Genomic DNA, 57,671 nt, shown 5'->3' with positions numbered 1-57,671 from the left:
GCCTATTCTTTGTTTATCCAATGTACTTTCATTATACTGAAAGGAGATATAGTTTTCAATTATACTTTTTCTCTAACTAGATATAGCTAAAAACTATGTATTAATAGTGCATCAGAACCTTGTAGTCGTAATCGCCGATAACTTCGCGACCCTTGAGCTCATCCAGCTCAATAAGGAAGGCACAGCCAGCTACTACACCACCAAGGCGCTCAATCATCTCAATCGTTGCCTTCACTGTTCCACCAGTCGCAAGGAGATCATCTACGATTAGAACGCGCTGACCTGGCTTGATAGCATCGGCATGCATGGTTAGGGTATCAACACCGTACTCTTTTTCATAGTCAGCTGAGATAACCTCACGAGGAAGCTTACCAGGCTTGCGGACTGGAGCAAAGCCGATTCCTAACTCAAAGGCAACTGGACAGCCCACAATAAAGCCACGAGCTTCCGGTCCAACGATCATGTCAATCTTCTTGTCTGTAGCATATTGCACAATCTCACGAACAGCGTAGCTATAAGCATTTCCGTCTGCCATCAGCGGGCTGATATCACGGAATGTCACGCCCTCCTTTGGATAATTTTCGATTGTTGCAATGTAGTCTTTTAAATTCATGATATACTTTCTTTCAAAAAAATTTTTTACTCTCTATTATATCACTTTTTCATCCAAATGGTAATAGAAAACTTACTTTTTATTGGTATCTATTATTTAATCTGAAAAATCATGTCTGAGTCATTTATAGACCATCATATTGAGGACGGGATTGAGTTGGTTATTCTTTTCTAAGCAAGTCAAAATCAGATATATTGCTCTAAATAAAGTGGCGTTGCTATTTCTTGTTCATAATTTTTTACAATATCCTTCGTAAATAAGCCTAATAAGTTCAAATCATTAGATGGTTTAATCTCAAATGTTGAAAATACAGAGTTTTCAAGAAAATTATGCAATTCTTTATAATTTTTCACATAACTATACCCCTGAGGAGCCTTAAATTTCGGCGATAATTCTTTAGCTTGTTTTAACGATATAGGCGAGTCAAAAATAGATAGGGAATAAATTGGAGAAAAATACTTAGCACCTTCTTGCAAATGATTTTCCAAATATAAACGACTACTATTTTCTAAATCTGAATTTTCTAAAAAGTTTTGGATCTTATTACGCTGACCTAAAATCATTTTTCCGACAATCATCTTAACGGGTGAGGAAAGATATAAATAAGCTACCGTTTCTTTTTCAGGAATCCTTGAACGATATTCAAAATGCTTTTTTCCTGTTAGCAAAGCTTTAAAAAATTCTGGTTTAAAGCTCAGGATAATTTCATTCATCTAAAATGTTCTCCTTTGCAAGACTTTAGCTTAGTCTGGTACCCTCTCATCTCTCCATCAAATAATCATAAATCTCCTGCACAGTGCCCAGTGCCATGAGTTCTTGCTCTTTGACTAGGCGCTTGAGATCTTGGTAAATACGACTGCTTTCAATTTCTTTCTTTTCAGCTTCTTTATTGACCGTCATGACGCCTTCGGTGATGCTGACAAAGCCCAGCTCTTCAAAAATCTGAATCATTTTGACCAAGAGAATTGGGTCAATTTTCAGATAAGCTGCTAGGTCCTTGAGCTTATAGCGTACATCAAACTCGGGGAACTGATAGATAGTCTTGTAGAGTTTGGCAAACTGCTCACGGTTGCCATAACCAGTCAGATAATAAGGCTTGGCAATCTCATTCTTAAAGTAAATCGCTTCGAAATCCTGTGATTGAAGAATCTTCTTCAAGACCTGCAAATCATCAGGAAAGTCGTAAACTAAAACTGCTCTGCTATTTGTCAAATCTGGCAATTCCTCTGTGAAACGCAAGACTGGAACCTTGTCAGGCAGCGTCGCATTTTTGCTGCGGATATTGAAAAGCTGAACGCCGTCCACACGAGCATCTACCAGCATGAGCTGGAGACTGGTCTGTCCATTCCATTTATTGACAGAGAGGCTGACAGCCAGCTCCAGATTCTTGGTTTGGGCAAACTCTGTCGCCAGGCTTCCTTGCCCAAAAGCTACTACTTCAAAAGATGCATCTTCCTGAGAAATTTTCAGCTTAAGATGACTGTTGCCAGCCCCCATAGTCCGAGCATTGTCCACTTTAAAGTCCTTGAGGTAAAAGAGTGGCTTCTTATTGTCCATACCAAAAGGCGCCAGTTTTTCAAAGCTTTTGAGTGTATCCAAGGTCAGTTCTGGTAGGTGTAGCTCCTCATCTAAATACAGGGCTGTTTTGCCAGTCAAATCCAAATCATTGTCTAAGATGTAAGCTGTCAAGATGTCAGCAAGCTCCGCCAGCTTGTCTGCTTCAAGGGTCATACCAGCTGCTCCGGCATGGCCGCCAAAAGCTACAAAAAGGTCACGGTGGCTGTCCAAGGCCTCAAAGATATTGACCGCTTCAATACTGCGGGCGCTACCCTTAGCGATACCATCCTCAATATTGAGCACTATGACTGGCTGGTGCAAGTCTTCCAGCAAGCGCCCAGCGACAATTCCTAGCACACCAGGATTCCAGCCTTCCTTAGCCAGCACTTGCACTGGTCTCTTAGGATCCAGCATGGTTTGTGCTTCTTCATAAATCTGCTGGACGATTTCCTTGCGCTCATCATTTTTCTGGTTGATCATGAGAGCAATGTCATGAGCTTCGTCGTCGTCAAAGCCTGTTAAAAGCTCAACCGCCGGATTTGGATCATCCAGCCGTCCCAAGGCATTGAGTCGGGGAGCAAGCTGGAAACCAACCGTTTCTTCGTCTAGCTCATCTGGCTGAATGCCTGCAATTTTGAAGAGTTCCTGAAGTCCTACTCTCTGGGTATTTTTGAGAACAGAAAGGCCATATTTAACCAGAATCCGATTTTCCCCCGTCAGACTGACCATATCAGCGATGGTCCCAATGGCCACTAAGTCCAAAAGTTCGACTTGGACTTCTTCCAACAAGGCTGTTGCTAGCTTAAAAGCCACCCCACAGCCAGCCAGATGCTTGAAAGGGTAATCCGCTCCGCTATGCTCTGGATGGACAATCGCATAGGCGTTTGGCAGCTCCTCAGGCATGGAGTGATGATCCGTCACGATGACATCCACTCCCAGAGACTGGGCCAGCTCGATAGCTTCAAGTCCCGCTACTCCATTATCCACTGTAATAATGAGCGAAACTCCTTGATTTTCAATAAAATATTTGTAAACACTGCTATTAGGGCCATAGCCATCCGTAAAGCGATTGGGCAGATAGACCTGACACTCAGCCCCCAGCTGCTCCAAGGCTTCCTTGACAATCGATGCCGAGGTCATCCCATCAGCATCGTAATCGCCATAGATCAAAATCTGCTCGTAATTCTCAATCGCTGCGCGAATGCGCTCCACTGCCCGCTCCATATCATGCAGGTCATAAGGATCGTGAAGCTGGTCTAAACTAGGCTCCAAAAATTCCTGTAAAGCCTCTTCAGTCTGAACACCTCTTTGGTAAAGAAGACTGGCAGCGGCGGGGTCTAATCCAGCTTTCTTAGTCTTTTTTAAAAATTTTTCGTCTGTAAAATTTGTGGCAAACTGCCAGTCGTATTTTGAGCTAATCATGATAAGTGAGACACTTTCTCCGTTCAATCTTGTCTGAATATTATAACATGAAAAGACTGGTTCAACCAGTCTCAAACTTCTTATCTTCGAGCAAGATTCTCAGACTCACTCATCTAGATAAAGTCCCTTAGCAACGCTTTGGTCAATAACTTCCTGAGCTAATTCCCAAAGAGTTTCAGAGGTCTCTTGGATAAAGGATTTCTTAGAAATAACCTGCGACTTGGTCAGGCCATGAGGGTTGTCATGGGGCTGAGCAACTTCCAAGTGATTGAGCAGAGGAACCAGAGCGTCCAGCACTCGAGCATATTTAGCCTCTATGCTAATGCCGGTTTCAAATTCCTGCCAAAGCTCTAAAAAGGAATCCTGCTGATCTAACGGCAACTTGCCCAAACTGATTTTCAAGGACTCAAGCTCTCTATCGTAAGAATCGCTCTTGCCTACATCGTCAAAGATAAAAGTATCGCCAGCATATATTTCGCTCAAATCATGAATCAGTAACATAGACATGACCTTTTCCAGATTGACTTCTTCGGGGATATATTCTCGAAAAACTAGCGCCATGAGCGCCCCCTGCCAACTATGCTCAGCAGAATTCTCAAAACGATAAGCGTCCAAGGTCCGATTGTTTCGATGAGTGGCTTTCAGTTTTTCCAGCTCATTGGTAAAAGCTAACTGCTGCTGTAGACGTTCAAGCATGTGGAACTCCTTTGAAATGTTTTTATTATTATACCACAATAGCGCTAATAAGATTGTTCAGATTTGTTTGAAGTATTAAAGTGACAGTTGAGCTAATTAGTGATATACTAAGACAATAAAGGTTAATTAATTGCAAATTTTGAAAGGAATAATAATGACCTATCTTTTAAAAGTAGAAGATTTTGTTAATATAGAAGAAAATAAGAGTTCCTTCGTTATCAATGATCTGGTTGCTATTTGCAAGCGAAGTAATAATCCCAATCGAGACTATTTATTTGTTAATAAATATCAAGCTAAACATTATCCTGTTAAAGCCCATAACACGTTGCAACTATTTTCCGAACTCTATCAAGAAATAAAAAGGCAAATTCCTTCTGACAAGCGTATTTTAGTTGTTGGTTTTTCTGAGACGGCTACTGGAATCGCTCAGGCAATCATGCATATGGCCTTGGAAAACAAAGATTTAAATACTGTCTTTTATTTACAGACTACTCGAGAAAGCATTAATACGGATATCCAAAATATCTCTTTCGAAGAAGAGCATTCACATGCAAGTACACAAAAATTATATTACCGCTCAGATATTCCTGACTACGATACTGTTTTGTTTATTGAAGATGAAATAACAACAGGAAATACAATTGTTAACTTTATTGAAAAATTTCAAAAAATTAAAGACGGTATTTCTTTTGCAGCCGCTTCTATATTAAACTGGCAAAATACAAAGAATCGTAAGATTTTTCAAGAAAAAGGAATCAAAAGAATATACCTAGTCAGTGGTCAAATGAGAGATAATACTCCACTCATAGAGCTGAAAGAAACAATACTGGAAAAACCAAGACTAACTTCAGACGTTCACTATCATTTATCTGACAAGCTCAATCCTCGAACAGGTCTCACTAAAGAAGAGTTTTTAGTCTTCCAAGAAACTGCTCTAAATCGATTGACTTCGCAAATCTCTCGGAAATCTAAAGAAGAAACAATAGCTGTCATTGGAACTGAGGAAAATATGTGGTTACCAATTAGGCTAGCCCAAGAACTTGATGCAGAGGTTCGCTCCACTACAAGAAGTCCTATTTCCCTCTCCAGTGAATACAATTATCTTTTCCATAACGGCTTAGCTTTAGCCAGTGCTTACGAAACGAATAGAATGACTTTCCTTTACGATATTGAACGTCATTATGACCAAATTATCATCGTCTATGAGGTTATGACTGATGCATTTCGAGCAACTCTTCAAAATAAACTGCAGCCCTTTAGTAAGCAAACACTAATTTTTGTTAAACAATAAGAAAGGCTTTTATGAATTTAGTAAAAACTAGTTACCCTGAAACCGATGTAACCATCCTCTTACAAGATGTGCGTGGAAAGGTTCCTGTATTAGACACTGCTGAAAGAGAAAAGTTAAATCAACAGGGCGTTCATTATTCCGAAATGCTACCTCTAGAATATGCCCCAACAGAGCGCTATATGAAAATCTATCAAGAAAGCCTCGCAACTCTTTCTTTTGAGACTGCTAACGCTATAGCAAGTCTTTCTGAAAAGATTTTTAAGAAAAAAGGAGAAAATCTTGTTTTAGTTTCCTTAGCAAGGGCAGGGACTCCTATAGGTATTCTAATAAAAAGGTACCTTCACTATAAATATCAGCTTGATGTGCCACATTATAGTATTTCTATCATTCGAGGTAAAGGGATTGACATAGCCGCCATGAATATTATAGCCAACAAGCACCATCCTAAAGATATTCAATTTGTGGATGGTTGGGTTGGAAAAGGAGCAATAAATACCGTCCTGGAAGAAGCCTGCCAGAGGTTAGCAGAGGAAAACAAACTCTTTTCCGAACTAGATCCTACTCTAGCTGTACTCAGTGATCCAGCTTCAGTAACACCGCTTTATGGTACACGTCAGGACTTTTTAATCCCTAGCGCTTGCTTAAATGCTACTGTCAGCGGCCTCGTCAGCAGGACGGTCAAATTAAAAGAAATGAGCGATGACGAGCTTCACGGAGCTGTTTATTATGCAGAAAACGAAGCTTACGACCATTCATTGGAATTCTTAGATAAAGTGCAATCCTATTTTGACCAAGTTCAATTAGATTATTTTAATCCTTCACAAGAAGAGCTCAATGAGGATTTCAAAGGATTGGACGAAGTTAAGAAAATCGCCCAATCCTACAACATTAGTGATATCAATAAAATAAAACCAGGAGTTGGTGAGACAACTAGAGTTCTGCTTAGGCGCCTTCCAGACAGGGTGTTAATTAGAGAAAAGGCTAATCAAAAATACCTTAAACATATCCTTCAATTATGTGAAGAAAAGCAGATCCCAATCGAATATGTCAACCTACAGAAATATAATGTTTGTGGCATTATAAAGGAAGTCGCTGATTTATAGTTTATCTCTTGACAAAGACCATTTTATAAATATACAATGGTATCTATAAAGCAGGGGAGAGCAGACTTTAATAAGCTATCTCCAGTGATTTAGGAGGTACAAAGCAAACCATCTGCACTCTTCGTTTAACTTTTATACAAAGAAGACAAAAGATGTGACATTATAATCGTAGAAAGCAGGTATATTTCATGTCGACCAGTCTGCAAAATCTGCCCTTTGAACTTTGGCGTTCAATCACAGAACGAAAAGGAATACAAGCCACTTTCGCTCCTGTTTTTACACGATATATCGGGGTTGAAAATCAAAGTAAATATGATAGTGTATTAAGAACTATTTTGGTAAAAGCTCAAGAGGATTCAACTCACACTATTTACTTTGACGGCCAAATCCCAATGGATGCAGATTTTGATTTCATTAACAGCATAAAAAACGAGCTTGCTTCAATGGAAGTTAGTCAAATAGCCAGTCAGGATATTACACTCTTTGAAGATGCAGAGCTCAATCATCAATTTCTGATTGCTCTTGAATATATAACAAACCTTGCTATCCGTCAGGAAAATTTCCTGAATAACAGCGTGAGAAATAATTTTATATGCAAAATGCTACTCTATGCATACTTACATATTTTCAGCTTATCCTATCAAGATAGAGATTACCTTACAAACAAGTGCATCTACTATGGTAGTATTTCCAAACACGATATATATTTCTTGCTGTTACTTAATCGCTTCGGATTTGATGTCATTTATATCAATCCACTAAAAGATGATGAAAATTTTGCTCTAGTTGACTCTGATCAAATCAGTACTGTCCATAAAAACACTCAAATCCTGCCTATCCAAAGTTGGGCAGAAAGAGCTAAAAATGGACAAATTATAGAGGAAAATCGTTCAATTACACTGGATATAGAAACACAAATTGAAGAACAGTTATTTACAAATTCTGGCATTTATAGGCCTTGGCAGTTCCGAAATGGAACGACAAGCCCCATTTTTTTCAATTCAACTTTAATAGATGTAGAACAAAATTGGAACGCACCCGCAAAAGTTCGGAACGGATTTAAGACCGTTGAGAAAACAGTCTACGTCCCACATTTCTTTTTTGAAATAGAGGGAGAATATAATCCAATTGACAAGTACGCCCACTTGGTCAATATCTGTTCTTCGTCTGACAATACGCTCGTTTTAACATCCAATGGTGATGAACTGATTACTCATGAAATAAATGATTCCGATAAATATCAGCTTATGTTTTGTCAACTCAGTAATGGAAGTTTTGATATTGAGGAGATTATGAAGCTCCCATTCTATCGCTATGCTCCTTATAACGATGAAACAGAAAAATTCCTTCTCAATAAGATTAACGAAACCATTGCAGATACTCGACTGTTCAAACAACCATTGACAGTATCCAAAGAAGAAATATTAAACTTTGCACTGTTGATTCTACAGTTGGATAAAAGAGTAATACGACTCATAGATAGCTTTGATTTTACCGGCTTTATACCCAAGATTGTCTTTTTCTTGGAAGGCGAAACTCAGTTATCAAAAAATACGTGCTATGTCCTTGCCTATCTTGGAAAAATTGGTTTTGACATCATCATTTTTTCACCTGCCGGCTTATCTGACCTGAACTCTTACATTAATGCAGAGTACTTTAACACTGTCAGATTAGATGTTATAAACTATGAGCAAAGTTTTCAAGCTATTCAACGAAAGCTGAAAAAACAAAATTTCTTCAGTAAACTTTTTAATTAAAGAAAGGAAAACAATATGCCTATCAACACAGGAAGTTTTGATTCAACTCCACAAGAGATTGAATCAACTGAACTTGAACTTGCTAAACCAGAAGTCCTAGCTGACAACTTAGCCTATAAGCAAAAGCTAAGATCACTGCCTGAGGTTCAGAACCTCACCAATGAGATTGATATTACTAATGTCAACTCAATTATGGCTTTCGGTCAAAAACCGAGTGAAGGGATTTCTCAAATGTCTGATGCTCTATTATCTTCCATGCGAAGGGTAGATGCAGAGGAAGCTTCTCGAATGCTCGTTCAACTTACTAAAATCATGGATAAATTCGATATTAAAGAAATTGAAAATCCAGAAAAAGCATCTGCTCTGCAAAAATTATTTGGCAAAATAAAGAATAGTATTGATAAACTTTTTGCCAAATATGAAGATATGGGTAAAGAGGTTGATCAGATTTATACCATATTGAAGCAATATGAAGTTCAGATTCACCAAACCCAAGAAAATTTGGAAAAACAATATAAAACTAATGTAGCTTACTATGAAGAATTAGAAAAATATATTGTTGCTGGTGAGATTGCTCAAGAAGAAATCGAAGAATACAGCAATCAGATTGCGGCTCGTACGGATATAACAGAGCAAGAAAAACAAACTCAACAGCAAAAGCTAAGCATGATTAAAGATATGCTCGCACAGCGAACATATGACTTGCAAATTGCTGAAAACGTGGCCATGCAAACCTGTCCTATGATTCAGACCATGCAAATGTCTAACTTTAATCTGATGCGGAAAATCAATTCTTCCTTTATTATCACATTGCCAATCTTCAAGCAATGTTTGGTTCAAGCTATTCAATTAAAAAGACAGGAAATTCAAGCTAAGTCTATCAAACAATTGGATGAAAAAACCAATGAACTTCTAATTCGTAATGCACAAAACACTGCTAATCAATCTGTAAATATTGCTCGTATGGCTGGTGGAAGCTCTATTCAAATGGAGACTCTTCGTACAACTTATGAGACAATCAAAAAAGGAATTGAAGAAACCAAGCAGATCAATAATCAAATTGCTGAAAAACGAAAAAGTGATTCTATTGAGTTAGAACATATGAAATCTGACATGGCTGAAAAAGGTTTTATAAGCGGTCATTGATAACACTTAAAATATGGTAACAATAAATCTTACTTGGCTTTCCTTAAGCTAAAGAGTTTTAAAAATATTATGATTCAGAAAGGAATATCTATATGGATTTCACTAATTTAAACTCTGGCAGCTCTGCTGCTCCTCTTAACCTCTCTAAAGGGAGCGTTTTAGATTTAACAAAGCAGGCTCCTGCATTAAAAAATTGTATTCTAGGCGGCGGCTGGGATATGGCTGTTGCAGGACCAACTGCTGACCTAGACTTAGCTGCCTTCCTAGTTGAAGAAAGCGGTCGTGTTGCACAAGTACCGAATGATGTTATTTTCTTCAATAATATGTCTGCAGCTGGAATTCGTCTTGAAGGTGATAATCGTACTGGAGAAGGCGAAGGCGACGACGAACGAATCCAAATTAATCTTGATGCAATCGAACCTCGAATTAAGAAAATTGTCTTCTTCATTACTATTTTTGATGCAGTCACTAAACGTCAGACTTTTGGCATGATTAAAAATGCTTTTGTCCGCCTTCTAGATGCCGATAATAACGAACAGGAAATCTGCCGCTATGAATTGAGTGACAGTTATTCTGCTGATACTTCTGTAACAGCTTGTTCCCTTAGTAGGACAGCTAATGGCTGGGCTTTTGAAGCAATCGGTGAGGGAGCTATCGCTGACCTCAACCAACTCTTGTCTCGCTATATGTAATTAAGAAAATAGAAAGGAAAATATTATGGGACTTTTTGGTAAATTATTTGGTGGAGATGAGCAACAAACTCAAGCTCCTGTTGCTAACACACCTATTCAAACTGCTAGTACGGAAGGACGTGAAGTTACACTCGATTTAAATAAAGGAGGCATGCTCAACCTTGCAAAAAATGACTTCCTTAATCTTTCTAAAACAGATTTCTCTTTAGAAAATATTCGTGTATCAGCAGGATGGGATGTTAAGACAAGTCTCTTTGGCTCTGACTTTGACCTTGATCTTTGTGCCTTCCTTCTTGATTCTTCTGGCCATCTGACTCGTTCAGTTAATAATCTTGTCTATTTCAGTAAAAAGAAATCTCAGGGTATTCAATTAGATCATGATAACCTTACCGGTGCTGGTGACGGTGATGATGAAAACATGTTTGTGAATTTCAATAATATTCATCCAGACGTGGCTCAAATCGTTGTAGCAGTTGTTATCTATTCTGGTCAAAATCGCAAACAATATTTTGGCCAGGTAAAGAATGCCTACGTTCGTTTAGTTGATCAGGCACAACGTCCTGAAAAAGAAATCGCTCGCTTCAATCTATCAGAAGATGGTGGCAAAGCGACGGCCGTTAAATTTGCTGAACTTACACGTACTGTCAATGGTTGGACTTTCAAAGCAGTTGGAGAATACCTAAACGCTTCAATCCAAGACATTGAAAAATCTTACCGTTAATCAGAAAGGAATCTCTCATGGCTATTAATTTCACCTCACTTGGCGGACCTGCCAATCCTACTCCAACACCCACTGAAGTTGCTCCTGCAACAGGAGGTGTATCTCTTGATTTAGAAAAAAATACTATCCTGGACTTAGCTAAAGCTGCTCCAGGCCTTACAAAAGTTGACTTATGCGCTGGTTGGGATATCTCTGCCGGTGGTGCAGATTTTGACCTTGATATTTCTGCTTTCCTATTGAATGAGGCAGGCAAAATTACTTCTGCTAGTGATGTTATTTTTTATAATAACAAAACTGCTCCCGGTATTCACTTAAATGGTGATAATCGTACTGGTGCAGGTGATGGTGATGATGAAGTTATCAATTTGGATTTAGCTGCTCTCTCACCAAGTATCCATAAGGTCATTTGTGCCGTTACTATCGATCAGGCTATAACCCGTCGTCAAACATTTGGCATGGTTAATAATTCCTATGTTCGCTTAGTTAATGCAGAGAACAATTCTGAACTTTGCAAGTTCCAGCTTAAAGATGATTATTCTACCGACACAGCTGTTGTTTTTGCAGAACTGGTAAAAGATGGTTCAACTTGGGCCTTCCACACCATCGGTGAAGGTAAGCAGGCTGATTTAAATGGTATAGCTGCACTCTTTAGCTAAAGACAAACAGTTGCCAAATCAAGTTTTATTGACATACAAAAAAAGAGACTGAACACTATTGTCTCAGCCTCTTTATTTTTAGAAAGGACAAATAAACCAAATGAATAACTTTAAAGGGCTAAGCTCAGCTGAGGTTGCAGCAAGCAAGTCAGCCCATGGAGATAATAAACTTTCCAGTAAAGAAGCCAACTCACTTCTTTCAATATTTATTGAAGCTTTCAAGGATCAGTGGATTTTGATTCTGCTTGCGGCCTTAGGTCTCAAAATTATTTTCAACTTTATCGGCATGATTTTCCCAGGTATTGGTGAAGCAAATTGGTACGAAGCAATTTCCTTGATTTTTGCCATTCTCCTGTCAACAGGATTTTCTGCTATCTCACAATATCAAAATGAGCAAAAGTTTAATACATTACAAGAAGAAGCCAGCAAAACTAATGCTAAAGTCTATCGCGACGGTAAACTTAAAGAAATTTTAGTAGATGATATTGTCAAAGGAGACCAAATTCTTCTTCAAACTGGTGATAAAATCCCAGTTGACGGGATTATTCTTGCTGGAGAATTAAAGGTAAATCAAGCTATCTTGAATGGGGAAAGTGAAGATGCTACAAAAATCGCTTTAGGTGATAATGCAGAACCAGATAGTCAGGACCTCTTTACAGAATTAAAAATCTTCCGTGGGACTGTGGTAACATCTGGTGAAGCTGTTATGGAAGCAACTGATATTGGTGACCATACTGTTCTTGGAAGCATCAATACCTCTCTCCAAGAGGATGGGAAAGATTCTCCATCAAAAGAGAAATTGAACAAACTGGCAGAAAATATTGGCGTTCTTGGATACAGTGCTGGTGCGGCTTACTCTGTCATCAACCTTGTTCTTGGTTTTCTTGCTTTAAATACTGCAAACAATTTGAATCTTTCATCTATTTTCTTATTAGTCATTGAAACAATTCTCTTTGCAGTGACTATCATTATCATGGCAGTTCCAGAAGGATTGCCTATGATGCTGGCTCTTGTGTCTTCAATGAACTCAGGCCGCTTGCTAGCTCAGAATATTCTAGTTCGTCATCCTGATACTATTGAAACAGCTGGTTATATGAATATCCTTTTCAGCGATAAAACTGGAACAATTACAGAAGGGAAACTATCTGTTGTTGATTTCTTCCTTGGCAATGGAACTCTTTATGAGACAACTGATGAGAGTTCTGCTGCTGATTTCTCGAATATGTCTGAAAAGTTACTCAAGCAAGTTATTCATGGCATTGGTTTAAATAATGACGCTAATATAGCAGATGGTATAGCTGTCGGAAGTAACGCAACTGACCGTGCTCTTTTAGATTTTCTAATCAACCGCAATCTCTTAGATTTTGATACAAACACTATTGCTGAAAAAGAACAGTTTAACTCTGCTAAAAAATATGCTAGTGTTACGACTAAGTCAGGCGAAATTTACATCAAAGGAGCACCAGAATTTATTTTAGATGATTGTCATTTCTATCTTGATAAAGACGGAAATAAGACTGCTTTTACTACTTCTGATAAAGATAAATTCTCTGCACTCTCTTTGGAACAGGCTAATCGTTCTATGCGTCTTCTCGCTATTCTTAAAAAAGAAGGTTCAGATAAAATCTTGATTGCTATTGTATGTATTCGAGACAATGTACGGGATTCTATTAAACAAACTGTTGAAACAATGAACAAAGCTGGAGTTCAAGTAGTTATGGTTACAGGAGACCGTAAAGAAACAGCTATTGCCATTGCTAAAGAAGCTGGAATTGTTACCAGTGATACAGATTTAATCCTAACTCATGATGAGCTAGAAAACCTCTCTGACGAAGAATTAAAAGCGCAACTCCCTAATATGAAAGTAGTAAGCCGCGCCTTACCTATGGATAAGAAGCGCTTAATTGAAGCAGCTCAAGACCTTGATATGGTTTGTGGTATGACTGGTGATGGAGTAAACGACTCACCTGCTCTTAAAGCTGCTGACGTTGGTTTCTCTATGGGAGACGGAACTGAGGTTGCCCGTGAAGCCTCTGATATTGTTATTTTAAACAATAGTTTGACGTCTATCGAAAAAGCTGTGCTTTACGGCCGGACAATGAGCAAATCAGTTAGCAAATTCATTATTTTCCAGCTGACAGTTAATGTAACTACTATTGCTATGTCTCTTCTCTCTCCTCTTTTCGGTCTGAAAGAGCCATTTACAATCATTCAAATCCTTTGGATTAACCTTATCATGGATACACTAGCTGCTTTGGCATTTGGTGAAGAACCTACCTTAGATCGTTACATGAATGAAAAACCAGTGGCTAAAAAAGCTAATATTCTAACAAAGTATATGAAGTCTGCTATTGGAGTTGCTAGCATTTTCATTACTATTGTTTGTCTTGCTATTCTTAAAAATGTAGCTGGTATTCAAGATTTCATCACTAATGGAACTGGAAACTTTGAAATGGTAACTACCTTCACCTTTACTGTGTTTATCTATGCGATTATCTTCAATTCCCTCAATACTCGCAGTACTGGTCTTAATGTTTTTGAGCATATTTCAGAAAACAAAAAATTCTCGATTGTCATGATTTCCATTGCTATCGTTCAATCTTTAATCATTCAGTTTGGTGGACAGGTCTTCAATACTGTTCCTATGGATATTGAACACTATATTGTAGCACTTGCTATTGCTGTTCTGATTATCCCTATAGACTTCATCCGAAAAGCTCTTACAAAAAATAAATCTTAGTTATAGAAAGGCTGAAACACTAGTGTTTCAGCCTTTACTTATCAACTCTTTTAGTGAAGTGACTATGAATACTTCATGAACAGGGAAAATTTATCCATGACAATAATCTACTTGATTCTTTATAAATGCTTCCAAGACTAGACTTATCGGCTCTTTTATAGTAAGATTGGTATAGTTTGATGAATTGCACACTTTGATAACTAAAATTTATTCTCTTAAGTCATTTAAGATTATAATATTGTTTCATTTAAGTTTGACAAAAATTTTAAGACAATCAATCTAACTTTAATAACCTTTAAATATAACTGCTTGAAATTAAAAAAGAAATTTTTGTTTTCTATTAAAATTTTACAACTATCAGTCCCAAAAAAGAGAGGAATATTATGCTTTTTGCTACTGATTTAGATCGAACCATCATTTATTCTAATAAGTTTGTTGAAAATTATCAGACTGTTTCTTGTGTAGAACATCTAGACGGACGTGAAATCTCCTATATGAGCCATAGAGCATTGGAATTACTTGCTCAAGCCAAAACTCGATGCGATATCCATTTGGTTCCAATTACAACTCGCTCGCTAGCGCAGTTCTCACGCATTATCCCCCTACAAGACTGCCCTTATGCTGTTGTTGCTAATGGCGGAATCATTCTGCATAAAGGTCAACCTTTAAAAGTCTGGCAGGAACACATCGAAAGAACTCGACAAATACAAGCATTGGATTATCCTAAAATCTTAGATATTTTAACTAAATATCAAAAATACTTAACTAGAACTCCATCTTTGGTTGACAATTTATTCTTTTTTACTAAAGTTACCGAAGATCAGGATATCGTTCAAGAGTTTATCTTGCCAAGTCTTGAAAAAGATTTAAAAGATTTAGAATGGACTTTCACTCTTCAGGGGCTTAAACTTTACATCATCCCTAAAGAAATTTCTAAAGAAAACGCTCTTTCTTTTTTAAAAGACTATCTCAAAGAAGAATTTCTAATTACTTCGGGTGACGGAAAATTAGATGCTGGCTTCTTATCTTTAGGCGATATAAAAATGATACCAAAGAACAGTGAAGTTTACCAGCTTATCAATAATAAAGATGGCTATATGATTGTTAATCAAGGAATAGAAGGCGCTGAGGATATTCTTTCAGTAGTCCTCGAACAAAAAACTTAAAAGTGTTGAATGGAAGATTTGAATGAAATTTACTTATGATTCTATACCCCTATTTAAAGAAGGATGCCAATTTAATCAAAATTCCCCAAAAGATTTATTGCAATATGCAATAGCTGGACTTCTTTATATGCCCGCTCATCGAACTCAGATAGTTGATGAAATCATTGCTGGCCTCCATCCTTGCTGTAGCTCAATCTGTCTAGATCTAGAAGATTCTATTGGAGATGGAACTGTTCATCAAGCTGAATTACAACTCTTTGAGACTTTAGACAAACTGAATCAAGCCTTGGAAACTGGCCAGCTAGATTTTGATTCTCTCCCTTTAATTTTTATCCGAGTCCGTTCTTCCCAACAATTTAATCAAATGCTCGAGCATTCTTCTCCTGATATCTTTAAACTAGTTTCTGGATTTAATTTTCCTAAATTTGATTCTACTACTGCTCCTGCCTACCTTCAAGTTTTCGACAATTTTAGCAAAAGAACAAATCAAACATTTTACATAATGCCAATTCTTGAAAGCGAGAGCATCATGAAAAAGAATACCAGAATGGAAGAACTTCTTTTTATATCAGAGTTATTAAAACCCTATAAGGAGCAAGTTTTAAATATCCGTGTGGGAGCAACTGATTTTAGTAATATTTTCGGTATTCGTCGTAATGTCCACCAGACTATCTACGATGTTAAACTTATTGCTGACTGTCTAACAGATATCTTAAATATTTTTTCCGCAGATTATATCTGTTCTGGACCAGTATGGGAATACTTTAATAGCCGTTTTCAAGATGGGAATTGGGCTCATGGATTGAAAAAAGAGCTAGAATTAGACAGACTTAATGGATTCATTGGAAAAACTTGCATCCATCCTTCTCAGCTAAGCCTTATTGCTGAGAATAACATTGTTAGTATAGAAGACTACCAAGATGCTCTGACAATTCTTAACACAAATCAGCAGCAAATTGGTGTAATAAAAGGATATAAAGAAAACCGGATGAATGAAATGAAGCCGCATAGCAAATGGGCAAAGAAAATTATCCAGTTAGCAACAGTCTATGGCATAGCTGAAGGAGATAATACAAAAGATAATTCACTGAAATCGTAGAACGACATATAATGGGTGTTCTGCCTAACTTTTTCCTTGACTAAAAACACACGCATTAAAACTGAACTTAATGCGTGTGTTTTATTTTAGATAAAGAAATAGCAACTATTCATCTTAAACATGCCAAATTTTTTAGCGATAAATTTAACCTTTCCCTCGCCATCGAATCACTAATTCTGACGTCAGATGGGTCAGGATAATCGTCAGAAGGAAGGCCCAACGGCCATTTTCCCACTTGGTCAGCTGCTGGGATTTGAGCAGAAAGAAAGATAACTCAATAAAGATAGGATGGAGAAAGAAATAATGGATACTTAAATCTTTTAAATGTCGCCAGTTTTTTTCACGCTTCCACTGAGTTTTTAACAGCCAATTGAATAAGAAGAGCGTAAAGGGAATGAGAGCAAAGAAAAAGTTTTTATCCAGTCCCTGCCTCATGTAAACCAGTATTCCTTCGCCTGCCAGGAAAAGACTTGCCAACAGAAGAGACAGCCAGCGTTTTTTCTGAAATAAGGCTATCTGCCCGTAATCAGCTAGAAAGTAGCCTAAATAGATAAAAATGGGCGTATAGAAGAGGCCATTCCTGCTAGTGAAAAAGAGCTTGGCATAGACATCGTACCAGTCCGTCAGCAGACTAGGCGACAGATAGGCGTGATAAGTCTCAATAGCACCTAAGGCGTAGAGAATTAACAAAAGGGCAAATGTTTTCTTGGGACCCAACTTCCTATACAAAAAATGGACCAGCAGCAAACCTAAGAGAAAGGCAGGAATATACCAGAGCTGGTAGCTCATTCCGATGTAGAGGAGCGCTGCTAGAATAGCCAGAGGAGCTAGATAGAGGGGCAAATGCAGAGATTGGAAATAAGTCAAAGCGTAGGGAAGGTAGACCAGACTCCAAAAACCATAGACCTTTAAAATACCTTTAATATACAGAGTCAGTTTCGTAGAACCGTGCTCTCGCTTCCAGCGTAATCGGAAAAAATAGGCTGAAGAAATTAAAAAGAAAGGGACCGCCATGCGACCAAACATACTCTTTTGAATAAAATGCAGGGCTTCATGTTCAAAAAGCCTCTGGCAATGGACCATAATCACTAAAACTGAAGCAATATATTGAAAAAGGCTGAGCAGGGCATAATTGACAGGTTGCTCTGGCTCTATGACTCCTCTCCTTTGCATCAAGCTTTCTCCTTACGAGGTTTGTTTAAGATGTAAATGAACACTTTTTCATTCAATTTAGGACTTGACTAGCCAAACATGCTGAAAGGCAGCGATGTCCCGATAAGGTGATTGGTTGCAGACAGCCAGCTCCATCTCAAGCATCTTTTCAGCCCAGTCAGGGGCAGTTTTGTAGTCATTGGATTGCAGCCCATAAAAAATTCGTACTCCTTGATAATCCTCAACTTCTAATGGAAGACCTGAAATCACTTCTTTAATCTGATAGACCTTAGCAGCCCCCATGCTGTGGGTTTGATATGCCTCACCCGCCAAAAGCTGCTTGGCCTTTTCTGGGTCATTTTCAAAAACCACTGTATGCATAACTCGTCCAACCTCGTGATGCTTAACCAGAGAAATTTTGCCGTCCTTTTTTAAGAGACGGGAAAATTCTGCTAAATACAGATCAGGGTCAGATACATACTCTAAAACATTATGACAGACGATGACATCAAAAAACTGGTCTGGCAATGTTTGCAGAAGCTCCAAGCTGCCTTGCAATTGCTCATAGGAAAAGTCCTGCTTGCGCTCAGCAATCATTTCTGGGCTCGGCTCAATGGCGGTCACTTGGTTCTTTTCCGCTAGAAAATCAGCCACAATCCCAAAACCGCTACCGAAATCAAGAATTTTCTGGCCCTTAAGTGACTCAAGAAAGGCAAAAATAATATCATACTGAAGTTTGCCCCAAGGCGCCTGCAGATGAGCCTTGTAGGCTTGTAGATTTGCTGTCATGAAACCTCACTTATAGTTAAACATATTGGCTGCCATCTTGTCGGCAATTCTTGGAAAAAGGGTATAAAGCTTGTGAGCTAGATTGAGAATCCCTGGTAGATTCATTTCCCGCTTCTTTTTGCCAAAGGAACTGACAATTTTGCTCGCTACAAAGTCAGGCTCAAGGATATACTTGTCGACTGCTTTTACATAGGAACCGTCAGGATCTGCTTGATCGAAAAAGGAAGTTTTGATAGGACCTGGGTTCACCGTCGTGACATAGACCCCAAAAGGCAGGAGTTCCAAACGCAGGGCGTTGGAAAAACCAATAGCCGCAAACTTAGTCGCCGAATAAAGACTAGACTTGCTACTGGCAATGAGGCCGGCCATACTAACGATATTGACGATATGTCCTTGACCTGCCTGCTTCATGCGAGCTCCAAAGATCCGGGACAGGTTCATCAGGGCAAAGGTGTTGACATCAAACATGGCCTCGATATCATTTGAGCTGATTTTGTCAAATTCTTCAAAAATCCCATAGCCAGCGTTATTGACTAGTACATCGACGTGGCCGTACTGACTGTCAATCCGCTCAGCAAATCTTTCCAAAGCTGAGCTATCTGTGATATCCAGCTCCACTAAGTCAAGATTTTCCCTTTCTCCATATAGTTTTTCCAGCTTAGCCTTGCTCCGTCCGACCAAAATCAGTCGGTCATGGGGCAAGAGCTTAACCATTTCCTGAGCCAGCCCACCGCTAGCCCCTGTGATGATGATGGTGCGCATCTCTATCCCTTTCAAAGTGTTGATCGTTTTAATGAAATCTTTTTCCAGCTAAATAGTCAGCATAGGCTTGATCAATGACAGGAGCAAAAAGATGATAATCCTCCCAGCTACCTAAAAATTCCAAAGGTAGGTCGTACAAGTCATCGACTACAAATTTGGAGTAATCCTTCATATACTGATGTTCATAGTAATCGTTCACAAAAGCCTGAAAATCCTTTTTGATATCCATTGTTCCTAATTTTCCGTCACACCAGTCTAGAACATAATCTACACCCAAAGTTTGCTCGTCTTTGACACTTTGAAATGATGTTTCTTCATCAGAAATCATCATTTCCTTTGCATCATGCTGGATGAGCCAAGTAACGAAGAAGCCAATGTGATTCGCAGCCCAACGATGAACCTCTCGGTAATCATCTTGTGTTAATTCTTCATTTTCTAAGTTATAACTATAAATATAGTTGGTTAATGCATCTTCAAAATACCAATCAGCTTTATCAAATAAACGATTTTCAACTGTCATCTTATTTTCCTCTCAACGAAACTGTCCGAGACTGTAAAATCATATATCCACCTCTTCCAAGTCTTTGACCACATGGACGTTGTCAAAGACAGCGCTGGCATCGCGACGCATTTGGCTGATGTCCTTGGCCAAAAAGCGAGCACTGATATGATTGAGCAGGAGGCGCTTAGCGCCGGCTTCCTTGGCTACTTCTGCTGCCTGCATATTAGTAGAGTGACCGTGATTACGGGCCAATTTTTCGTCTCCCTTGCCATAGGTCGCTTCATGAACCAGCACATCTGCAGCCACAGCCAAGCGGACGCTGGCAGCAGTCTTCCGAGTATCACCCAGAATAGCAATGGTCTTGCCTGGACGAGGGGCTGAGATATAGTCGGCTGCGATGATTTTGGTCCCATCTTCTAGGACGATATCCTGACCGTTCTTGACCTTGCCAAAGAGGGGACCAAAAGGTACGCCCGCTGCCCGTAGTTTGTCTGCATCCAGCGTTCCTTCCAAATCTTTCTGCATCACCCGATAGCCCACACAGAAAATCGTGTGATCCAGCTTATCCGCATAAACTGTGAACTTGTCCGTTTCAAGAATCTTGCCCAGACTATTTTCATCAAACTCATGAAAATCAATCCGATAAGGCAGACGAGAACCTGACACACGCAGGCTAGACAGGACAAAGTTCTTAATGCCTTTGGGACCAAAAATCTCTAGGTCCGTCTGATCTTCATTAGCCTGAAAAGAACGACTGGACAGAAAGCCCGGCAAGCCAAAAATATGGTCGCCATGCAGATGCGTGATGAAAATCTTGCTGATTTTGCGCGGTTTAATCGTCGTCTCCAAGATCTGGTGCTGAGTACCTTCACCGCAGTCAAACATCCAGACCTCATTGATTTCCTCCAAAAGCTTGAGGACAAGGCTGGACACATTGCGAGCCTTGGATGGCTGACCGGCTCCGGTTCCTAAAAATTGTAATTGCATGTTTTTCTTTCTAAATGATATAAATCATGGCAGAGCGATTCTGCGAGTGATAGTATTTCCTGCCAGCATAGGACTGAGCTAGCTGACTGACTTCATCTTGATTGTAGCCCAGAACTCTCTGGCTGCCATCCGCTAGCTGCTGCCAATCGGTCAAAGCAGTCAGCGCCTGACTGTCCACGACTTGAGATTCTGCTTTGAGAGGTGCCATTTTTATTCTCCCAGCTTCTTCGTAGACCAAGTACTGCGGAAAGACTTGGGCGATTTCAAAGAGCAGGTCAGCTGTTACCGGCTCTGGCTTTTCAGGGAAGACCAAGCCGACTTCCTCGCTCTCATAGCAAAATCCATAGGACTTGCCAGAAAGATTAAGCCGTACAAAAGGTTTATTTTCTACAAAGCTAGGCTCCGTATTCCACAAGTCCAGCGCCTGGCTAATCTCTAAAAAATAGGCTGTCGCGGCTTCCGGACTTTTCTTTTGATAAAGCTCAGCAAAGTAAGCATTGATAACGCTGGGCGGCGGTGTGATGAAGCTACGTTTCTGCTCTTCTGTCAGGCCAGCCAATACTTGCTTTAAGTAAACCCTGTCTAGGCTAGTAAAACCGCCGTATTTCAGGGCCAAGTCAATATAATCAGTCATAAAATTCTTCCAGTTTCCATTTGTTTTTCTCGGCAATCCAGCCTGAAATGGTTTCGATATCGTCTATGTATTCTCGATTCCCCATAATTGCGACTTTCTCTAAATCATGAATTTTATAGGCTTTAGCCGGCGCTACCTTGATAGTAAAAGGCAAAAAAAGCTCTTTCATCCGCTCCAGCAGGACTTGCTGCAACACAGCTCTGCTATTGTCCGCCTTAGCCGAAATCAAAGAATAGGGAGTCAGGGTCGGAGTGAAATGCTCAGCCTTGTCCGCTTTGTTATAGAGTGTCAACCGGGGAATATCCAGCATGTCCAGCTCCTTCATGATATCCAGGACAGTCTTTTCATGTTCCTCATGATGAGGGTCACTAGCGTCAATAACATGGACCAGCAAATCAACATTTTTACTCTCTTCCAGTGTGGATTTAAAGCTTGATACCAGCTCTGTCGGCAAATCCTGAATGAAGCCAACTGTGTCCGTCAGAGTGACATTGAGCTGGCCGCTGAGATTGATGTTCTTAGTCGTGGCGTCTAGCGTCGCAAAGAGTTCGTCGGCCTCATACTGGCTCTTGCTGGTCAAGCAGTTCATAATAGTGGACTTTCCAGCATTGGTGTAGCCGATGAGACCGATTTTGAAAATACTGGATTCCAGCCGTTTTTCACGAACGGTAGCCCGATTTTTCTCGACAGCCTTGAGCTGGCGCTCAATATCATGAATCTGATTGCGGACACTGCGTCGATTGAGCTCCAGCTGGCTTTCACCAGGACCGCGGGAGCCGATTCCACCTGCCTGACGGCTGAGCATAATACCCTGCCCAACCAAGCGAGGCAGCAGGTACTTGAGTTGGGCCAGGTGCACCTGAAGTTTGCCCTCATGACTCCTAGCCCTCATGGCAAAAATATCTAAAATCAGCTGCATACGGTCAATGACCTTAACGCCCAAGCTTTCCTCCAGATTGACATTTTGGCGAGGTGTCAGACGGTTATTGACGATGACGGTCGAAATCTCTTCGGCATCAACCATCTGCCGGATTTCTTCTAACTTACCAGAACCGACAAAGGTCTTGCTGTCATACTTTTCCCGCTTCTGGCTATAGGAACCGACTGCCTCAGCCCCTGCGGTCTTAGCTAGACTTTGCAGTTCCTCCATGGATAGGTCAAAATTCTCCGTGTCTGCTAGCTCCACACCGACCAGAAAGACACGCTCTGTTTTTTTCTCTGTTTCTATCATCTCATATCCTTACTAAGACTTGGTCAACCAGCTACTTGTCCAAAAACTTCCTGATGTCTTCCATGACCTGATTTTTGTAGTCTGAATTTCCCACCTGATAGAAGGTCACGGACATCCGGTTGCGAAACCAAGTCAGCTGGCGCTTGGCGAAACGACGGGTATTCTGCTTGAGCTTGTCTACTGCCTCTTCAAGGCTCATCTGACCTTCAAAGTAGGGGAAAAGTTCCTTGTAGCCGATACCCTTGCTGGCTTGACTGGTCGGAGCTTTCTCAAACAGCCAACGTGCTTCTTCTAAAAGTCCGGCTTCTATCATCAGATCAACCCGCCGATTGATTCGCTCATAAAGTCGCTCCCGCTCATCATCTAGACAAATCAGCAGGGCTTCATAGTCTGGTTGATTGTTTTCTAGTTGACCACCTAACTGAGCAATCTCAAGCGCCCTCATAGCCCTGCGTCGATTCAGTTGGGGAATCTCGATACCCAGCTCTGCTATTTTTTTAAACAAATCCTCATCTGACCAACTGTCCAGCTGCGCCCGATATGTCAGAATCTCCTCGTGAGGGACGGTTCCGCCCAGATGGTAGCCTTCAAGCAAGCTCTGGATATAGAGCCCTGTGCCGCCGCAAATGATGGGCAGCTGACCTTGAGCCGCAATCTCGCGAATAGCCTGAGCCGCCTCAGTCACAAAATCATAGGCTGAGTAGCTTTCTCCAACCTTCCGCACATCCAGCAGATGATGGGGAATGCCCTCTTGCTCTTCAGGACGAATCTTAGCCGTGCCAATATCCAAGCCACGATAGACCTGCTGGCTGTCACCACTGATGATCTGGCCATTGAAGCGCTTGGCTACCTCAATACTCAGAGCTGTTTTTCCAACTGCCGTAGGCCCCACTATCACAATTATCTTGGTTTTCATCGTTTTTCCTTGAAAAAATTTTGATTTTTCGTTACTATTAATTATAACATAAATAATAAAAGTTCAGAAAAGGAGAAATCACATGGCTAAAGGATTTGGAAAAGGCGTTCTTACAGGAGTTGCAGCTACTGTTGCTGCTGTGGCAGGCGCAGTATATGCAGTCAAGAAAAAAGTCATCGAACCTGAAGAACAAAAAGCGGCTTTCATCGAAGAAAATCGTAAAAAAGCAGCTCGCAAACGTGTAGCACACTAAGCCTGCACATTTCACTAAAAAGCCTGGAAAAATCCAGGCTTTTTTCTTTTTTGAAAAAACAGCAGTCAAATCGACTGCTGCAAACAAAGCAATTAGACTCTAAGAGCCCTCTCTTTCTTGGACGGTTGAATACCATGAGAGCTTAAGATATAATTGCTTAAGAGCAAGAATACTAACAGCTCAAGCACAAAAAACAAATCGAAAGCAGGATTGGAAGACAGAGAAACGAAAGGAATTGCGAGACACACAATTATGACATAAAAGATTTTCAAGCGTTTGATATAAAGCCAGAAGAGGTCAAGGCTTTGCCTGCCATTGATCTGCGACTTAGACTTGCTTCCCGAGTACCAGATGATAAATGCTTCCGCAAAAAAGAATAGACCTAGCAAAATGATCATTCTCCAAAAATGAACCTGCAGTAGAATTCCCGCTGCAAGTAATAACAAAACACCCAAGCTCAGCGCTACCACTGCTCGCCTAATATTAGTCATAAAATCAACTCCTTTATATGACTACAAAGAACAGTCAAATTCATTGTTGCTAATCGATTAGATTGCTCTACGAGAACATATTTTTTTCGGCTTTATTTTACCACTTGGCAAGAAAACTTACAAATAATACGATAAAGCATTTGTAGAAGTTATTAGTTACTGAAAAAAGCCACCATCGATGACTTTTCTACATGCTTATCTCCTTTGCATAAACTCTTGGAAACGATGAGTATCAAAGTAAATGGTGGATGCGATTAATTTGTCTGATTCGTCAAATTTTAAAAATTCTGCGACATCCAATTCTAGCTCTTTTCCGTGGGGCGACTGCAGGCGATAGCGATTTAAAGCTGTTGCTTCTCGCCCCTCTACCAATAACATCTTCACTTCAAGATGCTGACTTAAAGCATAGAATTGACCTGCACCTTGCAGATAAACATCACGCCCTTGCCTGATCTCCTGACTGTCGCACATTCCATAATTAAAGTTTTCTGCTACGAAATCTTCCCATCCACCTTTGTTGACTGCTTTAAAATAGCTTTCTGCTAATGTTTTTGTATCCATTCAGAACCTCCAAAAATAATTTAGGCAAGCACTCAAACAATGAGATTTTCAAGCCATTTAAGATTATACAAAAAGCAATATGACTACAGTCTGTCATATTGCTGAAGATTTTTTTGAAGAGTATGAATTAATTTATCCTGCAGTTTTTTTGGTGATATGACTTTTACTTGATGAGCAAAACTTAAAATCAATTCGAAAAAGGCCGGTGTCAATGCTCTGAAAGCATGGACCTTTATTCTGGTTTGCTCAACAGTGATTTCTTCTTCTGTGAAGTGGTCATAAATCTTTGGGAGCGCAGACTCTGTGAAAATCAGCTCTACTTCTTCTTTATTGCCCTCAACTTTATCTTTGGATGGATTTAGAAAAAGATCTAGCTTTTCTTGAGATAAAAGAGGGTAATCTCCAGCTTCGATACCCTCTTCAACTGGCTGCAAATCACGAATTCTGCTGAGTTTGAAAAAGCGAAAATCTAACTTTTCTAAACAGTAGCCGATAACATACCAAGCATTTAGTTTAAAAATCAGACGATAAGGAAGAATCGTTCGCTGGCTTTGTTCTTGTTTTTTAGAAAAGTAAGAAAAGGAAATTTTCTTCCCTGTTTGTATAGCCTGCTCAATTTCAAGTAAATAATTTGTATTGAGAGACCAGGAACTGAGATCAAAGTAAAATGGATTTACCTTATCGGTCGCCTCTTGAGAAGCAAACTTATGCTCAAGGCTGCCAAAACTTGGACGACCAACGATTTTGCCGACATTTTGACTCATATTGATGATAAACTGCTTTTCTTCTTCTGTGAAAAAGCTACTGTCCATCTTGTAGTCATCCGGTATATAAAAGCCACCCTTATCTCCGCGTTCTGAGTAGATAGGAATTCCAGCTAAGCTGAGTGTATCCATATCTCGATATACGGTACGAGTAGATATTTCAAAACGTTCAGCAATTTCTTTAGCTGTTATCTGCCTCTTATTCAAAAGGGCTAGTAGAATATAAATTAATCGTTCTAGTTTCATGAGTTTTCTTTTCTTATTTCAATCGGCACAGCATCAAATAATCTTCTTCCCTCTCTTCAACCGTGACAAAGCCCAGTCTTTGATGAAAGCGAACGGCAGGATTGTCTTTGGAAACGGAAAGGGAGACACTTGGGTAGCCTTTGGCCTTGAGCAAGTCCAGCATGGCCGTCATCAACTGCTGGCCTAGTCCTTGGCTTCTGAACTCAGGCAGGAATGAAATGGACAGAGAGGGCGTCTGGTCGTCATAATAACTGTAATCTTTCATGATGCGAATCCAAACGGCTCCGACCAACCGGTCGTCCATTTCTGCAACTAAAGCCCAATCATCTGGCTGCTTGCCAAAGTCCTTGATATACATCTCTAAATCTGACTCTTTCAGGATTCTTCTAGAAAGCGGCGCTAGACCTTGGGGAATAAAAATAGCTTGGTAAAGAAATTCCTCTAAGAGCGGGATTTCCTCTGATTGTAAGGGCCTAATCTCGGCCATGATTTCTCCTTCTAGATCAAATGCTCCTCGCCTATGCCGGCCTCCGCTAAGATTTTGGCAACTCGGTCAAACTGCAAGCGAAAATGCTCCAGCTTGTGGCCGTCTGATCCCACTGAAAAGCGCTGGCCGCCCAGCTCCTTGACTAGATAGAGAGCGTAGATATAAAGTTCCTCGTGTCCATAGAGATACATGGACTTGCAGTTGAGCTCAAAAGCCAGACCATGGTCAATCATCTTTTGAAAAAGCTGTCGCAGCTCTGGTTCAAAAGTTTTTAACTCCTCTACGGTAAGATCGAATTTGCGGAAACCATAGTCAAAGTGAGCTAGTACATCTGCTGGCACAGCCTCAATAGCCTCCTCTAACTCTATCAGATAGGAGGGAATCAGCTCCATCTTGTCCAGCTGCAAGACCGGATCTTCCAGATAGTCAAAACTGCCATTGTGGTGAACCGATAGGAGCTTGAGGTCATAATCCTTGTCTGCTAGGAAAGCTAGGATATCGTCTTTACGTGGAGCGTAATAGCCAATTTCAATGCCCTTTTTGATGCGGTTGCCATATTGCTGGTTCAGCTCTACTATTTTTGCTGAATAGGCCTCATAGTCAGGAACATCATCGTGGGGCGAGGCAGCTTCGTAGGGGTAGGGATTGGACAAATCAAAGTGCTCAGTGGTGACAATCTCGCCCTCGTAATGGTCCAGATAGTCACAGAAATCCGCCTCAGAATCATAGGAAAAATAGGTATGAAGATGGTTGTCGCGCATGCTGGACCGCCTTTCTGCAAATCTTATATCCGTTTAGTAATGGTCAATTTCAGGTCGGTCGTGAATCCGGCTCTGCTTGCCCTGTCGAGCCTGGAGGACGGTCTCTACCTCTTCCAGACTGACGCCAGTCTCGACGAGAGCGACCGCCAGATGGTAGAGCAGATCAGCTGTCTCATTGGCCATCTCGTTCTTATCATCATTTTTAGCCGCAATGACCACTTCTGTCGCTTCTTCACCGACTTTTTTGAGAATCTTGTCCAGCCCCTTGTCATAGAGATAGCTGGTATAGGAGCCTTCCTTGGGCTCTTTTTTGCGTTTGAGGGCTTCTTGATAGAGGGTTTCTAGCATGTTAGTTCCTCCAATTATTTAAATTTTTACTAGGAGTATTACGTCTACCTAAATATATAAATTTCATTATTGATAAAAATTCTTGAGTTTCTTTTGATTCACTTTGAAAATTTACTTCTTTTTCAAAAATATACTTAGATTCTTCAAATTCTTTATATAAATAACCGTTTCTTTCAATTTGCTCCCCAACTTTATTTATTTTTTCATAGCATAAATCATACATTGTTTTTCTCATCATAAGTAATATTTGTTTACCTAGTTGTTGCTCAAATATTTCCTCATCTTCTTTACTCATACTCGAAAGACTTGATAGTAAATCTTTATTTTCCTCTACCCATTTTATCGCCTTATTTTTTCCTTTATCTTTTAAAATAGCTAGATTCAATTTATCGATTAAATTAATATTACTTTGATTTTCTTTTTGAGTGAATAAATACTGTAAAACTTTTACTCGAATGATTGGAGGTAAAATTGAAAAATAACCAAGAACTTCCTCATTAGGAGGAAAAGAATAGTTTTCAAAATATTGAATAAACAAACATGCAAGTAAATCAAGTAATTTATCCATTAAATCTTTTACTTTTTCATCCGATTCTTCTCCAAGAAAATTGGTATGAATAGATTCACTTCCATATTTTTGTATATAATCTACAGATTCTGAAAAAAGAATATTATTATTATAAAATTCCGATTTTGTAATTTTTTTATTTCCTAACGTTACTCCCTTATTAGAAGGAATATCTAATAGTCTTCTTACAACTACTTCAGCATATCTTCTTATTGCCATTCTTTTACCACTATTTGGTTGATTTTCAATATATGCAAACATTGAAATTACATCTGTAACAATTTTCTCATATGTCTGATTATTAAAATTAGTCATAATTTCTCCATATATTCCGCTATTCTACTCATCCCAAATTGTATGGAAAAAGCAGGATTTAGCACCGGTGTGGCAGGCTGCTCCCAGCTGGTCTACCTCGATCAGCAGGGTATCTTGGTCGCAATCAGCTGTGATTTTTTTGACAGTCTGGTAGTGGCCGCTGGTGGCTCCCTTATGCCAAAGCTCCTGACGTGACCGGCTCCAGTACCACATCTGACCGCTAGTGCGGGTCAGCTGGTAGGCTTCTTCATTGAGATAGGCCAGCATAAGGACTTCTTTGCTGGTATAGTCTAGGATAATGGCAGGTATAAGACCGCCTTGTTTTTGAAAATCTAACTTTACTTCTGTCATCAGATGCGCACCTCCAATCCAGCTGACTGCATGGCTTTTTTGGTCTCTGTAATGGAGACCTGACCATAATGGAAAATCGAGGCTGCTAAAGCACCTGTCGCTGCAGTCTTTTCAAAAACTTCTAGGATATGCTGGCTACTGCCAGCACCACCAGAGGCGATGATAGGAACGGAAACCACTTGGGAGACGGTTTCCAGCATAGGCAAGTCAAAACCAGACTTGGTCCCGTCCTTGTCCATACTGGTCAGAAGAATTTCCCCCGCTCCGAGACTGACAGCTTCTTGAACCCAGTCTAACAGGTCGCGACCGCTGTCCTTGCGGCCGCCAGCCAGATAGACATGCCAGCTGCCATCCGCTTCTTTCTTAGCATCCACGGCCAGAACCACGCATTGACTGCCGAATTTCTCAGCGCAGTCAGCTAAAAGCTGAGGATTTGCCAGTGCTGAGGAATTAACTGCAACCTTATCCGCCCCAGCTTGGAGCATCCGCTTCATGTCCTCAACCGTACGAATGCCACCCCCGACGGTAAAGGGAATGAAAACCTGCTCTGCCACGCGCCGGACCATCTCGACTGTCGTGTCCCGCTCTTCATGAGTGGCTGTGATGTCCAGGAAGACCAACTCATCGCAGCCGGCTTCATAGTAAGCCTTGGCCGCATCAACTGGATCGCCCACATCAGTCAGATTGACAAAGTTGATACCCTTGACCACCCGGCCGTCCTTGACATCCAGACAGGGAATGATTCGTTTTTTCAGCATGGCTAGCCCCTTTCTGCTTCCTTGATCTGCTCTAGGCTAACTCGTCCACTGTAATAGGCTTTGCCTACAATGGCTCCAGCCAAGCCTAGCTTTTTCAGCTCTTCTAAATCATCCGCTGACTGGATTCCGCCAGAAGCAATGACTTGAGCATGCTTGAGGGACGCCAGCAATTTTTTGTAATGCTGGATATTGGGACCAGTCAGAGTCCCGTCTCGGTCCACATCTGTATAGACAAAGAGTCGGACGCCGATTTTTTCCATGGCCAGCGCCAGGCTGATATAGTTCTGATTGCTGGTCTCCAGCCAGCCCTCAGTCGCAACCAGCCCTGCTTTCGCATCAATGCCAACCACGATTTTGCTGCTTCCAAAGCGCTCCAGCGCAGCCTCAACAAATTCAGGATTCTTAACAGCCATAGAGCCAATAATGACACGGTCAATGCCAACCGCCAGGTAATCTTCAATCTGCTCCAGACTGCGGATGCCACCCCCGACTTGGATAGCTAGACCAGTTTCCGCTTTAATCTGGGCAATCAAATCCCGATTGGCCGCCCGACCTTCTAAGGCCCCGTCCAAGTCAACCACATGAATCATAGTAACCCCGGCTTCTTTGAAAACTCGAGCTTGCTCCAAAACATCGGGATTGACTACCGTCTTCTGGCTAAAATCCCCTTTAAAAAGGCGGACGGCCTGGCCATCTTTGATATCAATAGCGGGCAGTATTTTCATAGACATACTCCTTAAACTTCTCTAGGATACCGAGGCCAACAGCACCAGACTTTTCTGGGTGAAACTGGCAACCAAAGACCGAGCCTCGGTGAATCATAGCTGGGATAGGCAGCCCATAATCAGCTGTCACATCCAAGTACTCCTCCGAAACATCTGTGTAGTAGCTATGGACGAAATAGACTGACTGCCCCTCAAGACCGGCTGTCAAAGCAGACGTCTGACGGATTTGTAAGTCATTCCAGCCCATGTGAGGCACAGGCAGACCAGCCTGATCCGGAATCCGGCGGCAAACACCGGGAATCAAGCCCAGTCCAGAGCTTTGACCATTCTCCAATCCAGACTCCAGCAAGAGCTGCATACCTAAGCAAATGCCCAAGAGAGGCTTACCATCGGCCACAGCCTGCTGTATAACTGAAACCAGCCCTCGCCTTTCCAATTCCTGCATGGCAGTAGGAAAAGCACCGACACCTGGTAAAATCAACCCATCGGCAGCTAAAATTTCCTGCTTATCAGCTGACAGACGCGCTTCTACTCCGACCTGAGTCAGAGCACGGAGGACATTGGCAGTATTTCCCGCGTCATAATCAATAACAATCATCATCTCTACATCAACTCCTTTCACTCAGAAGTGCAAGCTAGAGTAAGCCCTTGGTGGAGTTGACTCCATGAATCTCTGGATTTATCGTAATAGCCTCCCGTAGAGCTCGGCCAGTCGCTTTAAAGAGGCTTTCCGCCTTATGGTGACTGTTCTTGCCATGAAGGATTTTCAGGTGCAGATTCATCTGCAGATTAAAGGCTAGGGCTTGGAAAAATTCCTCCACCAGCTCGGTGTCAAAGTTCCCAAGCTTGGGATTATCAAAATCCGCCTCAAAGACCAGATAGGAGCGGCCGGATAAGTCCAGACTGGCCATACCCAGCGTTTCATCCATAGGCACAAAGCTAGTTCCGTAGCGGTTGATACCAGCCTTGTCTCCCAAAGCCTGACGCAGAGCCTGCCCAAGCACGATGCCTACATCCTCAACCGTATGGTGGCTGTCCACCCAAAGGTCACCTTCAGCCTTAACCGTCAGAGAAATCCGACTGTGGCGGGCAAAAAGAGTCAGCATGTGGTCAAAGAATCCGACACCAGTCTCGATAGCGACCGGCTCCTGTTGGTCCAGATTCACAGCCAGTTCAATATCGGTCTCCTGTGTTTTACGCTTGATTTCAGCTTGTCTCATGGCAACTCCTTTTATTTTTCCTGTCTGCGGGCTTCGATGGCCTTAGCATGTCCCTGCAGGCCTTCTGCATAGGCCAGACCGGTAATATCCTTGTCAGCCGCCCCTACAGCAGCGCGGCTGTACTGGGTGTACTGGATGCGCTTGATGAAGTCATAGACACCCAGAGCTGATGAAAAACGACTGGTGCTGGTTGTCGGTAAAACGTGGTTGGCTCCCGCATAGTAGTCACCGATTGGCTCGCTAGTATAATGCCCCAGAAAGACAGAGCCAGCATTTTCAACCTGATCCAGATAGCTGTAAGCATCATCCATGGCAATTTCCAAATGCTCAGGTGCCACCTGATTCATAAGCTCAAACATAGCTTCCTTGGAAGGCGCTAGGATGATACGGCCGTTGTTCTCAATCGAAGCACGCGCGATTTCCTCTCTCGGCAGCTCTTTCAGCTGTCTATCCAGCTCTGCTTCGACTTGGTCTGCCAGCTCCTCCGAGTCGGTCACCAGAATAGCCCGAGCCAGCTTGTCGTGCTCGGCTTGCGACAGGAGGTCAGCTGCCACATAGACTGGACTGGCTGAACGATCCGCAATGACTCCAATCTCCGAGGGTCCGGCAATCATGTCAATTCCCACGACACCATAAACCATCTTCTTGGCTGTAGCCACAAAGATATTGCCTGGTCCCGTTATCTTATCTACCTTGGGAATGCTCTCAGTACCGTAGGCTAAAGCTGCTACACCTTGGGCTCCGCCAATTTGGAAAATTCGATCCACACCAGCTAGCTTGGCAGCGACCAAAATCGCTGGTGTAAAGTGCTCTTGAGGCGGTGTAATCATGATGATTTCTTTGACACCGGCAATCTTAGCTGGGATAACATTCATGAGGACAGAGGACGGATAGGCTGCGGTGCCGCCAGGTACATAGGTACCGACCCGCTCAATCGGCCGAATCAACTGACCACGGACAACGCCCTCGCTGGGACTATCCTCAAAACCAGTCTCCAACTGCTGGCGGTGGTAGGATTCAATATTAGCTTGGGCATTTTTCAGTGCAGCCAAGACCTCTGGATCAATCTCCTCAAAGGCCTTGTCAATTAGCTCCTGCCCAATCTCAAAATCTGTCACCTCAACCTTATCAAAAAGCATGGTATAGTCTCTTAAAGCTTGGTCACCGTCTTGTTTGACCGTTTCTATAATCTCAGTCACCGCTTCTTCCACATCTAAGTTTTGTTGGCTGAGCTGCAGCTGCTCTTCGTATAAAATCCGTGAAATTTCTTCGTTACTTCCGCTTAAACGTTTGATAATTGTCATTTAAAAGCCACCTCTCTTCTTCCTACTAGGGATTCAATCTTTGCCACAAAAGGCATGATATCCGGGTTATTTTTCAGGGAAGCCTGATTGGCAATGAGCCGGGCCGACACCCGACAAATATCTTCAAAAACAAGCAGGCCGTTAGCTGACAAGGTATGCCCTGTCTCAACAATGTCGACAATGGCATCCGCCAGACCCAGCACTGGTGAAATCTCCACACTGCCTTGGATGGAGATGATTTCCACATCTTCCCCTTTTTGATTAAAATAATCAGTCGCTACCGTTGGGTATTTGGTCGCAATCCGCTTGCGCTTGTGATCATGAGGGTCATAGCTGGGCACCGAGGCCAGTGAGAATTTACAAAGCCCAAAGTTCAGATCCAGCAGCTCCAGATAGCCAGTCGGATGCTCAAAGAGAATATCCTTGCCGACAATACCCAAATCAGCTACTCCGTGGCGCACATAGGTCGTCACGTCAGGCCCTTTGACCAAAAGAAAGCGAAAGCGACTGTCTGGACTTTCAAAAATCAAGCTGCGCCCCTTGTCTGTCATGAAGGACATATCAAAGCCAGCCTGGGTCAAGAGCTTGACCGTATCTTCCTCAATCCGCCCCTTGGTCAGGGCAATGGTAATCTGACTCATCTGCCATCACCTTCCTTTCCGCCCTCGTCAGGCAGGTCATCATGAATGGCCTGATAGACACTGTCAATGTCTAGGGACCAGCCGATAGCTGTCAGCTCTGCTGCCCCGAAGCGCTTGAAAAGCTGGTCATAGCGACCACCAGATAGAAAGGCATCTGGCACTCGGTCGCCAAAGACCTTGAAGGTAAGGCCAGTATAGTAAGGCATGGCCGCTACCTGCCCCAAGTCCATGGTTGTCTGATCCAGCAAGCCTGATAGGCTCCGCAAAACTTGCTCCACATCATCTAAAGCCATCAATATCCGCTCGTTGTCAACTATCTCTCTAGCCCTAGCTAAAACCTGTTGGCTAGGACCAAACAAATAGGGCAGCTCCTGCAAAAAATCATCAAATTCACTAGGACTGGTCTGGGTGAATTCAAAGAGTCCCGTCCTATTTTTCTTGCGAATATAATCTAGCAGCTGGGCCTCCTCCTGCGAATCCAAGGCCAGACTCTCTAGAATTGTCTGCAGGATTGCTGCATGGGAAAACTCGAACTGATAAGACTTAACCTGCGCCAAATCCAGCGACTGCTTAGCAGTCTTGATAGCCTCAAGCACCGCCTCGCGAGCTGGATAGCCAATAATCTCAATACCAGCTTGGCTGAGCTCGTTGGCAAGACCGCGCAGCTCTTCTTGATAGTGAAAGACCTTGCCCGAATAGGAAAACTTGGTCGGAGTATGCACCCTGGTCGAAGCAATAACCCGACCAATCTGGCTGGTCACATCAGGCCGCAGTACCAATAACTCGCCTTTTTTATCGAAAAGATGATAATGGTGGGGCTCCACATGGTCACTGAAGACCTCGAAGTGCTCCAAAGTCGGTGTGTCCATCCGATTGAAACCCTGAGCCATCAGAAAATCACTGATGTCCCGCTCAATCTCGTAGGTTACACGCGCCCTCTTGAAAAGCTTGTCATGCATGCCAATCGGAAGGGTGATTTTATTCATAGGCTGCTTTCCTTTCTAGATCTATTCTTACACTGACTGGCTTTGGGTCAAACTCTCAGCTGCTGCAAATTTCTTTGATAACTGCCAAGACTGCTTCCATCTCCTCTCGCTGTCCGATAGAGATGCGCAGGAAGTCTTTGATTCGTTCTGCTTTTGGAAAATACCGCACATAAATTCGACGCTCCTCTAGCTTCTGGAAAAGCTCAGCTGCAGAGATTCCACTAGGCTGGGCTAGGACAAAGTTAGTCTGACTGGGCAGGACTTGAAAATCCAGCGCAGCCAATTCCCCAGCAAACCAATCTCGGGTCTCTTGAATGTCTCCGCCTGTCTCCCGATAATAATCCCAATCTTCCACTGCCGCAAGGGCTAAACGCTCTGCTAACATATCCACTGAGTAAGGATTGATGGAGTCCTTGACAGCTTTCATGACAGCTATTAAGTCTGGATGACCAATACCATAGCCCACCCGCAGACCAGCTAAGGCCGCATCCTTGGAAAAGGTACGTGTGATAAAAAGGTTGGGATAGGTGTCTAGCAGAGACAGGGCAGATTGACCGCCAAAGTGAATATAGGCCTCATCCACCACCACTACCACATCCTGATTGGACGCCAGAATTTGCTCCAGCTGATCCAGCGGCAGATACATCCCCGTCGGAGCATTGGGATTGGCTAGGATAATGCCGCCATTGTCTCCAAAATAATCGGAGGGATGGACCTCAAAATCAGCTGTCAGAGGGATTTCTCGAAAAGGCACGTGGTAGAGGTCCGCCCAGACCTTGTAAAAACCATAGGTCAAGTCCGGAAATAAGACCGACTCGCCGCTGTTAAAGAAAGCCAGGAAAGCCATGGACAAGATGTCGTCACTGCCGTTACCGATAATGAGCTGGTCGGGTGATACACCCAAGTTTGCTGCCAAAGCCTGACAGAGCTCCGCCTGATCCAAACTGGAATATTTGCGCAACTCCTGGGCACCAAAGCTCTGCAGCGCCTCTGCCACCTTTGGACTAGGACCATAAGCATTTTCATTGGTATTGAGCTTAATCATGTCTGGCTCATTGGGCTGCTGCCCTGCTACATAAGGATTAATCTGCCTGAGACCTTTTAGCTTAAACATCTTGCAACCTCTCTTTCACACACTAGCCATTATCTGACTCTGATTATCTTTTAGAACTTCTAATAAATGAAAAACGAAATTTACCGCTTTGCTAAAGGAAAATAGGGAAATCTTCTAGTTTAAATATAATAAAAAGCCCTCGCAAAAAAACTTTGCAAGGACGTTGACACGTGGTTCCACCTTTATTCGGACCCCAGTCGCCTGAGGACCCTCTGGGAGTACGGGACTCCAGATTGATAACGGCAATCAGCCGTCGGACACTAGTCTCAGACTGCTGACTGATTTCGCATCCGCACTCAAGAATGTGTCGTCTAAGGATTGCATGCCGTCTCACCATCAGGCACTCTCTGTTTCTTGTCTTAGACTTTTTCTCTCATCGCTTTCAATTTATTGTTGAATATTCTACATGAATTTTTATTAAAAAGCAAGAGGAAAATTGAAAAAAATTAATTATTTTTTCTTTTCTAAATGAATTAACGTTCTTTCAGCATAGAGCTGGACAAATCTAACAGATTAATCGCTGTCTCAAAATGCTCCCCCATCAGGTCATAGACAGCATCTTCACTTAAGACGCCGCAAGCTATATTTTCAGGGAAATCCGGTCCATTCGAGAACTCTAAATCATCAAAAAATTCCTGACCAATATAGTAGTCCCTCAGCTGGATATAATCTGACTGGCAGCGCTCCAGCTCAGCTAAAGCTTCCTGGGCTCTTGCTAATACCTGAGAATATTTATTCAGGTGCTTTTCCATTTTTTGAATGCGTTCTAACTGTTCCACAGGCTTCCTTCCTTTCTGGACACGACAAAATAATCAATTCACCTTAACCACCTGCAGCTGCTCACCGCCTAGCAAAATCAAATATTTTTCAATTTGAGAAATGCCATAAGAACGGCTGAGAGCTTGAGCATATAAGTCTAGCTGGTCATGGTAGCGAGCAATCAACTCAGATGGCTCCTTATATTTATCCGTCTTGTAGTCAAAGAGGATAATCCGATCCTCAAAGAGCAGGTAGCCATCCAAAATCCCCCGCAAAACAAATTCCTGACCGCTAGCGTCGTCCCTCTTGAGCATGGCAAAAGGTGCTTCTCGACGAACTCTGTCACTGTTCTCAATCAAGAGTCGCCCCAAATCCGTCTCGAAAAACGATGCAATCTTAGGCAGCTGAATCTGCTTTTTAACCGCTTCATCGGCCTGAACCTGAGCCAAGGCAGAACGAAGTACAGCCATGCTGGGACGGCTATCCAAAGGAATCCGCTGCATAAGCTCATGGACGGCACTGCCGACTTGAGCCCCGGTCACCTTGGCTTTCTTGCCAAAATCAGGCAAGTCAAAGCTATGCTGTGGCCGAAAAGCTGCACGCTCATCCATGATGTCCAGACCATCCGTATCCATGATTGGCTCATAGAATTTCTTAATTTGACTAGGTGTCCGCACACTAGGCAGCTCAATGGCAGAGCGGTACTGGCTATTCAGTTGATCCACGCTTTCTAAAATATCCAGAGCCCGACGGATGTCGTCCGACTGACGATTATCTGCCAAATCATCCGCTGGAAAGAGCACAGGCTCATTAATCTGCCCTATCTCTTCAGCAGTTAGCTCCTCATCAGTGACAAAACGGGTCTCGTAGGCGAGATTCTCATCGGAAAAAACAGCCTGAATGGCATAGAGCCAGTCTTGGAAATTACTGAGCTGGCTGCGCAGACTGGCAGACAAACGCCCTTGTTGGCTCTTGCCCCACTGACGCTTATCCAAAACCTCTTGACTGCCCTTTCCGACCAGATAGAGCTTGGTTTCAGCCCGCGTCATAGCCACATAAAGCAAGCGCATCTGCTCAGACAGACTAGCCAACTGCAGCTCCGCTAGATTCTGCTGATAAGGTAGCGTATCCATGGAAATGCGCAGCTGATTCGGCGCATAAGGATCTTCCACAGACACCGATACATCCGCTACATACTTGATGCCGATTCCCTTGGTCCGGCTAAGGATAATAGCAGAGCTGCTATCCTGACGGTTGAAGGCCTTGTCCATATTGAGCAGGAAGACATACTTGAACTCCAGCCCCTTACTCTTATGAATGGTCATGAGGCGAACAGCGTCCTTAGGCGCCGCCACTGGCACACTGGCTAGATCATGCTGGTTTTCCAAGATACGGTCTATCATCCCGATAAAACGAGACAGGCCTTTAAAGCTAGACTTTTCATACTCATTAGCCCGCAAAGAGAGGGCATAGAGATTAGCCTGTCTCTGGGCACCATTGGCCAGAGTTCCCACCATGTCATAGTAGAAACGGTCCTGGTAGATCTTCCAAATCAAATCATACAGGGAGTGCGTCTTGGAGTAGGGCCGCCAGACTTGCAGGGTATCATGGAAATGCTGCAATTTTTTCTGCAGTTCCTCAGTGACTAAAGCTGGATGCAAACCTCTTCCTTGGAGGGCGTTGACTAGCTTTTCATAAAGATTTTCCTGAGAATGCTCTTGACTGGCTTGCAGGGACAGCCGAGCCAACTCGTCCTCACCAAAGTCAAACATGGGAGACTTGAGAAGGGCGGTCAGGGCATAGTCATTCAGCGGATTATTGATGGTCCGCAGGGTATCCAGCATGACTAAGACCTCAACCGACTGCAGATAGTTTGCTGCGCCGTCATCTGGTACCAGCGGAATCTGGTGCTGCTCAAAGGCAGCTAAAATCAAATCATTGCGGGTTCTGGAAGCCGTCAGCAGCGTAATATCTTTAAAAGCCACTCCTTCTTCATTGTGCAGGCGGATGATTTCCTTGATGACTAGGTCCACTTCCCCAGCTGATACTGCCTGTGGCAAGCCTTCATCAGCCTCCTCTTCCGGACTCTCCTTGGAGCCTTCATAGATTAAGAAAGATGCACGATTAGCCGGATTAGGCTCACGTTTGGCTGGATTTCCAGCCACCAGATAGTGGGTTTCATTGTAGTCAATTTCCCCGACTTCTTCATCCATCAGGCGTTTGAAAACATCATTGGTCGCTTCCAGTACCTCAAGATGACTACGGAAATTTTCCTTAAGGACGATTAGCTTGCCCTGGCTACTATCCTCTTGATAGACCTTAAATTTATCGCTAAAAATCTGCGGGTCGGCCTGACGGAAACGGTAAATAGACTGCTTGATATCACCCACCATAAAGCGATTCTGCCCTCTGGAAAGTAAGTCCAGCATGCGCTCCTGCGTGTGGTTGGTATCCTGATACTCATCCACCATGACCTCATGGTAGCGTTCCTGATAAAAGCGACGCACCTCTGGGAATCTCTCTAAAATCTCAATAGCAAAATGGCTGATGTCACCAAATTCAAAGGCAGTTTCTGCTTTCTTTCGCTCCAAGTAAGCTTGAGCAAAGTCCGCCACAAAGTCCCGCAGAAGCTCAAGCAGAGGCAGGCATTCATCCTGATACTGCTCAATAAAGTCCAGCTGATAAAGCTGCTGGTCAAAGCTTCGCAGCCGCTCAATCATAGGCTTCCTGGCCTCATTGTAGTCCTTGGCCATTTCTTTTTTGAGCTCGTCTGCATTCTTGCCAACCCGAGCTGTAAAGGCCTGACCATTGGACAGTTGGGAAAGTGCCACAATCTGTTTGAGAACTTGAGCTGTTTCTTCTATCGAGGACAGCTCATTCAGACCTGCTAAGACGGTCAGAGCACCTTGGACATTTTCCTGATATTTAGCACCCGCAAATTCTCTTCCTTCATGCTCCAAATGGGCGAAAAAGAAGGTCTCCAGATCCCAAAGGGCTGATTTGATTTGACCAAAAATCCGCTCTCTCTCTGCTGCAAAGTCACTGTGCTCATAACCATAGAGGAAGGTCTCCTCCAGCCAGCGCTGAGGACTGCTGGTTGACTGCAGAAAACTGTAAATCCGATAAACTTGCTCCCGGAAGCCTGATAAATCCTTGCGCTTACCAGTGAAATTCTTTACCAAACGACTAAACAAAGCCTGACGCTCGCTGTCATAGTAACGATCAAACACTTGGCTGAAAACTTCATTTTGCAGAATCAGCTGCTCACTGGCAGACTGGAGAATCCGAAAATTCGGTGCTAACCCAAGCAGATAACCATAGCGACTAAGGACTTTCTGGGTAAAGGCGTCCGTGGTGCCGATATCCGCATTGGGCAAGTCAGCTAATTGCTGGGCCAAATGTTGCTTGAGTTCAGGACTCTCGGCCTCCTTCAAGGCCTGCCCCAGTTCCTTCTCCAGCCTTTCTTTTAGCTCGCCTGCCGCCTTAACAGTGAAGGTCGAGATAAAGAGCTGGCTGACCGCAACACCTCTAAGAATCTGGTCTATAATCCGCTGGACCATGACAAAAGTCTTACCCGATCCGGCCGAAGCGGATACCAGAATATTCTGGCCAGAGGAGTAGATGGCCTCAATCTGCTCTGCCGTCTTTTTCTGTGGCTTGTCCGAAGCAGCTTCTTGAGCTTGCTTAAGAGCAATTTCTTCTGCAGTTAAAAAAGGAATTCTCTTCATTTTTCCATCTCCTCCCTCATCTTTTCTAGCCAGGCCTGACGTAACTTCTCACCAGTCGGCCGTCTGTCATACTTGCTTACGTCCAGCTTTTCCAGCTGTCGTGCCTGTCCTAGATGCAGATTAGCTTCAAAGCCTGTAATGGCCTTAAACTGCTCCACATAAGGAGCAATGCTGCGCCCATTCTCTGTATAAGGATTGACTGCAAAGTGACCCGATAGAATGCCTTCCGCGGCTTTTTTATAGAGATAAGCATTGTAGGTCAGCAGCAAGTCCAAGTCCCCCTGGCTCAGCAAGTTGGTCTTATTTTTCTCATAGAGAGGACCAAGCTCCTTGACAGAATTAGCCACAAAAAGTCCCTTGTACTGGAGTGGCTTCATAGACTGATTGATTGCATCCGCCAAGGTCTTGGTATCTTTAAGCGCCACAATCGGATCGGTCATCTGCAAATACATGGCGCCAAAAGTACCCTTATCCTCTTGATAGTCTGCTAACTCTTCAATCGCTGCCAGATAGGTCGGCAGCTGAGAATTCAGTCCGTTAAAGAATTTTTCAAAGCTGAACTTAATATCACCAGATTTATAGTCCACCACTCCCAGACTCTCGGTCTTGGTTAGACGGTCAATCCGATCCACCTTTCCGCTCACGGTCACTGCTCTGCCATTTTCCAAGGTCAGGAAAGGCTTAGAAGCTGAGCCAAAGCCAGTCTCCTCACCAATGGTCTCAATTCCAGTTGGATGAGCCAGCACACGGCCAGTCGCCCGCGCTGTATCTAGCAAGAGCTGACGCGCAAAACGGGTTTGGCCTGACTCACTGTAGATGCTCTCAAACTCAGCCTCTCGGCTGGTCTCTTCCATAGCCCGCGCTAAACGCCGGTCAAAATCTGCAGATGAATCATCCTGCAGGACCTTTTCAAAGATCCGGTGAAGGAAAATCCCATGACTTCGAGCATCTGGATGGATGGTCCACTCTTCCTGCAGGCGCAGAACATACTTGAGAAAATAAGCATACTGATGCCGGAAATATTCATTTAAAGCAGAGGCTGAAAGTCGGAGAGGCTGATTTTTTGGATAAAGGGCTTGCAATGTTTCCGGTTGCAGAGACTCCGTTTTCAGTTCCTTGCTGATTTGCGGAATACTGATGCCTTCTGCTGCCAATTTCTTGCGGAGAACCCGCACAGCCACCGCCCAAAAAGTCTGCTCCTCTGCTGTCCACTCTCGGTCAATCTCCTCTTGGTGGAGCTCAATGATTTGAGACAAGAGAGCTCGGTAGCTGCCAATATCGTCACTAGAAGCCTGAGGCTTTTTGACAATGATGGGCAAGGAAAGTGGAGCTGCAGTCAATTCCAGTAGATAGGTCGACATGCTGTCCTCTACTTCATTGACCAAGGCTGGCGCAGACAAGACCAGCTCTTTGGTAGCAGAATTCATCAACGACAGAGCCGTATAGCGATTCTTCTTGAGATTTTCTGAGCTGGCAATCTGCAGTTCCGCCTGAGAATCCGTTGCGTCATTGAGCCGAGCTCGGTCTTCATCACTAAGCAGACTCTTGTTTTGCGCGATTTTCGGGAAACGCTCTTGGGTCAGTCCAATCGCGTAGACGTAAGGAGCTGCTAAAGGCTCTATCAGGTCATAAGACTGGACCTTAACCACATCTACTGTCGCCGGCACCGTCCGATAGTTGGACAAAAGCATACCTGAGAGGACCAAGGCCAGAAAGTCGTCTAGTTTGACCTTACTATCTGCAAAGACTTGAGAAAACTGCTCTAGAACATGGCTGAAAGCCTTCCAGACTTCCTCATGACGCTCCTGCTCCTGCTGACTTGCTCCCTGTAGCAGAGCCGTCAAATTGTCCGACAAACGGGCTGCTTGTACGAACTCCGTAAACTTAGCTAAGAGTCCCGATGCCGTCTGGCTGCGGGATTTGAAAGAGTCTTGCAGCGGAGTCATGACCCGACGACGAATATGATTGAGACGGTCTAGGTCAAATTTCCCTTGGCTATTAGCCGTGAAATCCTTGGCTAGCTTGCCGGCTCCCTTGATGTCCGCAAAGCGCAGATATTGCTCAAAATGATCCAGCTCTTCCTGAGTCAAATCTCCGTAGAGCCCTGTCTTTAAGAGATTGAGCAGATCTTCCAGTTGGAAGTTATAGCGCTTGAGCCGCTCCAAGGACTCAATAAACTGGACCAGCGGATGTTGTGCCATCGACTCGCTCCGCCCTAGATAGTAGGGAATCTGATACTGGTCAAAAATGGTCTTGAGCTGAAGCTGGTAGGCTTCCACATCTCCCAAAAGCAGACGAATATCCTTATAGCGCACACCATCATGAACCCGCTGCCGGATGGACTTAGCCACATACTCCAACTCTTCTTTCTGGTTCATAGTAGCCCAAATCTGAAGCTGTGAGCGGTCTTTTTCACTAAGACTAACCGTTGATTCTGAAAAGTCATAACGACTCTCCAAGACCTTAGAAATCCGCCCAAAGGCATCTTCTGCTTCTGCATGAGGGATATAGTCAGGCTTGACCTGATAGTCCTCGGCTAGCTTTCTCAAAAAATCCACGCTGGCCTGATAGAGATTGCCCTCACGAAAGGCTGCTCGATAGGCTTTTTGGCTGGCATAGGTCCCAATGACAATCTCCACACCTTTCCGATGCAGAAGACCGACTAAGTATTCCTCTTCGGCAGAAAAACGAGTAAAGCCATCAATGACCAGGGCCAAATTCTCCAACTCCTCATCCGTATCACCAGCCAGAATATGCTGGGCAAAAGCAGCAATCTGAGAAGACGAATCAAAATCGCCCTTATTCAGAGCAGCAGTCACCGCTGTAAAAATCTTGACCAGATCCTCCCGCTTCTCAGGCTCCTCGAGAAATTCCAGATCCGCAAAGGACATCTGGGCAGTCTGCAGTTCATTATAAAGATCCATCAATTGCTGGATAAACTGGGCATCCTTCTTAATCCGGCCATAGACCTTAAGCTCTCCATCATCCAGCTCTGTCAAGGTCCGATAAATCAGCATTCCCAGACCAATATCGTCCAAACTATGCCCTTGCCGAACATGATTGAGGACAAAATACCGAGCCATCTGGGCAAAGCGCGTCACCGTAATGGCAAAGGAAGCCTTGTTCTTCAGGCACTCCAAAACCGCCCGCTCCTTCTCAAAAGATAGCGAATTTGGCGCAATATAAAAGACTCGCTTACCGTCCGCCACCAAGCTCTCAGCCTCAGCCACCAAAACCTTGGTCAAAGAATGGCGAATATCTGTATAAAGTAATTTCATAGCCTGCCTTTACCTCTAGAAAATATAGGAACATTATACCATTTTTGCCGATAATTCTCATGGAGAATAACCCCAAAACCCAATTAGAACTCAGCGTCCAAATAGAACTTTAATAACTAGCCTCATCATGCCCATAAAAAAAGAAAAAGCCACTGCTTCCAGTGACTTCCTAAAGGCTCTTACTTCTTTCAAAGTAAGGGCTCATTTAATCTTATGCTTATTCATCTTTTCTTCAAAAATGCTTATCATAATCAGGCGCAATTCTTCTCTTTCCTTGTCAGGAAGTTCGCCTTGCTGCTTGGCTGCAGCGTATAGTTGAGAATATTGCTTGGCAACTCGCTCAACCGTCTTGGTCGTCGCATGCCCTCTCACGAAGAAAGGAATCCTCTTAATCCACTCTCGGGGCACAAGTGCCAGAATCTTTTGGGCAGCTTCCTTATCGGAAATTTTTGCAGTGCTGAGCCCTTGATTGATCTGCTCCTGTTCCTTTTCTGTAAAATCTTTTAATTCCATACTCTAAATCTTCCAGTTCTATTTTCTTAATGCTAACTGAAGCACACTACTTACCCTCTACCCACTTATCATTGTCCATGATAAAAGGTTTGGCCAGTCCTTCCCCTGTGTAGTCCTTATATTTTGTCTGCAAGTATTTGTAGACATCTTCCTTGGTCGCAAACTTGATTGCCTGATAAGGCTCTTCAAAGGTCAGCTTTTCGATAAATAAATAGCCATCTTTATCTGGAACCAAGACGCCAACATGCCCTACAAAGAGAGAATCACCATCAAGATTGTCGTGGACTATGACAGAAAGCATCCTCGCCTTTTCGCTAAACTTGAACTGTTTAAAGTATTCCTCCATCTTCTTAGCATGGACTTTTACATCTTGAGTCGCTTCAGTCTTGACTCTTGAAAACAGGATATTAAATTCTTCCTTATCCTTGGCATCAAAGAGCTTGCCCTTGTCAATCGAATCATTATCTATGAACAAGAGTTCGTCATCTTTTTCTATTTGAGGGATGTCGATGCTATTTTTCAGCAGAGTGTAAGTATTAATCCGACAATTTGTCCCTATAAAATCGCCCTTTTTTGCCTGCCACAGAGGATTGATTTTTTCTACATCATATTCGGTTTTGGTAAATTTAGTGAAATCGCCCGTTAATCCAGTAGAGCCGACAAGTCCATTGTAGTCATTGACTAGATTGACAAAGTTATCGACACTGTCTTTATCCAAGTCGGCAGCCAACAAATTCTTGACTTCTTCGACACTTTTTTTACTGTTTAGATTTGAATAAGTCGATGTAGTTTGACTTGTTTCTTTATTTTTCTGCGAACTAGCACATGCCACCAGCCCAAAAGTCAAAGCTAGGAAGGCGCAGGACATGATTATTTTACTATATTTTTTCATATTTTATTCTTCTCCACTACTCGTATTCAATTAACTATTTTAATTTACAATTTTTCTGATGAGCCTTCAACTTTTTTATGGCCCAGTCATAATGGCTGGAGGTAGCACTTACAAAATAGGAACCTAGTACAGTCCCTCCGACCCATTTATAGACATTTTTTGAAAACAATTCTTCGTTTGTAAATGTGTCTGCCAAGTCCAAAACATCTTGATGGGACTGATGAAAGATCTCAGTTGCCTCTTCAAGAGAAGTATTCTGATGTTTCTTCCAAAATTCCAGATTCAGCTCACCATAGGTCCTCCAGTTATAGGGTGCAGGAAGAAAGGGCTGCTCTTGCCCTTTTTGATTGGAATGCACCCAATTCAACAAGAGCAGATGCCATTCATAGAGGTGAATCAAAACATCTCTTAGATTTTTATCTCGTCTCCAATTGGCCTCTTTCTTCTTTTCATCCCGAGAAAAATCAAAGGGCGTATTTAACTCTTGATCAGACAATTTGGAAATGAGAGTTTGTAACTTCTCAAAGTTTTCCTTAGCAACTAGCATCAAATCTTCTTTAGTTTTCGGTCTAGGCATAAGATTGCACTCCTTTGCATAGTTAAAGCTTAATCGTTATCATTAGGAAACGAATGTTCAGAAACCCATTTTGAGTAGCTTTTTAAATTTTGCTCCGATAGTGATTCAACCTTTATTCTTACACACATTTCAACTGCTTCCTCAAGCGTAACAGAAAAATGATAACCGTTTAATCGTAAAAATTTTACTAAAACATAAAAAGCCGTTCGTTTATTAGCACTAGCAAAAACATGCTTTTTTATCAATTGAACTAATAAAATTGTTGCCTTATCAAAAATCGATGGATAAAGAGGTTTCCCAAAAACAAATTGTTCAGGTAAGTTCACAATCATATTTAGTGCTGATGGACTAATCATCTTGATCTGTTCTTTCGGAGAATAGCGCTGAATAACTAAAGTATTAATCTTTTCAATTTGAATTTCTGTTAAATAGACTGTCATTTTTCTACCAAAGCTTTAAAAATATCATCGTATTCATCAAAAATATTATCTAAATCCAATTCAAAAGATTCGTCAGAAATATAAGTAACCTGATTTTCAGCCTTTTCCGGAGTAAAGACAATTTCGCCACTCGGTAACAATTTAGCATCGTAATGCACGCCACTCGGAATATTAAATTCACTTGGAATCGTTATTGTTATAGAATTCCCTTGTTTTCTAGTTTTTACTGCCATCTTGCTTCCTCCTTAGGGATATTATAACAGATAATTACAGTAATTACAAAATAGAATAATCTTTCGACTTATCTTATTTAGAATACATCATGGAACTAAGATATTAGCTAAACACATCTCAAATGCAAGACTCATCACAATAAACTACAAATCCCTTTGGTAAGATGACAACTTGCTGGTTATCAGTTTGACAATGACTCACCAAATCAGCTGAATCTCTGTCTAAAAGATAATTCTCTGTAGACTGATTAAAAATGGCTCTGATTGCTTGATTATCAAGTTGCCATTCTAAAGCCAGCACATTAGGCTTGATTTCTTCTAGGGTAAATTTTCCATACTGAATAATGCCCGCAACATCCTTGCGAAGCTGAATTAAGTTCTTCATAAAATTGAGCATGTCATTGCTACTTGAAACCCGGTCCCAAGGCATGACCCGTCTACAATCCGGGTCCATACCTCCACCCAATTCTAACTCGGTTCCGTAATAGATACAAGGAGTTCCTCTTTGTAAAAAGAGAAAGGCGAGTGCAGATTTGACAAGCTGGATATCTCCTTGAGCTGTCGTCAAGATGCGCTCTGTATCGTGCGAATCCAAGAGATTAAACATGACCTCAGAAATCTGCTGCTTGTAATACATAGACTGGCAGTTAATCTCAGCTATGAATTGACTGGTCTTCTTGCTCCTACTCAAAAAGTAGTCCTTGATACTATCGGATAGAGGATAGTTCATGACAGCATGAAATTCATCACCATTTAGCCAAGGCTGAGAGGTATGCCAAACTTCTCCAAGAATATAAAGGTCAGGCTTTTTGGCCAAAACAGACTTACGAAAATCTCGCCAGAATTGATGATCAACCTCATTGGCCACATCCAGCCGCCAAGCATCAATATCAAAATGTTCAACCCAATAAATCGCAACTCTTAAGAGATAGTCTTTCACCTCAGGATTTGCCGTGTTTAACTTAGGCATATAGCTAGCAAAAGCAAAGGTATGATAAGGCAGTTCTTTTGGATTCATAAGCTTGTCACTCGTCACTGGGAACTTTTGAATGTGGAACCAGTCTTTGTAAGCTGACTTTTCACCATGCTTGAGAACATCCTGCCATTGAGCGGATTGATCGCCAATATGATTGAAAACCGCATCCAGCATCACCTTCATGCCACGCAGGTGAGCTTGCTCCACCAGTTGACGGAAAGTCTCCTTGTCGCCAAAGTGTCGATCAATTTCAAAGTAATCTGTCGTATTGTACTTGTGATTGCTTGGCGATTCAAAGATGGGACAGAGGTAAAGCCCTGTAATCCCTAGGTCTTGTAAGTAATCCAGATGATCAATAATTCCTTGTAAATCCCCACCAAAGAAATCCGTAGTCTTAGGACTGATAGACGAATCCCAATCTAGAGCTCCTTCTGGTGTAAATTCAGCATTTCCATTGGCAAATCGTTCTGGGAAAATCTGATACCAGACCGTTTTTGAAACCCAGTCAGGAACCTGGCAACCATCAATTTCGTGAATATAAGGGAGTTTAAATCTGTTGCCCTCTAAAGCAAGGTTTTCTGGACTATTGTCAGTGAAACCTTTATCTCCATACAAGACGCTTTGGCCTTCTTTATCTCTCAGCTCAAAGAAATATTGGAGCCGAGCAAAATCAACCGACACTGCTACTTGCCAATAATCAAATAGAGCATCTGAGATGATCTTGACCATCTCTTTCGTATCTTCATAAGAATCCTCAAGAAAGATAAAGGGATCCCCATAGTGCAAAAGGATTTTCTCTATATCCTCTTTCTTAGTCCTAATTCTGATATGCACTTGACCTTCTTTATAAAGATAGGCATACTCCGACTCCGGTCTGTGATAAATAGCTGTTAATTCCATACTTTTCAACTCCTAGATTTCTTTTTTTAAATTCATCGTAATTCTATGCAAACGATTCCATAATCTAGCCCTAGTATACTATTTTAAAAAAAGGATTGCAAGCCATTGTTCAAGTTTGGGAATAAAAGGTATAGCAGAGAATATTAAAAAGAGACCAATCTATTACATTGCTTAACTAAATCTAAATCCTCTAATTTTACAACACCCAATTTTGGCTATTTTATATCTTTCATAAGAAAAATATATGACACAAATTGTTGCATAAAAATTCTTGAATTTAACAAAATATTTAGTAAAATATTATTCAAACATTGACATATACTTGAAAGGTGGATTATATGATTGGGAATTTCTTAAAACAAAAACGACTAGCTATGGGACTAACTCAAGACTTTGTAGCCAAACAACTCAATATAAGTAGGCAGGCAATCTCTAACTGGGAAAACGGATCTCGCGATATCAATATTAGAGATCTCATAGCCTATGCTAAAATCTTGGAAATTTCCTTCGAAGATTTGGAGGTCCATGTAAATCGCATAGATGGCAATAGTAATCAAGATACCCCAAAAGCATCTAGGCGTAGACTACCGACCCACTTTAATATGGAAATCTCTAAAACAAACCGTATTAGACCTACTAAGCATATAAAAATAGAAGGGGATAAAGTTGTTGGAGTACATATTCTGTTAACGAGTTTATTCTTTCACGGAAAACAACTTACAATTAACAACTGTCCCACTGCCCTAGATTTCCTTAATATTCTTTATGAGTTTGGAAATAATGAGTGGGTTGAGTCCACTACTAATAAAGATTCAATTAAACTGATACCTCAAAAAAATCCTTATGACATTACAACTCTAAACAGGATTAGTCGTGCCAGTATTGGAATCATATCGTCTCTAACATACAAATTTCACCAGCTTTTATTTACGTTCCCTGGAGGAGATAATTTTTGTTTTCGTCCTATTGACTTACACTTGGATATACTATCAATAATAGCAAATTATCAGTACGATAACATAGGTAAGCTATTCTATTCTGAAAAAAATGATTTTCTCAATAAAAATGTCTCTTTCAACTGTTATGCAAATGGTAGTAAGAGTGTAGGAGCTTTCTTTAATGCCATCAGCCTAGCTTATGTTTACCCAAATGAAATAACTATTAATGGAATTTCTCCAGATCCAACTATTTCTTATTTAGTTGATTTACTTAAGAAGTCTACTAATCGTAAAGTAAAATATCTAACACCAAATAAAATTAGCATCTCTAAAGTAGACACAATTGAAATATCAAGTGCTGAACTGACTCTTCCACCAGATATGAGCATGTTAGTTTCTTATGTTTTATTGTTCTGGGATTCTCTGAATGATATTATTTTTGACAATGTATCAATAAATGATATTCCAGAAAGTTATTTAAATCTTTTCTATAAATTAGGGCTCTCGGTTCAAGAAAACAACAACACGATTAGATTTACTAAGAAATCTGAAATTGATTACGAGTATTTCGAATTTTTACGTTTAGGTGGTGCACCATTTATCACTACTGATTTAGGCCCAATTATTTCTGAATTTCTGGCATCTTATAATGTTCCGTCCATTATATTTGACGAAGTATTTATAAATAGATTTAGTCATGTATCTGAACTAAAAAAATTAGGCATCAACCTTAAAGTATTAGATAATGGAGCTTTAAAAACTCTCCCTCGAACTAACCTGCCATTAGAAAAAACTAATAAATTTGACCTCAAAGATATTCGTGCAGGAATGGCTATTCTTATGGGGATTAATCAAACCAATATTAGTTCAGCAACTTTATACAACTTTGATCAAGTCCTTCGGGGCTTTGGTAATATTAATGATGTATTGAAAGAATTAGGGTACGAAGGAGTTCTTCATGGAAAAGCTTAATTTTTATTCAGAGAAAAAATCAGAACTGTTTTTAAAGTCTACATTCAAAAGCATATGTTTTCTAGGTGCCTGTACCGCTCATAATTTAGCATCCGGAATTGAGTATTTTTCGAATTACAATATTACAACATATGCCCCCTACCAAACTATATTCAATGCTCCATCCCTCTTAAAAGATTTAGAAATTGTGAGTCATAGTTTAAAACATAAGGTAATTATTGATAGTCAACTAAAATTGTTCACTGATGAAATTAGATTTTGGAATACTTCTAATAATGTCAATGAAGTTATTGAAATAATGTCAATGAAGTTATTGAAAAAAATAAACAAATTGACGAAGAGGTTGTTAAAAACATAGTGAACAGTGATTTAGTTGTAGTTTCCTTGGGATCTGTGGAAATGTGGAAAAAGTCAAACCGAGTTCTAAATAAACTTCCAAAAGATCAGTTTTATAATACTGAAATAGTAAACGTATATTTAACAGCAGAAGATCTTGTATCTATTGCACAGGACATAATTAAATGTATTCATTCTATCAATCCGTCTTCATCAATTCAATTTTCTATCCCCTATGTTCTCCTAAAAGCATCAGAAAAGTTTTCTAATCTGCACCTAGCTACCACAGAAAACTATAGAATAATGAAAAATGCTATTATGGAACTTGGTACAGAATACTATTTCCCAGAATACGAACTCTTTAAATTCTATATTGAAAAAAATAAAATTAACTTTCAACAAGATAAACGACACCCTTCTGTTGAGTTAATTGCGGACGTTTCAAAGCATATTGTCCGTGAAATTGATAAAAGTTTATTGAGTAAAACACCTAGCGAAAGATTTTCAATCAATAAAGTCAACACAAGAGGAAAGATCTATGGAAAAGATTACTTATAAAGATGAATTGTTAGTTGCTTTTAATGCCCAGGTACTTCCTGAATCGGATCTAATCAGAGGCGACAAGAATTTGTTTACTTTTTCACCAATTCAAGATGAACTGGATAAATTCAAGCAAGAAATTAAGGGGATTTATTATAAAGAGCAAACTTGCTTTAGGCAAGTATATCCAGCAAATTTAATCAATCCCCTTTCCACTCCTTGTCAACCTTTAATCAGTATTTTCTCATTTCAAGAAACAAATTTTAAAAAAATTATCAATACATTTATTACTACTTTCCTCGGTAAGTATATCAATAAAAATGATATCTATGTCATCATCCCTGATATTCCAGATATTCGACAACAGTTTTCTACAATAACGGATAATATAATACCGATTGAAAAACAAAGACTGCATTGTAATATACCATTGAACGGTGAGCATTTTTATATTAAAATTTGTGTGAAATACTATGATGGTTTAGTAACTTTGATGAACTTTGTATTAGTTAATTATCTCCAAGGAAATAGTTCACAACTAGATAGCGTCTTCTTTCCATTGCGGTTAGATATGGTTAAAGAGAATGTAAAATCTATTTACGAAAGCAGTAACTATCACAAGTATTACAAAAAAATATTTGAAATTGTACAGAATCATGAATTAACACATTTTTATGTAAGTCAGTTTGATGCTCTTTCTACATTGATGGATAAAATAGGAAAATCAAGTAGCCATAAACATGGATACGTTCTAAAAAAATTAGCAAGAGAAATTTTTCTTGAGTCTGATTGCAACGATATTCCTTTGAGTACCCTTCTTGAAATATATCCTCAATTGAAAGATGAACTCACAAAAATGTATTCAGATTATTCATCAAATATTAACAGAGCAATGAATAAAATTCAAAAGAGTAAGGTTGAAATATCAGCAAAATATGCCTATGAAACACTAGGGCTTCCTTATAAGCTTTACCAATCTAAAATTGATAATAGTTATAAGATTCCTGAGTTACCAAGTAATTTTGCCTACTATAGAGAAGCCTCAAAAAACATCCATCAAAACCCAATAGAAAGTTATAAATAATGAAAAATATTCTAATTCTACACCCGTACCGAGAAAATTATACGGAAATTTATAAATGGCTTCCTTCGACTCATCAATTCACAATTCTCACTGATGAGTCGAAACTAAGCTCATTTGAACAATCTCGCCTAGCTAATGTAAGTATAATCTCTACGACTGATTATCAGAATAATTGTAAATCAAAAGCTCGAGAAGTATTACAGTTAGAAAAATTTGATGCTATTGTAGCGCTTGATGAGTTTGATATTACCACTGCTGCTGAGCTAAGAGAAGAATTCAACATTGAGGGACAATCTGTAGCTGAAGCTGAGGTGTTTCGTGATAAAAATTTAATGACGAAAAGAGTAAAAGAACTTGGATACACTGTTCCAGGAACTCAAAAAATTTCTACTTTTGCAGAATTACAAGATTTTTATAATGTTCACAAAAACATCATCCTTAAACCTCTTAGTGGAGCTGGATCGGTCGACACTTTTCATATAAAATCTAAATCTGAACTCGAACTAGCTGCCAACATTGCTCTTAAAAATGGAGAGGAAGTGCTAGTTCAGGAATACATCAATAGCAATATTTATCACATTGATGGCTTTCTTGACAATGGAAAGGTAGTATATTGTGAACCTTCTCTATACATCTACAATCCTTTATTAATTAAAGAGGGGATCTCTGCTGCAGCTGTATCACTAGACCATGATTCATTAGATTACACTAGACTAGTAGAGTATGCTTCTACATTAGCTAGTCAGCTATACCCCGGCGGGACTTTTCTATTTCATTTAGAAGTATTCTACAACTCAAAGGAAATTACTTTTTTAGAAATTGCTTGTCGAATGGGAGGAGCAAGAATCAGACAAAACATTGAGTTGAAATTGACACATAATCCTCTCCAACTATTAGTTTACGGTATCTGTGGTGAGCAGCTTCCCACACTACCAACAGAATTTCCTGTAACTGGGTGGCTTCTGACTGCAAAAAGGAAGGGTGTAATCACTCAGCTCCCAACTCTCACTGATGAGTTGAAACGTAAGTATTCTATTTTTGATTATATTGAGTATACAAAAGTAGGAAACACAGTAAATGACGCATTTCATAGTGCTGATGCAATAATCGGAATTTCAGTTAGTGGAAAGGATTTTGTCACTACAAAAAACACTCTTTTAAATGCCGAAACATGGCTAATTAAAAATACGAGGTATGAATAATGAAATATTTTATCTACCGTTTTAATCCCTCTACCATAGGAATCAAGGCTGACAGTAATTTAAGTGTTATATGTCCTGAACGCTTAAAAGATAATTACTTAGAACTTAATTTTCCTTCAACTAATATTAGTACCATCAAAGACTTTGATTTACCAGAACTATTGCAGCTCTTTGAGAGTCGAAATGATATCAGCGACATCTTCACACTTGACGAAGGTCTCATGCACATCACAGGAATATTAAAATCTTTGTTTACTGACCATAATCAAGCTTGGAAGATCGCTTACGCTTATAAAGATAAAAAAATTATGCGGCAAACTCTAGCAGGGAAAATCAACCAGCCTGCTCTGCTAGATAATGATGATCAATTGCCAGACCAATTTATGATTAAACCACGCTGCGAAGCTTCGGGCAAAGATATTCATATTGTATCTGAAGTTCCTGATTATTATTCTACTAAAGATTATATTCTTGAGACTGTTGAATCATTTGATACGATGTTTACATGCGATGGGATTGCAGTCAATGGAAAAATCGAATACTTCTTCACTCATGAATACATTGGAAATATTTTAGATATTAAAAAAAATTATTTTAATATTATTAGAACGAATTCATTTTACAATAATGAGCAGTTCATTGAACGACTAAAGAACGAAACTCAATGTGTTCTAGATAATTTGGGTACAGAGGAAGTTCATCCATTCCATGCTGAATTTTTTTATCAAGCAGATACAGATCGACTAAGTTTCTGTGAGATTGGTAAAAGATTTGGTGGAGGTAATATACCTCTACTTGTTAAACAGGCTTTTAAATTTGATTTACTTGCTACATATTGGAAGTTAATAAATGGTAACTTAGAAAAAAATAATTATAATGAAAAACCGCAATTTATTGCTTTAACATTAGCAATATTCCAAAGCGGTCAAAAACAACTCCCTCCCACTCTCCCTATTACATTTGATTACTATAGAGAATATCCAGAAAAAGAATCTATATCTGCAACTTCTTTAGATGACTTAAGATTTCTAATCACATTTACTCTAAAATCTCAACAAGAATTCACTCATGTTTTTGAACTATTGAAGGGATACTTACATGAACAAAGAAAATAAGAATATTCTCCTTTTATTAATAAGGGGACAAACAACTCACTTCGGGAATATTATTTTTGATTATGCAAATAAGTTACTTATTGCTAATCTTGCTGTAAACTCTTCATTTTTTATGATGATTTATTTATCCAGTGAATCAGTTATTCAGTTATTTCTTAATTTATTTACTGGGCATTTTGCTGATTTCAATAATCGAAAACGTATACTTATCCTGACAGATCTAATTGCCGGAGCAGTAACTTTTCTGCTATTCCTATTTTATAATCCTGATAACATCTGGGCATTTGTGATTGTAAATATCATATTAGCAATTTTATTTAGCTTTAATCGTCCAACCTATAAAGCAATCGTTAGAGATTTATTATCTAGCGAAGGAATTCACAAATACAATTCAATATCTAAAATACTTGCAGAAGTTGTTGCCGTAAGTGCTCCTATCTTCTCCGTATTTGTAATTCAGGAATTCGGCTTCAAATATGGTATGCTCATTAATTCCATCTCATTCTTTATCTCCGCAATATGTGAGCACTACTTCCATATCCTAAAAGTAAATAAAGCCAATAATACTTCGTTTTTATCGGGAATAGCAGATGGTTTCAAATATGTGGTAAACGATAAAGCACTCCTCATTATTCTTGTTGCCAGTGCTGTATTAAACTTCCTAGACGCTATTTATTCATTTTACCTTCCATTCACATCCTCTTTTTCAGGATATAAAAATATATACGCCTACATACTTATAGCTCAATCTATAGGTAGTATAGGGGGAGCTTTAATAGCTGGAGTATATAAGAAAACACTAAAACCTGAACAATTTTTCCATCTTCTATTACCAGGTGCAGGAGCTTTATTTCTCATTGGATTTGCTAGTTCTTCACAATTGTTAGTGTTAGTTCTATTTGGAATTTTCACTTCTAGTGTAACTCTTTTCAATGTTAATTTGATGTCCCATCTTCAAATTACAGTTAATTCAGAATTTCTCGGAAGAGTTTTTAGTATTATTTTTACTATCAGTGGGATATTTGTTCCTTTCGGAAGTTTTGTAGCATCTGTGATTGATATGAAGAATTGGAATATTTTCCAATATATTGGTCTTGGTCAATTTGTTATTTATATACTTTGCCTAATAATTTTCATTCAAATTAAAAAGCCAAATACTTAATTCGTTGAATGAATGAAAACAAGAGCTGAGTTACCTTCAATTAAAACTTTCTTTATTTATGTTTGGTAATTACATCTCCATCACCAGTCTATGGAAATAAATTTTCTACACCTACTTCAAAAAATAGTATAAAAGCAACCACCTCAACTTAAGTGGTTGCTTTTATACTTACCCACTAAGACCAAAAAGCCACTGTTATCAGTGACTTCATAAAGCCTTTCGCTAAAAGATTCTCACTCCTTCACCAGCAGAGCTACACACTCAGCGGTTCGGACTTACCGTATCATTTCGTCGGTTTCCCTCCTCATTCTACGAGTCCTATCCCATGGGCGGAGCATCTACTTCTACTTCGCTGATACCTCAGCTCGTACAAGCAGTGATACCGTCTCAACATGATGCGTTTGCGGAACTCAAAAGGTTTGGGGAACCTTTTGAGGATTAGCTTCGTTTCACTAACAAGCTTACACACTCAACATGATGCGTCTGCGGAAATAAGTCCACCGGTTGGACTTTCTTCAATTCATAGCCCAGTTCTTGATAGAGCTTAATATCACGCGCCATGGTGGCGACATTGCAGGAGATATAAGTGATTTTCTTGGGCTCCATGCTGACGCTGGCTTTGATGAAGCTCTCGGTCAGTCCTTTTCGTGGTGGATCGACTAGGATGACATCCGCTTGGATGCCCTCTTTCAGCCAGTTTTGGATGGCTTCTTCAGCAGGAGCACAGACATAGCTGGCATTGGCAATGCCGTTGATTTCTGCATTCTTTCGGCTATTTTCGACCGCTTCTGGGATCACTTCCACACCATAGACTTCCTTGACATGCTTCGCGACAGAGAGCCCAATCGTTCCGATACCCGAGTAGGCATCAAGCACCACATCATCTGCAGTCAGCTCGGAAAAATCAAGGGCTGTCTGATAGAGCTTTTCTGCCATTTCGGTATTGACTTGGTAAAAGGCCGGCGCAGCAATCTGGAAGTCATTTCCCAGCATCTGGTCGGTAATGTAGTCTTGACCATATAGCGTTCGCCAGTCTTTTCCGAAAATCGCATTTCCGGGCTGGTCATTGATATTCTGCATGATGGACTTGATAGCTGGGAAAGCCTCTGTCAAGCACTCCATCAGTTGCTCTACTCGGAAAATTTTAGGTCGGGTTGTGACCAGAATTACCATGATTTCCCCTGAATAATGGCCACGGCGAACAACTAGATTGCGAATGAGTCCTGTCTTTTCCTGCTCATCGTAAGGTTTGAGGTCAAAACGACGTAGCAAGTTGCGTGTAAAGAGGATAACCTGGTCAATGACTGGGTCCTGAATATAGAAATCTTCAATCGGCAGGAGGTCATGGGAATTTTTCCGGAAAAATCCTGTTTCCAGCTGGCCATTGACACGGCGGACAGGCACTTGAGCCTTATTACGGTAGCCCAGCGGCTGCTCCATACCAAGTGTCGGCAGCACTTCAACATCGGACAAACCAGCAATCTTATAGAGACTGTCCTTGACCTGCTTGCGTTTGAAGTCCAGCTGGGCTGAATAGTTCAGATGCCCCAAGTCAGCAATCCCTGTACGCAGATAAGCCATATCAAGATTTTCATTGCGCTGGTCTGAGGTACGGAGAAATTCCTCCACCTTGCCAAAGCCGATTTTTTTGTTGACCTTGAGCACACGCATGCGGATGAGTTCACCCGGCAGGGCATTTTCTACAAAGAAAACCAGACCTTCTGCCTTGGCAACTCCAGCTCCCTCGTGGCTCAAATCCACGATTTCAACTTCAATCATATCATTCTTTTTTAACATATTTTTCTCTTTCTGCTTTATCGCTCTGCCATTTCCCAAAAGAAAAGGCGGAACATCGTCCTACCTTTCATTATATCATATATCTTATCTGAGACCCATTTGCTGCAGTCTTTCTTTATAGGCTTCAAAGTCAATCAATAGCCCTTGGCCGCCGTACATGTCATAGGTATCAACCCAGTCGCCATTTTCCGGAATCGTCAGGCGCTCAACTCCATTGCGGGAATCTCCAGCCATAGAGAGACCATTGGTCAAAAGGAAGCTGTAAGGCACATTGGTCGAAGTCAAGGCAAAGACCTTACCCAGAGCCTCTGATCCGGTAAAGAGCTTGGTCGGATCCTTGACCTGCTGGAAAACAGCTGTTAATACTTCCTGCTGGCGGCGGGTCCGGCCAAAGTCGCCCTCATCATCCTTACGGAAGCGAGCGTAGTTGAGCAAGGTTCGACCGTCCATCTGCTGCTGACCAACCTTGATTGTTTGATTGGGTACCACACCGTCTTTCATATTCAGGTCATCTGGCACTTCAACTTCTGTCACTTTCTCCCCATCGATCGTTGAGAACTGGGCATTCATGCTGACGCCATTTGGGAAAAGGGTGTCAATAGCTGTCGCAAAGGTCTGGAAATCCACCAGTGCATAATATTTAATGTCCAAATCGAAATTATCTTTGAGCATCTGGCGGACATAGTCTGCACCACGGTTGTGAT

The 57,671-nt window shown here is 41.3% G+C and carries 57 protein-coding genes (1 of these 57 only partly in view); 18 read left to right on the top strand and 39 right to left on the bottom strand.

The genetic code is table 11. The annotated features are described in order from the left end of the window. Positions 1-100: 100 nt before the first annotated feature. The 4 genes from FKX92_RS02065 to FKX92_RS02050 all read right to left on the bottom strand — a co-directional run bounded on the left by FKX92_RS02065 (position 101) and on the right by FKX92_RS02050 (position 4,288). Positions 101-613 carry an adenine phosphoribosyltransferase gene (locus FKX92_RS02065; protein ID WP_002897341.1) on the bottom strand — a complete coding sequence of 171 codons (513 nt, stop codon included), beginning with the start codon at positions 611-613 and terminating at the stop codon, positions 101-103. A gap of 185 nt (positions 614-798) precedes the next feature. Next, positions 799-1,326: a hypothetical protein gene (locus FKX92_RS02060; protein WP_149565370.1), complete on the bottom strand. Its 528-nt coding sequence runs from the start codon at positions 1,324-1,326 to the stop codon at positions 799-801. A gap of 46 nt (positions 1,327-1,372) precedes the next feature. Beyond that, positions 1,373-3,592: a single-stranded-DNA-specific exonuclease RecJ gene (gene recJ, locus FKX92_RS02055; protein ID WP_149565369.1), complete on the bottom strand. Its 2,220-nt coding sequence runs from the start codon at positions 3,590-3,592 to the stop codon at positions 1,373-1,375. A gap of 105 nt (positions 3,593-3,697) precedes the next feature. Next, a complete protein-coding gene (locus FKX92_RS02050) occupies positions 3,698-4,288 on the bottom strand; it encodes an HD domain-containing protein (protein WP_002924279.1) in 591 nt (196 codons plus the stop codon). A 154-nt stretch (positions 4,289-4,442) separates the two neighbouring features. Here FKX92_RS02050 and FKX92_RS02045 point away from each other — a divergent pair, with 154 nt between their 5' ends. From FKX92_RS02045 to FKX92_RS02000, 10 genes are all read left to right on the top strand, one after another. Continuing rightward, positions 4,443-5,579, top strand: coding sequence for a phosphoribosyltransferase domain-containing protein (locus FKX92_RS02045; RefSeq protein WP_149565368.1), 1,137 nt, complete (start codon positions 4,443-4,445; stop codon positions 5,577-5,579). Between the two features lie 11 nt (positions 5,580-5,590). Continuing rightward, positions 5,591-6,682 (top strand): cysteine protease StiP family protein, encoded by a 1,092-nt coding sequence (locus FKX92_RS02040; protein ID WP_149565367.1) that lies wholly within the window; start codon positions 5,591-5,593, stop codon positions 6,680-6,682. Positions 6,683-6,870: 188 nt separating this feature from the next. Further along, complete coding sequence (locus FKX92_RS02035; RefSeq protein WP_149565366.1) at positions 6,871-8,439, top strand: YceG family protein; 1,569 nt, start codon at positions 6,871-6,873, stop codon at positions 8,437-8,439. Between the two features lie 15 nt (positions 8,440-8,454). Next, positions 8,455-9,585 carry a toxic anion resistance protein gene (locus tag FKX92_RS02030; protein ID WP_002900107.1) on the top strand — a complete coding sequence of 377 codons (1,131 nt, stop codon included), beginning with the start codon at positions 8,455-8,457 and terminating at the stop codon, positions 9,583-9,585. A 92-nt stretch (positions 9,586-9,677) separates the two neighbouring features. Beyond that, positions 9,678-10,277, top strand: a complete 600-nt coding sequence (locus tag FKX92_RS02025; protein WP_002900106.1) for a TerD family protein — start codon at positions 9,678-9,680, stop codon at positions 10,275-10,277. A gap of 25 nt (positions 10,278-10,302) precedes the next feature. Next, a complete protein-coding gene (locus tag FKX92_RS02020) occupies positions 10,303-10,998 on the top strand; it encodes a TerD family protein (RefSeq protein WP_002912730.1) in 696 nt (231 codons plus the stop codon). Between the two features lie 17 nt (positions 10,999-11,015). Next, the gene (locus FKX92_RS02015; RefSeq protein ID WP_002900104.1) at positions 11,016-11,654 is read left to right on the top strand and encodes a TerD family protein; all 639 of its coding nucleotides are present in this window, start codon (positions 11,016-11,018) and stop codon (positions 11,652-11,654) included. Between the two features lie 100 nt (positions 11,655-11,754). Further along, positions 11,755-14,394, top strand: coding sequence for a calcium-translocating P-type ATPase, PMCA-type (locus FKX92_RS02010; RefSeq protein ID WP_002920884.1), 2,640 nt, complete (start codon positions 11,755-11,757; stop codon positions 14,392-14,394). A 383-nt stretch (positions 14,395-14,777) separates the two neighbouring features. Further along, positions 14,778-15,560, top strand: coding sequence for an HAD family hydrolase (locus FKX92_RS02005; RefSeq protein WP_149565365.1), 783 nt, complete (start codon positions 14,778-14,780; stop codon positions 15,558-15,560). A 22-nt stretch (positions 15,561-15,582) separates the two neighbouring features. Further along, positions 15,583-16,659, top strand: coding sequence for an HpcH/HpaI aldolase/citrate lyase family protein (locus FKX92_RS02000; RefSeq protein WP_049553320.1), 1,077 nt, complete (start codon positions 15,583-15,585; stop codon positions 16,657-16,659). A gap of 144 nt (positions 16,660-16,803) precedes the next feature. Here FKX92_RS02000 and FKX92_RS01995 read toward each other — a convergent pair whose 3' ends face one another. The 8 genes from FKX92_RS01995 to miaA are packed head-to-tail and all read right to left on the bottom strand — an operon-like array spanning position 16,804 to position 23,632. Beyond that, on the bottom strand, positions 16,804-17,832 hold the full coding sequence (locus FKX92_RS01995) for an acyltransferase family protein (RefSeq protein ID WP_049553319.1): 1,029 nt from the start codon (positions 17,830-17,832) through the stop codon (positions 16,804-16,806). A 57-nt stretch (positions 17,833-17,889) separates the two neighbouring features. Next, positions 17,890-18,600 carry a class I SAM-dependent methyltransferase gene (locus FKX92_RS01990; RefSeq protein ID WP_049553318.1) on the bottom strand — a complete coding sequence of 237 codons (711 nt, stop codon included), beginning with the start codon at positions 18,598-18,600 and terminating at the stop codon, positions 17,890-17,892. A 6-nt stretch (positions 18,601-18,606) separates the two neighbouring features. Next, the gene (locus FKX92_RS01985) at positions 18,607-19,362 is read right to left on the bottom strand and encodes an SDR family NAD(P)-dependent oxidoreductase (RefSeq protein ID WP_149565364.1); all 756 of its coding nucleotides are present in this window, start codon (positions 19,360-19,362) and stop codon (positions 18,607-18,609) included. A gap of 28 nt (positions 19,363-19,390) precedes the next feature. Further along, a complete protein-coding gene (locus tag FKX92_RS01980; protein ID WP_125401963.1) occupies positions 19,391-19,882 on the bottom strand; it encodes a DUF7832 domain-containing protein in 492 nt (163 codons plus the stop codon). Positions 19,883-19,921: 39 nt separating this feature from the next. Next, positions 19,922-20,851, bottom strand: a complete 930-nt coding sequence (gene rnz, locus FKX92_RS01975; protein WP_149565363.1) for a ribonuclease Z — start codon at positions 20,849-20,851, stop codon at positions 19,922-19,924. Between the two features lie 10 nt (positions 20,852-20,861). Continuing rightward, entirely contained in the window at positions 20,862-21,485 is a 624-nt protein-coding gene (locus FKX92_RS01970) for a hypothetical protein (RefSeq protein ID WP_002924267.1), read from the bottom strand. Then, positions 21,478-22,716 carry a GTPase HflX gene (hflX, locus tag FKX92_RS01965; protein ID WP_149565362.1) on the bottom strand — a complete coding sequence of 413 codons (1,239 nt, stop codon included), beginning with the start codon at positions 22,714-22,716 and terminating at the stop codon, positions 21,478-21,480. The genes FKX92_RS01970 and hflX overlap by 8 nt, the downstream gene beginning before the upstream one ends. 31 nt (positions 22,717-22,747) lie before the next feature. After that, complete coding sequence (gene miaA, locus FKX92_RS01960) at positions 22,748-23,632, bottom strand: tRNA (adenosine(37)-N6)-dimethylallyltransferase MiaA (protein WP_149565361.1); 885 nt, start codon at positions 23,630-23,632, stop codon at positions 22,748-22,750. An 82-nt stretch (positions 23,633-23,714) separates the two neighbouring features. Between miaA and FKX92_RS01955 the strand changes: the two genes are divergently transcribed. Further along, positions 23,715-23,885 carry a DUF3042 family protein gene (locus FKX92_RS01955; RefSeq protein WP_002895160.1) on the top strand — a complete coding sequence of 57 codons (171 nt, stop codon included), beginning with the start codon at positions 23,715-23,717 and terminating at the stop codon, positions 23,883-23,885. 92 nt (positions 23,886-23,977) lie between these two features. On the opposite strand, the gene FKX92_RS01950 is transcribed toward FKX92_RS01955, so the two are convergent. From FKX92_RS01950 to FKX92_RS01830, 25 genes are all read right to left on the bottom strand, one after another. Beyond that, on the bottom strand, positions 23,978-24,376 hold the full coding sequence (locus FKX92_RS01950) for a hypothetical protein (RefSeq protein ID WP_149565360.1): 399 nt from the start codon (positions 24,374-24,376) through the stop codon (positions 23,978-23,980). Between the two features lie 195 nt (positions 24,377-24,571). Continuing rightward, on the bottom strand, positions 24,572-24,937 hold the full coding sequence (locus tag FKX92_RS01945) for a nuclear transport factor 2 family protein (RefSeq protein WP_149565359.1): 366 nt from the start codon (positions 24,935-24,937) through the stop codon (positions 24,572-24,574). Positions 24,938-25,020: 83 nt separating this feature from the next. Then, the gene (locus FKX92_RS01940; protein WP_149565358.1) at positions 25,021-25,947 is read right to left on the bottom strand and encodes a helix-turn-helix transcriptional regulator; all 927 of its coding nucleotides are present in this window, start codon (positions 25,945-25,947) and stop codon (positions 25,021-25,023) included. 13 nt (positions 25,948-25,960) lie between these two features. After that, positions 25,961-26,434, bottom strand: coding sequence for a GNAT family N-acetyltransferase (locus tag FKX92_RS01935; RefSeq protein ID WP_125338571.1), 474 nt, complete (start codon positions 26,432-26,434; stop codon positions 25,961-25,963). Between the two features lie 11 nt (positions 26,435-26,445). Then, complete coding sequence (locus FKX92_RS01930; protein WP_149565357.1) at positions 26,446-27,195, bottom strand: PHP domain-containing protein; 750 nt, start codon at positions 27,193-27,195, stop codon at positions 26,446-26,448. A 33-nt stretch (positions 27,196-27,228) separates the two neighbouring features. Then, positions 27,229-27,543, bottom strand: coding sequence for a phosphoribosyl-ATP diphosphatase (gene hisE / locus FKX92_RS01925; RefSeq protein WP_002895140.1), 315 nt, complete (start codon positions 27,541-27,543; stop codon positions 27,229-27,231). 1 nt (position 27,544) lies between these two features. After that, on the bottom strand, positions 27,545-28,426 hold the full coding sequence (locus tag FKX92_RS01920) for a hypothetical protein (RefSeq protein ID WP_149565356.1): 882 nt from the start codon (positions 28,424-28,426) through the stop codon (positions 27,545-27,547). 24 nt (positions 28,427-28,450) lie between these two features. Then, on the bottom strand, positions 28,451-28,777 hold the full coding sequence (hisI, locus tag FKX92_RS01915; RefSeq protein WP_149565355.1) for a phosphoribosyl-AMP cyclohydrolase: 327 nt from the start codon (positions 28,775-28,777) through the stop codon (positions 28,451-28,453). Next, positions 28,777-29,535 carry an imidazole glycerol phosphate synthase subunit HisF gene (gene hisF / locus FKX92_RS01910; protein WP_002912757.1) on the bottom strand — a complete coding sequence of 253 codons (759 nt, stop codon included), beginning with the start codon at positions 29,533-29,535 and terminating at the stop codon, positions 28,777-28,779. The genes hisI and hisF overlap by 1 nt, the downstream gene beginning before the upstream one ends. A 2-nt stretch (positions 29,536-29,537) precedes the next feature. Next, positions 29,538-30,260, bottom strand: a complete 723-nt coding sequence (gene hisA, locus FKX92_RS01905) for a 1-(5-phosphoribosyl)-5-[(5-phosphoribosylamino)methylideneamino]imidazole-4-carboxamide isomerase (protein ID WP_002912759.1) — start codon at positions 30,258-30,260, stop codon at positions 29,538-29,540. Continuing rightward, positions 30,238-30,861: an imidazole glycerol phosphate synthase subunit HisH gene (gene hisH, locus FKX92_RS01900; RefSeq protein WP_032913411.1), complete on the bottom strand. Its 624-nt coding sequence runs from the start codon at positions 30,859-30,861 to the stop codon at positions 30,238-30,240. The genes hisA and hisH overlap by 23 nt, the downstream gene beginning before the upstream one ends. Positions 30,862-30,895: 34 nt before the next feature. Next, positions 30,896-31,480, bottom strand: a complete 585-nt coding sequence (gene hisB, locus FKX92_RS01895) for an imidazoleglycerol-phosphate dehydratase HisB (RefSeq protein WP_002912765.1) — start codon at positions 31,478-31,480, stop codon at positions 30,896-30,898. Positions 31,481-31,491: 11 nt separating this feature from the next. Further along, positions 31,492-32,784: a histidinol dehydrogenase gene (gene hisD / locus FKX92_RS01890; protein WP_149565354.1), complete on the bottom strand. Its 1,293-nt coding sequence runs from the start codon at positions 32,782-32,784 to the stop codon at positions 31,492-31,494. After that, positions 32,781-33,425, bottom strand: coding sequence for an ATP phosphoribosyltransferase (hisG, locus tag FKX92_RS01885; RefSeq protein WP_149565353.1), 645 nt, complete (start codon positions 33,423-33,425; stop codon positions 32,781-32,783). Before hisG ends, hisD begins: the two co-directional genes overlap by 4 nt. Beyond that, on the bottom strand, positions 33,422-34,411 hold the full coding sequence (locus FKX92_RS01880; RefSeq protein WP_149565352.1) for an ATP phosphoribosyltransferase regulatory subunit: 990 nt from the start codon (positions 34,409-34,411) through the stop codon (positions 33,422-33,424). The genes hisG and FKX92_RS01880 overlap by 4 nt, the downstream gene beginning before the upstream one ends. Positions 34,412-34,466: 55 nt before the next feature. Further along, complete coding sequence (gene hisC / locus FKX92_RS01875) at positions 34,467-35,525, bottom strand: histidinol-phosphate transaminase (RefSeq protein WP_149565351.1); 1,059 nt, start codon at positions 35,523-35,525, stop codon at positions 34,467-34,469. Between the two features lie 473 nt (positions 35,526-35,998). Beyond that, positions 35,999-36,304, bottom strand: a complete 306-nt coding sequence (locus FKX92_RS01870; RefSeq protein WP_149565350.1) for a DUF4298 domain-containing protein — start codon at positions 36,302-36,304, stop codon at positions 35,999-36,001. A 33-nt stretch (positions 36,305-36,337) separates the two neighbouring features. Next, positions 36,338-40,012 (bottom strand): helicase-exonuclease AddAB subunit AddA, encoded by a 3,675-nt coding sequence (addA, locus tag FKX92_RS01865; protein WP_149565349.1) that lies wholly within the window; start codon positions 40,010-40,012, stop codon positions 36,338-36,340. Next, a complete protein-coding gene (rexB, locus tag FKX92_RS01860; protein ID WP_149565348.1) occupies positions 40,009-43,290 on the bottom strand; it encodes an ATP-dependent nuclease subunit B in 3,282 nt (1,093 codons plus the stop codon). Before rexB ends, addA begins: the two co-directional genes overlap by 4 nt. A 201-nt stretch (positions 43,291-43,491) precedes the next feature. Continuing rightward, complete coding sequence (locus FKX92_RS01855) at positions 43,492-43,803, bottom strand: hypothetical protein (protein ID WP_149565347.1); 312 nt, start codon at positions 43,801-43,803, stop codon at positions 43,492-43,494. Between the two features lie 46 nt (positions 43,804-43,849). Further along, positions 43,850-44,695 carry a DUF4300 family protein gene (locus FKX92_RS01850; RefSeq protein WP_149565346.1) on the bottom strand — a complete coding sequence of 282 codons (846 nt, stop codon included), beginning with the start codon at positions 44,693-44,695 and terminating at the stop codon, positions 43,850-43,852. Positions 44,696-44,729: 34 nt separating this feature from the next. After that, positions 44,730-45,272 (bottom strand): ClbS/DfsB family four-helix bundle protein, encoded by a 543-nt coding sequence (locus tag FKX92_RS01845; RefSeq protein ID WP_149565345.1) that lies wholly within the window; start codon positions 45,270-45,272, stop codon positions 44,730-44,732. 29 nt (positions 45,273-45,301) lie between these two features. Further along, positions 45,302-45,712 (bottom strand): type II toxin-antitoxin system death-on-curing family toxin, encoded by a 411-nt coding sequence (locus tag FKX92_RS01840; protein ID WP_149565344.1) that lies wholly within the window; start codon positions 45,710-45,712, stop codon positions 45,302-45,304. After that, positions 45,709-45,945, bottom strand: coding sequence for an AbrB/MazE/SpoVT family DNA-binding domain-containing protein (locus FKX92_RS01835; protein ID WP_149565343.1), 237 nt, complete (start codon positions 45,943-45,945; stop codon positions 45,709-45,711). Before FKX92_RS01835 ends, FKX92_RS01840 begins: the two co-directional genes overlap by 4 nt. Positions 45,946-46,063: 118 nt before the next feature. Continuing rightward, positions 46,064-47,821 (bottom strand): glycoside hydrolase family 13 protein, encoded by a 1,758-nt coding sequence (locus FKX92_RS01830; RefSeq protein WP_187759361.1) that lies wholly within the window; start codon positions 47,819-47,821, stop codon positions 46,064-46,066. Between the two features lie 338 nt (positions 47,822-48,159). Here FKX92_RS01830 and FKX92_RS01825 point away from each other — a divergent pair, with 338 nt between their 5' ends. Genes FKX92_RS01825 through FKX92_RS01800 form a run of 7 tightly spaced genes read left to right on the top strand, consistent with a single transcriptional unit; the run spans position 48,160 to position 55,170 of the window. Continuing rightward, positions 48,160-49,731: a helix-turn-helix domain-containing protein gene (locus tag FKX92_RS01825; protein ID WP_124765557.1), complete on the top strand. Its 1,572-nt coding sequence runs from the start codon at positions 48,160-48,162 to the stop codon at positions 49,729-49,731. Further along, the gene (locus FKX92_RS12105) at positions 49,718-50,089 is read left to right on the top strand and encodes a hypothetical protein (RefSeq protein WP_262405207.1); all 372 of its coding nucleotides are present in this window, start codon (positions 49,718-49,720) and stop codon (positions 50,087-50,089) included. The genes FKX92_RS01825 and FKX92_RS12105 overlap by 14 nt, the downstream gene beginning before the upstream one ends. After that, entirely contained in the window at positions 50,089-50,625 is a 537-nt protein-coding gene (locus tag FKX92_RS12100) for a GSCFA domain-containing protein (RefSeq protein WP_262405206.1), read from the top strand. Before FKX92_RS12105 ends, FKX92_RS12100 begins: the two co-directional genes overlap by 1 nt. Continuing rightward, complete coding sequence (locus FKX92_RS01815) at positions 50,606-51,691, top strand: hypothetical protein (RefSeq protein ID WP_125336920.1); 1,086 nt, start codon at positions 50,606-50,608, stop codon at positions 51,689-51,691. Before FKX92_RS12100 ends, FKX92_RS01815 begins: the two co-directional genes overlap by 20 nt. Continuing rightward, complete coding sequence (locus tag FKX92_RS01810; RefSeq protein ID WP_004186385.1) at positions 51,691-52,893, top strand: ATP-grasp domain-containing protein; 1,203 nt, start codon at positions 51,691-51,693, stop codon at positions 52,891-52,893. The genes FKX92_RS01815 and FKX92_RS01810 overlap by 1 nt, the downstream gene beginning before the upstream one ends. Further along, positions 52,893-54,008 carry a hypothetical protein gene (locus FKX92_RS01805; RefSeq protein WP_004186384.1) on the top strand — a complete coding sequence of 372 codons (1,116 nt, stop codon included), beginning with the start codon at positions 52,893-52,895 and terminating at the stop codon, positions 54,006-54,008. Before FKX92_RS01810 ends, FKX92_RS01805 begins: the two co-directional genes overlap by 1 nt. Next, complete coding sequence (locus FKX92_RS01800) at positions 53,992-55,170, top strand: MFS transporter (protein WP_004186382.1); 1,179 nt, start codon at positions 53,992-53,994, stop codon at positions 55,168-55,170. Before FKX92_RS01805 ends, FKX92_RS01800 begins: the two co-directional genes overlap by 17 nt. 438 nt (positions 55,171-55,608) lie before the next feature. On the opposite strand, the gene rlmD is transcribed toward FKX92_RS01800, so the two are convergent. Next, complete coding sequence (gene rlmD / locus FKX92_RS01795) at positions 55,609-56,967, bottom strand: 23S rRNA (uracil(1939)-C(5))-methyltransferase RlmD (protein WP_149565341.1); 1,359 nt, start codon at positions 56,965-56,967, stop codon at positions 55,609-55,611. A gap of 84 nt (positions 56,968-57,051) precedes the next feature. After that, positions 57,052-57,671 carry the 3' portion of an LCP family protein gene (locus FKX92_RS01790; protein WP_125336912.1) on the bottom strand. The gene runs 730 nt beyond the window's last position, so only the last 620 of its 1,350 coding nucleotides appear in the window; its start codon lies beyond the right edge, outside the window; it ends in the stop codon at positions 57,052-57,054.

Origin of the sequence: Streptococcus sanguinis (genome assembly GCF_008329445.1) — a bacterium.
Taxonomy (GTDB): domain Bacteria; phylum Bacillota; class Bacilli; order Lactobacillales; family Streptococcaceae; genus Streptococcus; species Streptococcus sanguinis_O.
The sequence above is the reverse complement of the archived record's forward strand: the minus strand, read 5'-3'. Positions and strand labels throughout refer to the sequence as shown.

Coding starts and splice junctions, on each gene's coding strand:
- FKX92_RS02045 (WP_149565368.1), top strand. CDS start 4,443: ATGACCTATCTTTTAAAAGTAGAAGATTTTGTTAATATAGAAGAAAAT.
- FKX92_RS01995 (WP_049553319.1), bottom strand. CDS start 17,832: ATGCAAAGGAGAGGAGTCATAGAGCCAGAGCAACCTGTCAATTATGCC.
- hisA (WP_002912759.1), bottom strand. CDS start 30,260: ATGAAAATACTGCCCGCTATTGATATCAAAGATGGCCAGGCCGTCCGC.
- FKX92_RS01920 (WP_149565356.1), bottom strand. CDS start 28,426: ATGACTAATTTTAATAATCAGACATATGAGAAAATTGTTACAGATGTA.
- FKX92_RS01800 (WP_004186382.1), top strand. CDS start 53,992: ATGAACAAAGAAAATAAGAATATTCTCCTTTTATTAATAAGGGGACAA.
- FKX92_RS01805 (WP_004186384.1), top strand. CDS start 52,893: ATGAAATATTTTATCTACCGTTTTAATCCCTCTACCATAGGAATCAAG.
- FKX92_RS01855 (WP_149565347.1), bottom strand. CDS start 43,803: ATGGAATTAAAAGATTTTACAGAAAAGGAACAGGAGCAGATCAATCAA.
- FKX92_RS01945 (WP_149565359.1), bottom strand. CDS start 24,937: ATGGATACAAAAACATTAGCAGAAAGCTATTTTAAAGCAGTCAACAAA.
- FKX92_RS01835 (WP_149565343.1), bottom strand. CDS start 45,945: ATGGCAGTAAAAACTAGAAAACAAGGGAATTCTATAACAATAACGATT.
- FKX92_RS02040 (WP_149565367.1), top strand. CDS start 5,591: ATGAATTTAGTAAAAACTAGTTACCCTGAAACCGATGTAACCATCCTC.
- FKX92_RS01815 (WP_125336920.1), top strand. CDS start 50,606: ATGGAAAAGATTACTTATAAAGATGAATTGTTAGTTGCTTTTAATGCC.
- FKX92_RS01950 (WP_149565360.1), bottom strand. CDS start 24,376: ATGACTAATATTAGGCGAGCAGTGGTAGCGCTGAGCTTGGGTGTTTTG.
- FKX92_RS01845 (WP_149565345.1), bottom strand. CDS start 45,272: ATGCCTAGACCGAAAACTAAAGAAGATTTGATGCTAGTTGCTAAGGAA.
- FKX92_RS02050 (WP_002924279.1), bottom strand. CDS start 4,288: ATGCTTGAACGTCTACAGCAGCAGTTAGCTTTTACCAATGAGCTGGAA.
- FKX92_RS02060 (WP_149565370.1), bottom strand. CDS start 1,326: ATGAATGAAATTATCCTGAGCTTTAAACCAGAATTTTTTAAAGCTTTG.
- FKX92_RS01810 (WP_004186385.1), top strand. CDS start 51,691: ATGAAAAATATTCTAATTCTACACCCGTACCGAGAAAATTATACGGAA.
- addA (WP_149565349.1), bottom strand. CDS start 40,012: ATGAAGAGAATTCCTTTTTTAACTGCAGAAGAAATTGCTCTTAAGCAA.
- FKX92_RS02005 (WP_149565365.1), top strand. CDS start 14,778: ATGCTTTTTGCTACTGATTTAGATCGAACCATCATTTATTCTAATAAG.
- FKX92_RS01880 (WP_149565352.1), bottom strand. CDS start 34,411: ATGAATAAAATCACCCTTCCGATTGGCATGCATGACAAGCTTTTCAAG.
- FKX92_RS02065 (WP_002897341.1), bottom strand. CDS start 613: ATGAATTTAAAAGACTACATTGCAACAATCGAAAATTATCCAAAGGAG.
- FKX92_RS01850 (WP_149565346.1), bottom strand. CDS start 44,695: ATGAAAAAATATAGTAAAATAATCATGTCCTGCGCCTTCCTAGCTTTG.
- FKX92_RS02025 (WP_002900106.1), top strand. CDS start 9,678: ATGGATTTCACTAATTTAAACTCTGGCAGCTCTGCTGCTCCTCTTAAC.
- FKX92_RS01830 (WP_187759361.1), bottom strand. CDS start 47,821: ATGGAATTAACAGCTATTTATCACAGACCGGAGTCGGAGTATGCCTAT.
- FKX92_RS01955 (WP_002895160.1), top strand. CDS start 23,715: ATGGCTAAAGGATTTGGAAAAGGCGTTCTTACAGGAGTTGCAGCTACT.
- rlmD (WP_149565341.1), bottom strand. CDS start 56,967: ATGTTAAAAAAGAATGATATGATTGAAGTTGAAATCGTGGATTTGAGC.
- FKX92_RS02020 (WP_002912730.1), top strand. CDS start 10,303: ATGGGACTTTTTGGTAAATTATTTGGTGGAGATGAGCAACAAACTCAA.
- hisF (WP_002912757.1), bottom strand. CDS start 29,535: ATGCTGAAAAAACGAATCATTCCCTGTCTGGATGTCAAGGACGGCCGG.
- recJ (WP_149565369.1), bottom strand. CDS start 3,592: ATGATTAGCTCAAAATACGACTGGCAGTTTGCCACAAATTTTACAGAC.
- hisI (WP_149565355.1), bottom strand. CDS start 28,777: ATGACAGAAGTAAAGTTAGATTTTCAAAAACAAGGCGGTCTTATACCT.
- FKX92_RS01840 (WP_149565344.1), bottom strand. CDS start 45,712: ATGACAGTCTATTTAACAGAAATTCAAATTGAAAAGATTAATACTTTA.
- FKX92_RS01990 (WP_049553318.1), bottom strand. CDS start 18,600: ATGACAGCAAATCTACAAGCCTACAAGGCTCATCTGCAGGCGCCTTGG.
- hisD (WP_149565354.1), bottom strand. CDS start 32,784: ATGACAATTATCAAACGTTTAAGCGGAAGTAACGAAGAAATTTCACGG.
- rexB (WP_149565348.1), bottom strand. CDS start 43,290: ATGAAATTACTTTATACAGATATTCGCCATTCTTTGACCAAGGTTTTG.
- FKX92_RS02010 (WP_002920884.1), top strand. CDS start 11,755: ATGAATAACTTTAAAGGGCTAAGCTCAGCTGAGGTTGCAGCAAGCAAG.
- hisH (WP_032913411.1), bottom strand. CDS start 30,861: ATGATGATTGTTATTGATTATGACGCGGGAAATACTGCCAATGTCCTC.
- FKX92_RS02015 (WP_002900104.1), top strand. CDS start 11,016: ATGGCTATTAATTTCACCTCACTTGGCGGACCTGCCAATCCTACTCCA.
- hisG (WP_149565353.1), bottom strand. CDS start 33,425: ATGAGTCAGATTACCATTGCCCTGACCAAGGGGCGGATTGAGGAAGAT.
- rnz (WP_149565363.1), bottom strand. CDS start 20,851: ATGCAATTACAATTTTTAGGAACCGGAGCCGGTCAGCCATCCAAGGCT.
- FKX92_RS01825 (WP_124765557.1), top strand. CDS start 48,160: ATGATTGGGAATTTCTTAAAACAAAAACGACTAGCTATGGGACTAACT.
- FKX92_RS02030 (WP_002900107.1), top strand. CDS start 8,455: ATGCCTATCAACACAGGAAGTTTTGATTCAACTCCACAAGAGATTGAA.
- miaA (WP_149565361.1), bottom strand. CDS start 23,632: ATGAAAACCAAGATAATTGTGATAGTGGGGCCTACGGCAGTTGGAAAA.
- FKX92_RS02000 (WP_049553320.1), top strand. CDS start 15,583: ATGAAATTTACTTATGATTCTATACCCCTATTTAAAGAAGGATGCCAA.
- hisB (WP_002912765.1), bottom strand. CDS start 31,480: ATGAGACAAGCTGAAATCAAGCGTAAAACACAGGAGACCGATATTGAA.
- hflX (WP_149565362.1), bottom strand. CDS start 22,716: ATGATAGAAACAGAGAAAAAAACAGAGCGTGTCTTTCTGGTCGGTGTG.
- hisC (WP_149565351.1), bottom strand. CDS start 35,525: ATGTTTAAGCTAAAAGGTCTCAGGCAGATTAATCCTTATGTAGCAGGG.
- FKX92_RS01985 (WP_149565364.1), bottom strand. CDS start 19,362: ATGCGCACCATCATCATCACAGGGGCTAGCGGTGGGCTGGCTCAGGAA.
- FKX92_RS12105 (WP_262405207.1), top strand. CDS start 49,718: ATGGAAAAGCTTAATTTTTATTCAGAGAAAAAATCAGAACTGTTTTTA.
- FKX92_RS01940 (WP_149565358.1), bottom strand. CDS start 25,947: ATGAAACTAGAACGATTAATTTATATTCTACTAGCCCTTTTGAATAAG.
- FKX92_RS01930 (WP_149565357.1), bottom strand. CDS start 27,195: ATGCGCGACAACCATCTTCATACCTATTTTTCCTATGATTCTGAGGCG.
- FKX92_RS01935 (WP_125338571.1), bottom strand. CDS start 26,434: ATGGCCGAGATTAGGCCCTTACAATCAGAGGAAATCCCGCTCTTAGAG.
- FKX92_RS01970 (WP_002924267.1), bottom strand. CDS start 21,485: ATGACTGATTATATTGACTTGGCCCTGAAATACGGCGGTTTTACTAGC.
- FKX92_RS01980 (WP_125401963.1), bottom strand. CDS start 19,882: ATGACAGTTGAAAATCGTTTATTTGATAAAGCTGATTGGTATTTTGAA.
- FKX92_RS02035 (WP_149565366.1), top strand. CDS start 6,871: ATGTCGACCAGTCTGCAAAATCTGCCCTTTGAACTTTGGCGTTCAATC.
- hisE (WP_002895140.1), bottom strand. CDS start 27,543: ATGCTAGAAACCCTCTATCAAGAAGCCCTCAAACGCAAAAAAGAGCCC.